This is a genomic window from Acidocella facilis ATCC 35904 (assembly GCF_000687875.1).
Taxonomy (GTDB): Bacteria; Pseudomonadota; Alphaproteobacteria; order Acetobacterales; family Acetobacteraceae; genus Acidocella; species Acidocella facilis.
Genome location: NZ_JHYG01000002.1, coordinates 168701 through 223949, shown reverse-complemented (window position 1 = coordinate 223949; position 55249 = coordinate 168701). Strand labels below are relative to the sequence as shown.

Sequence of the window (55249 nt, the reverse complement as noted above, 5' to 3'; positions counted from 1 at the left end):
GGCGGCGTGCGCGTGGATGGCGCCGATGACAGCCAGTTCATGCGGGTGCGTACCGGCGGGCAGATCGCCTTCATCCGCCGCGACCCGGCGGCTGAAGCCGCTGCCCTGGACGAGCTGCGCCCGGATGGCTTCGTGCAGATGCGCGTGGCCGATGGCAAAGCCGCGCGCGGCCAGCGCGTGCTGGTGTTCCGGGGCGAGGATGCCGCCGCCAAATGGCACCATTTCGTCGCCGTGCGCATCCCGGAACTGACCGAGAAAGGCTGGCAGGCGCAGATCGACGCGAATTTCGGCCCGCAGCTGGCCGATAATGTCGGCAATCTGGACGTGGTGGTGCAGGATGCCGAGAAGGGCAATTTCAGCCTGGAATTCGGCATCGAGATCGATGGCGAGCGGCACCCGCTGCTGCCGATCCTGGAGCATCTGTTGGCCCGTGGCGGCTATGAGGCGGCGCAGATCGTCGATGGCGAAATCATCACCTCGCTGGAGGATGGCCGCGTCATCAAGCTGCCGGCGGACCGCATCAAGCGGCTGCTGAACGTGATGGGCGATCTGATCGAGGCCGCCGGGCGCACCGCCGAGAAAAATCTGGTTCTCCCCGTGGGGGCCGCCGCCACGGTGCTGGATCTGGAGGATGTGCTCACCACATCCTGGCAGAACGCCGCCGATATCGAGGCCTATGTCGAGCGCTTCCGCGGCGAACCGGAGATCATCCCGGTGGAAGTGCCGGAGGCCTTCAAGGGGTCGCTGCGCCCTTATCAGCAGCATGGCGTGGACTGGCTGCAGCATCTGGCCGGGCACGGGCTGGGCGCCTTCCTGGCCGACGATATGGGGCTGGGCAAGACCGCGCAGACCATCGCGCATATTTGCGTGGAACATGCCGAGGGCCGGCTGACCGCCCCGGCGCTGATCGTGGTGCCGACCTCGCTGGTCGCCAATTGGACGGCGGAGCTGCGCAAATTCGCCCCGCATCTGCGGGTGGAAGTGCTGCACGGCATGGAGCGCCATGAGAAGCGCGACAAGCTGGAGGATGTGAATGTCGTCGTCACCACCTATACGGTGCTGACCCGCGACATCGAATTCATGAAGCCGCTGCCCTGGCACCTCACCGTGCTGGACGAGGCGCAGGCGATCAAATCCCCCGAGGCGCGGGCGACGCGCGCGGTCTGCCAGCTCAAGGCCGAGAACAAGATCTGCCTCTCCGGCACGCCGATTGAGAATAATCTCGACGAGCTGTGGTCGCAATTCGCCTTCCTGATGCCGGGCCTGCTGGGCGACCGGCGCGGCTTTACCAAGCGCTTCCGCACGCCGATCGAGAAGAACGGCGATCCGGTGGTGCGCGGCCAGCTGATCAGCCGCATCCAGCCTTTCATCCTGCGCCGCACCAAGTCCGAGGTGGCGACCGAGCTGCCGCCCAAGCACACCATCCTGCGCCGCATCACTTTGGCGCCGGACCAGCGGGAGCTCTACGAGACCATTCGCGGTACGCTGTATGAGACGGTGAAGGAGCAGATGGCCGAGCGCACTTTGGCGCAGAGCCGGGTCATCGTGCTGGATGCGCTTTTGAAGCTGCGCCAGGCCTGCTGCGACCCGCGCCTGGTGAAGCTGGGTGCGACGCGCGGCACCGAAAGCTCCGCCAAGCTGGATGATCTGATGGAGATGGTCTCCGAGCTGATCCCGGAAGGGCGGCGCATCCTGGTGTTCTCGCAATTCACCTCGATGCTGGATCTGATCAAGCCGCGCCTGGACGAGGCGGGGATTCCCTTCGTCGAGCTGCGCGGCGATACCCGCGACCGCGCCACCCCGGTGCAGCGCTTCGAGGCCGGCGAGGTGCCTTTGTTCCTGATCTCGCTGAAAGCCGGCGGGCGCGGCTTGAACCTGACCTCGGCCGATACCGTCATCCATTACGACCCCTGGTGGAACCCGGCGATCGAGGCCCAGGCCTCCGACCGCGCGCACCGGATCGGCCAGACCAAATCCGTGTTCGTCTATAAGCTGATCGCGACCGAGACGGTCGAGGAGCGGATTCTGGAGCTGCAGCAGCGCAAGGCGGAGCTGGCCTCCATCGCCTTCCAGGATGCCGGCGGCATGGCCTTCAACGCCGATGATATCGACTTCCTGTTCGGCAGCGACACGGCGGCTTCGGAAGCGGCGGAAGCGGCGTAAAAATCAGGAGGCGTGCATGGGCAAGCTGGTCTGGCTCGCCTCCTATCCCAAATCCGGCAATACCTGGGTCAGGGCGTTTCTGCATAATTATGTGCTGAACGCGCGGACCCCGCACAGCATCAACGCGCTGGTGGATGTCACCATCTCCGAATGCGCGATGGCGTTTTTCGGCACGCCGGGGGAGATTTTGCCCCCCGCCGAGGTCCAAGCGCGCCGGCCCCAGGTGCATGAGGCCCTGACCCGGCTGCATGAGGATCTGGTGTTCGTGAAAACCCATAACGCGTATCTCAGCGCGCATGGGGTGCAGCTGATCACGCCCGAAGCCACCGCCGGGGCGATCTATATCGTCCGCGATCCGCGCGACGTGGCCCTCTCTTACGCCGCCTTCACCGGCAAATCCGTGGATGAGATCATCGATTTCATGGACGCCGAAGGTGCTGCCAATGCCTCGGATGGCACCCAGGTGTTCGAGCTGCTCTCCTCCTGGTCCGCCCATGCGCTCTCCTGGGTCGCCTCCCCGCGACGTCTGCTGGTGCGCTATGAGGATCTGCTGGCCGATCCGCGGCGCGGCTTTGGCCGGATCATCCGCTTCCTGGGTGCGGCCGGGGACGTGCCCGACCCGGAGCGGCTCAGCCGGGCGATCGAATTCAGCAGCTTCAAGACGCTGGCCGGGCAGGAAGCGCGCGAGGGCTACCGCGCCGGCGGCCCGGGTGAGGCTAAATTCTTCCGCCAGGGCGAGGCCGGGGGCTGGCGCGGCCGGCTCAGCCCCGCCCAGGCCGGCAAAATCTGGGCCGCGCACGGGAAGGTGATGGAAAAATTCGGTTATCCACAGAATTGATCCGCCCACAAACCAACTGATCCCGATTTCACGTGACAGTTCGATGGCAATGGGACTAGCCTGAGCATCCGGGCACAGCCCGCCGATCAAGGGGGCACCCGGGTTTCGTTGGCCATCAGCCATTAGGAGACACCATGAACCTGCAATCACGTCTCGCGGCCCTGAAAGGGCGTCATGCCAGCCTGGAAAGCCAGATCGCCGCCGAGGATCGGCGGCCGCTACCGGACATGGCGGCACTTTCCCGCCTGAAAGTTGAGAAATTGCGGCTCAAGGAAGAGATGGAACGGATACGCACTCAATAAGAGACGAGAGCAATATGTGTTGAGATTGACGCGATAGCGTCAAGATAAACGCATGAAATTGCTCGCCAAAGCAAAATTTGGCGCCTCATGCTATTGACGCTTTATGCTCAAAGCATGATGCGCCAGCGTCGGAATACGGAAAAGGGGGCGAAAAGCCCCCTTTTTTGCTGCCCTTGCTTGGTTATCTCCGGCCCGTCGCGTTTATCAGGCCGCTTCGGCCGGGCCGGGCGGCGGCGGCGGGGTGAGGCCTTCGCGGGTGACGCGCTCATTGGCGGCATTCACCGCATCATTCAGGTCGGACTGCTTGCACAGCCCCAAAATCACCGGGTCGCGCGGCTTGATGTTGGCGGCGTTCCAGTGCGAGCGGTCGCGGATCTTCTGGATGGTGTCCTTGGTGGTGCCCAGCAACTTGACGATCTGCGCGTCGGTGAGATGCGGATAGGAACGCAGCAGGAAGGCAATGGCATCCGGGCGGTCATTGCGCTTGGCCACGGGGGTATAGCGCCCGCCCTTCTGCTTCTTGTGCATTTCCGGCTGTGGCAGCAGCTTCAGCCGGCGGGAGCTGTCAGCCTCGCAGCGTTGGATATCCTCGGCGGTGATCTGCTTGTTCATCACCGGATCGTAGCCGACAATTCCTTGCGCGACCTCGCCATCCGCGATCGCCTGGACTTCCAGGGGATGCATGCCACAGAAATCCGCGATCTGCTCGAAAGTGAGGCCGGTCTTGTCAATCAGCCAGACTGCGGTAGCTTTGGGCATCAAGGGCAAGGACATGGATCGATTACCTTTTCTCGTTTCGGGCCGAGGCGCCCGAAACGGACATAGTTACTCGCTTCGGCCCCGCAAGTACAACTGGCGGGGTTATCGAGCCCGCGCCACCTTTTGGTCAAGTCCAAACCATGACATTTTCTGAAGAAGACCTGCCGCCACGGAAGAAAAAGAGGCTGGAGCCACCGGTTCTGGACACTCTGGGGGTGGAGGAGCTGCAACTCTATATTACGGAATTGCAGGAAGAAATCCGCCGGGTGGAGGCGGAGATCAAGGCCAAGCAGGCGCATGCCGCCGCCGCCGCGCTTTTCTTCAAGCCGCCCGGCGCCTGAGCTCAGATGGCGCGACGCAACCAGGTGGGCCGGGGGGCGCTGGAAAAACCAGCGCCCCGCCGGCCGAAAGGGCTTTCGGCTGAGGATATGGAGCTGTGGGCGGCCTATGGGCGCACGCTGAGCCGGCTGATGCCAGGCCGCCGCCACGCGCCCTTGCCCCCGGCGCCGCCGGCGCCGGAACCGGCCCCAGACCCGGAGGCGCCCGCCCCCGAGCCGCCGCGCGTAAAACTGCCCAGCCCGTCCTGGCTGGCGGTGAATGCGCCGCCGGCGGGGCTGGATAAATCCACCTGGTCGAAATTCCGTGGCCAGAAAATCCGCGCCGAGGCGAAGCTGGACCTGCACGGCCACACCGCCGCCCGGGCCCATACGGAAGTCACACGGTTTCTGGAGATGGCGCAGGCCACGGGGCTGCGCTGTGTGGAGATCGTCACCGGCAATGGCGAGATTCTGGCGCGTGAGCTGCCGCACTGGCTCAACACCCCGGCGATGCGGCCGCTCATCCTGGGCCTCGCCCACCCGCATGCGCGCAATGTGGGGGCCATTCGCGTGCTGCTGCGCCGGCGCCGGGGATGACGCCGTTCGGGGAGAAATTGCGGGCGCTGCGCCAGGAGCGGGGCATTCTGCTGAAGGACATGGCCGCGGCGCTGGAGGTCTCACCGGCCTATCTCTCGGCGCTGGAACATGGGCGGCGGGGCGCGCCCTCCGCCGGGCTGGTGCATCAGGTCTGCCAGTTTTTCGGGCTGATCTGGGATGATGCGGATGAGCTGGCGGCCCTGGCCCGGCAATCGCGACCCCGGCTGAAGCTTAACAGCGCGGGGCTGAGCGCGGCGCAGACGGCGCTCGCCAACCGGCTGGCCAAGGAGTTGCGGAATTTATCGCCGGAAACGGTGGCGGCGATCCAGAAGCTGCTCGACGCGAAGGAGGCGGGCTAGAATGTTTTTCATCAAATGAAAAACATTCTAGCTTTTTCTTTGCGAGCAATTTCAATCATCTGATCTGAACCTTCCGTTTCAGATCAGATGATTATTGCTCTAACCCGGCAGCACGCCCTGGGCGCGCAAGGCGCCGAGCAGCGGCAGCAGCGGCAGGCCGAGCACGGTGAAATAATCGCCCTCGATCCGCTCGAACAGCTGTGCGCCCTGCGCCTCCAGCCGGTAGGCGCCGACGCAATGCAGAATCTCATCGCCCTCGGCGACCAGATAATCCTGCAGGAAATCCTCGCTGAATTCGCGCATGGTCAATTGCGCGCGCGCCGCGTGCGCCCAAAGCAGCGCCCCATCCTGCACCAGGCAGGCGGCGCTGATCAGCTCATGGGTGCGGCCGCGAAAGCCGCGCAGCTGGTCGCCCGCCGCCGCCAGATCCGCCGGCTTGTCATAGACCACCCCGTCACAGACCAGCACCTGGTCGGCGCCGATCACCCGCGCCCCGGGATAAAGCGCGCAGACCGCCTGCGCCTTGGCCAGCGCCAGCGCCGCCGCCAGCGCCTCTGGCGCGCCGGTAAAGCCAGATTTCAGCGCGGTTTCATCCACGGACGAGGCCACCGCCGAAAAATTCACCCCGGCCCCGGCCAGCATGGCTTTGCGGCTGGCGGAGGCGCTGGCGAGGATCAGGGAGCGTGTCGGCACGCCTGTCTGTACCGCGCGGGGGAGCGCCCCGTCCAGCGCGTGAAGGCGCGGGTGAAGGCGCTGAGTTCGGAATATCCCAGCAGCAGCGCGATATCCGTGAAAGCGATCCCTGGCTGGCCGACATAATCCTGGGCCAGCTCGCGGCGGATGCGGGCGGTGAGGTCTGAAAACGCCACCCCCTCCTGGCGCAGCCGCCGATGCAGCCCGGCCCGGCTCACCCCCAGACGCTGCGCCACCTGGTCGATCTGCGCCGCCCCGTTCAGAAACCCGTCCCGGATCAGCCCCAGCACCTGGCCGACGAAATCCCGTGCTCCCCCATCCGCCAATTGCGGGCGCAGCGCCGCGAGCAGCCCCGGCAGCCGCGCCGCATCCGCCCCGGGCATCTTCGCCGCCAGCAATTCGGCGGGAAACAGCAGCGCATTGCGCGGGGCGGCGTAATAGACCGGGGCGCGGAAACCAGACGCCGCGCGCGCCCCGGCCGGGCGCAGATGCTCGAACTGCACCTCCAGCGGCGCGAAACCCGGGCCCAAGGCCCGGCGAAATATCCCCGCGAACACCGCCAAAGACAGCTCCGCATCCTGCCGGCGCTGGGTGATCCGCCCATCACCGATCTGATATTCCAGCGCCATCACTGCGCCCTGGGCGCGCAGGCGCAAGCAGGAATGCTCCTGCAGCACCGGAAAATAGGCGCAGAGATTGCGCAGCGCCGCCCCCAGATCCGGCGAGGCCAGCACCAGCGCCCCCAGCGCACCCATCTGTTCGGGCGTATATTGCTGGCCAAAGCGTAAGCCGAAATCATCCAGCCCGGTCTGCGCCGCCGCCTGCTCGAACAGCCGGCAATAGGCCATCAGGCTCAGACGCTGGGTGGGGTCGGCCAGCCGGGCGGCGGGCAAGGCCAACCCGGCCAGCAAGGACGGCGCATCCCCGCCGCACTGGCCGATCAGCGCCTCGATCCCTGCCGCGGCAGCGGCGGCGATATGCGGCTCCACACCCATGCGCCCACCCTTTCAGGAAAGATTTTTTACGCTAAAGCAAAAAATCACACAAGAATAAGCAATCGCCCATTTACGATGCAAACCAAGCCCAGTTTCTGCGCCGCCACCTTCAACAGCCTTTCTGGTTGCACTGATTTTGACACCAAATGTCAAGCGCGCCGCGGGCATCTTCGTCTCTACTCCCGGCATCAAACAGCCAGCTGCCTTCAGGACGGCAGCGCTGACCAAAACCAGGAGTGTGACGATGGACGATCTGCATCTGCCAACCCAAGCCGCGCCGGGTCTGAGTGCGGCCGCCCGCCACCCGCTCACCCCGCTGGATGCCGCCGAAATCCAGCAGGTGGTGGCGATCATCCGCGCCGATGCGGCATTTGGGCCGCCTTATCTGTTCGAGGTGATCGAGCTGAAGGAGCCTAGCCAAGCTGCCCTGGCCGCCTACCGCGCCGGCCAACCCTGCCCGCGCGAGGCCCGCGCCAATATTTTTCTGGCCGATGCGCCGGGCGTCTGGCGCCTGACCGTATCCCTGGCTGACAATATGGTCACCGCAAAGAGCTTCCATCCGGAGGCACGGCCGATGATCCAGCTCGAACAATTCATCCAGATCGAGGATATCGTCCGGGCCCATCCGGATTTCATCGCCGCCTGCGCCAAGCGCGGCGTCACCGACATGAGCAAGGTCTGCGTCGACCCGTGGTCGGCCGGGAATTTCGGCGTGAAGGGCGAGGAAGGCGGCTATCTCTCTCACACATTCTGCTGGCTGCGCCTGTATGAAAACGAGAATTTCTACGCCCATCCGATCGAGGGCATCAATGCCGTGGTCGATATCAAGGCGGGCAAGGTCATCCGGGTGGATGATTATGGCGTGCTGCCGATCCCGATGGCGGAATTCAATTACGAGGCGCAGTTCCGCGACGATTTCCGCCCGGCGCTGAAGCCGCTCGACATCATCCAGCCGGAAGGGGCGAGCTTCGTGCTCAAGGGCCGCGAAATCAGCTGGGATAAATGGCGCTGCGTCATCGGCTTCAACGCCCGCGAGGGGCTGACCCTGCATGATATTTCTTACGATGGCCGGCCGATTGTGGCGCGGGCCTCCATCGCCGAGATGGTGGTGCCTTACGGCGTGCCGGAGGGCGGGCATTTCCGCAAGAACGTGTTTGATATCGGCGAATATGGGCTGGGCAAGCTCACCAACTCGCTGACGCTGGGCTGCGACTGCCTGGGCCATATCGCCTATCTGGATGCCGCGCTGAACACGATGGAAGGCGGTATTTTCGAGATCGAGAAGGCCATCTGCATCCATGAGGAGGATAACGGCATCCTCTGGAAACATTGGGATTTCCGCACCGAGCGCACCGAGGTCCGGCGCGGGCGCAAGCTGGTGATCTCCTCGATCTGCACCGTCGGCAATTACGAATATGCCTTCTACTGGTCTTTCGACCAGGCCGGCGAAATCGAATTCGAGATGAAGGCCACCGGCATCATCAACACCTCTGCCTGCCTGCCCGGCCAGCCCACCAAATACGGGGTGGAGGTCGCCCCCGGGCTGCAGGGCCATATCCACCAGCACGCTTTCTGCGCCCGGCTGGAAATGGCGGTGGACGGGCCGGGCAATTCCATCGTCGAATGCAACAGCTACGCGGAGGAAGACCAGGCCAAGAACCCCTATGGCAACGCCTTCTACCAGCAGGATACAATGCTGAAGACCGAGCTGGAGGCCTGCCGCAAAGCCAATCCGGCAACCCAGCGTTATTGGAAGGTGATCAACCCCAACAAGCTGAACCATACCGGCAAGCCGGTCGGCTATAAATTGATGCCGGAATCGACCCTCACCCCTTTCTTCCGCCCCGGATCTCCGTCAGGCATCCGGTCCAACTTCATGCAGAACCATCTCTGGGTGACGAAATTCTCCGAGGAGGAGCGCTTTCCGGCCGGGGAATATATGAACCATTCTGACGGATCAGGCGGGGTAGCGGATTTCGTCAAGCAGGATCGGGCGCTGGAGAATACCGATCTGGTACTCTGGCACGTCTTTGGCCTGCATCACCAGCCCCGGCCGGAGGATTTCCCGGTGCAGCCCTGCATCAAGACCGGCTTCAAGCTGATGCCGGTCGGCTTCTTCAACCAGAATCCCGGCATCGACATCGCCCCGGAGACCAACCGCGCCAGCAAGCTGCATGGCGGCGGGTGCTGCGGGCATTAGGCGGCCTCCCAGGGGACATACTCAAAAACGGCACGGTGTTTGCATCGCCGCAACAACAGACCCCGCCGGCGCCTGGCGCTGGCGGGAGACAGGCTTCCAGCAAGGAGATTGAAGAGTATGGTCGCAACCACGGACATCGCGGCGCACCAGACTGAAGCGAAGTTGAGGCAGGGTTCGCTGAACCTGCCGGAGACGATCGGCCAGTCGATCGCCAATATCTCGCCCACCCTGACCCCGGCGCTGAACATCGCCGTGGTCGCCGGCATCGCCGGCACCGCCTCCTGGGTGTCGTATCTCATCGCCACCATCGGCTGCGTGTTCGTGGGCGCCAATATCTCCACCCTGGCCAAGCGCCATCCGGAGGCGGGCTCCTATTTCGTCTATATCGGCCGCAATCTCGGCCCGGTGGCGGGGGCCATGGCCGGCTGGCTGATGATCCTGGCCTATCTCGCCTGCGCCATCGCCGTGGTCACCGCGGCGCCGCTCTACATCAACACCATCCTGGCCCCCTTCAATCTCAGCCTGAATAATTTCTGGCTGGGCGTGTATGGCGCGGCCTTCCTCGGCCTCGTCGCTTTCGCCTCCTTCCGAGATATCAAAATGTCCTCGCGCGCCGGGCTGCTGCTGGAAGCGTTGTCGATGGCGATCATCGTCGTCATCATCGCCATGGTGGTGGCGCAGAAGGGCACCGTGGTGGACCCCAAGCAGCTCGATTTCAGCCATATGCCGGTCGGCGGCATGATGTCCGCGATGGCCTTCGCGGTGTTCAGCTTCGTCGGCTTCGAGAGCAGCGCCACCTTGGCCAAGGAAGCCCGCAACCCGCAGCGCGCCGTACCCTTCGCCGTCATCGGCTCCGCCGCCGCCGCCGGGCTGTTCTTCGTGGTCACCAGCTATTTCATGGTCATGGGCTCGGGCGACAACACCGCCGCCATGGGCAGCTCCGCCTCGCCCTTCTCGGACATGACCAAGGCGGCGCATCTGCCCTGGGCCGGTGCCGTGGTCTATTTCGCCGCCACCATCAGCGCCTTCGCCTGCGCCCTGGCCTGCCTCAATGCCGGTTCGCGCATGCTCTTCTCCATGGGCCGCTACCAGTTCCTGCACAGCTCGATGGGCATGGTGCATAAAACCCACCAGACGCCCTATGTCGCGGTCCTGTTCAGCACCGTCATCGTGATGATCGGCTATGTCGCCCTGGCGATTTCGGAAGGGTATCTCAACGCCTTCAATATCGGCGGCACCATTTCCACCTATGGCTTCGTGATGGTGTATCTGGGCGTGTCCATCGTCTCCTCGCTGGATGTCGCCAAGACCGGCAAACTCAGCGCCTGGAACATCATCTGCAGCCTGGTCGGCGTGGCGCTGATGGGCTTCGTGGTCTACAGCTCCGTGATCCCCTGGCCAGCCGCCCCGGACCAGTACCTGCCGCAGATTTTCGCGGCCTACATCATCCTCGGGCTGATCTGGTTCATGGTGCTGAAATCCAAATCCCCGCAGGTGCTGGCCAGCATCGCCAACGACATGGAAGGCTGAACCCCAGCCTCCACGGAAAAAGCCCCGGACATGTGTCCGGGGCTTTTTTATGGGCATTGACTTCTGCCGCGCGGCGAAGTACCCGCACGCTCACCTCTTGTGGCGGCGTAGCTCAGTGGTAGAGCAGGGGAATCATAATCCCTTGGTCGGAGGTTCAAATCCTTCCGCCGCTACCAGGGTTTTCCCTTAAAATTCAGCCTTTGAACGCGGATGCCGGATAGCCCTGCGCGAAGAGCAAAGCCGTCAGATCCGTGTGCACCACGCGGTTCACGATTTCCGCCGCCACCACCGGCTTGGCACGATACGCCACGCCCAACCCGGCGGCCTTGAGCATCGGCAGGTCATTGGCGCCATCGCCCACGCTCAGCGTCGCGGTCAGCTGCACGCCGCGCGCCTGGGCCAGCTCGTTCAGCGAAGCCAGCTTGGCATCCTTGTCCAGAATCGGCTCGCCCACCTCGCCGGTCAGCGCCGTGCCGTCATCCAGCAGCGTGTTGGCGCGGTGGATGGCAAAACCCAGCTCCTGCGCCACCCGGTCGGTGAAGAAGGTGAAACCGCCGGAGACCAAAGCCGTGGTGGCGCCGAAACTATTCATGGTGGCCACCAGCGTTTTCGCGCCGGGGCTGTACTGGATCTCCTTCCAGCATTCCTCCAGCTTCGCCACCGGCAGCCCCTTCAGCAGCCCGACGCGCTCGCGGATGGCGGCATGAAAATCCAGCTCCCCATTCATCGCCCGCGCGGTGATGCCGGCGATCTTCTCTTTCAGCCCGGCAAAGGCCGCCAGCTCGTCCAGCGTCTCGGCGGTGACGATGGTTGAGTCCATATCCGCCACCAGCACCGCCTTGCGCCGGCCGCGCGGCTTGGTGAGGAAAATATCCACCGCTTTATGGCTGAGAATCGCCGCGATCGCCGAACGGTCCGGGGCGCGCGGGGCGTGGAATTCCACCGCCCTGCCCTCCTCCAGCCAGGTCAGATTGCGCCCTTCCGAATAGGCCAGGGCGCGGGCGGCGTCCTGGGCGGAGAGGGTGCCGGCCTCGATGCTGGCCACGAGCGTCACGATATGGGATTGGGCGGATGTCATGGACGCGACGGATAGGGCAGAGAACGGCTTAGGGCAACGGCGGGGGTTGATCCTGGCTGGGCCGACGGCGAGCGGCAAATCCGCCTTGGCCCTGGCTCTGGCCGCCGAGATGGGCGGCAGCATCATCAATGCCGATGCGATGCAATGCTACCGCGAGCTGCGCCTGCTCACCGCCCGCCCCTCGGAGGCCGACGAAGCCCAGGCCCCGCACCGGCTCTACGGCGTGCGCGCGGCGCATGAACCGGCCAATGCCGCCTGGTGGCGCGAGGCGGCGAAAGCAGAGATGGCGGCTGCGGATTATCCCATCCTCTGCGGTGGCACCGGCATGTATTTTTCGGCTCTCGTGAAGGGCATCGCCGATATTCCGGACCCTGGCGAGACGGCCCGGGCCGAGGCCAGGGCGCTGCTGGCGCAAATCGGCCCGGAAGCTTTGCATGCGAAGCTGGATGCACCGACCGCCGCGAAGCTGAAGCCAGGCGACAGCCAGCGCATCGCCCGGGCCTATGAGGTGCTGATCGGCACCGGCAAGGGCATCACCTACTGGCAGGCGCAGCCGACCGACCGGCTGCAAGGCTGGGATTTGAAAATGATCCTGCTCGACCCGCCGCGCCCGGATCTGAAAGCCGCGATCGAAACCCGTTTCACCGCCATGCTGGCGGGCGGCGCGCTGGAGGAGGCGCGGGCACTGCTGGCGCTGGGCCTGCCGCCCGACGCCCCGCTGCTGCGCGCCCATGGCATGCCGGAGCTGGCGGCGCATCTGCGCGGGGAGATCAGCCTGGAGGAGGCGAAAACCCGCGCCTGCCTCGCCACCTTCCAATATACCAAGCGGCAGATGACCTGGTTTCGGCATCAGAAGCTTGTCGGCACAACAGGCATGCAAATAATTCATTCAAGAATTGGCAGCCACACGCAATTTTCGGAAAGAAATATCGCTGATTTACGAAACTTCCTGAACAGCCCCGGTTGACCTTCGCATCCCGCCGCTGTACCGGAACATGAAATACTCCCGACGTGAATGGCAGGTTTAGCATGGATCACACGAACACAGCACCCGAGCTGATGAATTCCGGCGCGGAAGCCCTGCTCCGGGCGCTCAAGGCGCAGGGCGTGGATGTGATTTTCGGCTATCCCGGCGGCGCCGTATTGCCGATTTACGACGCGATTTTCCAGCAGAACGAGATCCGTCACATCCTGGTGCGCCATGAGCAGGCGGCGGTGCATGCGGCGGAGGGCTATGCCCGCTCCACCGGCAAGGTCGGCTGCGTGCTGGTCACCTCCGGCCCTGGTGCCACCAACGCCGTCACCGGTCTGGTCGACGCGCTGATGGACAGCATCCCGCTGGTCTGCCTGTGCGGCCAGGTGCCCACACATCTCATCGGCAATGACGCCTTCCAGGAGGCGGACACCACCGGCATCACCCGCCCGGCGACCAAGCATAATTACCTGGTCAAGCAGTCCGGAGATCTGGTGCGGGTCGTGCATGAGGCCTTCCTGGTGGCGCGCACCGGCCGCCCCGGCCCGGTGCTGATCGATCTGCCGAAGGATATTCTGATCGCCCCGGCGCCCTATGAGGAGCCGGCGGCCCAGCCCGTGCATCGCTCCTACCGCCCGCAGACCGCGCCGGACCCGCGCCGCATCGCCGAAGCGGTGGCGCTGCTCAAGCGCGCCGAGCGCCCGGTGATCTATGCCGGCGGCGGGGTCATCAATGCCGGGCCGGAGGCCTCGCGCCTGCTCACCGAGTTCACCCGCCTCACCGGCTTCCCGATCACCAACACGCTGATGGGCCTCGGCGCCTTCCCGGCGTCTGATCCGCTCTTCCTCGGCATGCTGGGCATGCACGGCACCTACGAGGCGAACCTCGCCATGCATGGCTGCGACGTGATGCTGAATCTCGGCGCCCGCTTCGATGACCGCGTCACCGGCCGGCTCAACGCCTTCTCGCCGAACTCGAAGAAAATCCACGCCGATATCGACCCCGCCAATGTCAACAAGACGGTGCAGGTGGATGTAGCCATTATCGGTGATGCGCTGGCGACGCTGAAGGCGCTGATCGCCGCCTGGAAGCAGGACAGCACCAAGACCGACAAGGCCGCGCTGGCGAACTGGTGGGCGCAGATCGATGTCTGGCGCAGCAAGAACTCGCTGCGCTTCACCCAGCCGCGCGACAAGGGTAGCATCATCAAGCCGCAATACGCGATCGAGCGGCTCTACCAGGCCACACGCGGGCGCGAGACCTACATCACCACCGAGGTCGGCCAGCACCAGATGTGGGCGGCCCAGCATTTCAAGTTCGAGAAGCCGAACCGCTGGATGACCTCTGGCGGGCTTGGCACCATGGGCTACGGCCTGCCCGCCGCGATGGGCGTGCAGGTGGCGCACCCGGACGCGCTGGTGATCGACATTGCCGGCGAGGCCAGCATCCTGATGAATATTCAGGAGATGGGCACGCTGGCGCAGTACCGGCTGCCGGTGAAGATCTTCATCCTCAACAACCAATATATGGGCATGGTGCGCCAGTGGCAGGAACTGCTGCATGGCAGCCGCTATTCGCAGAGCTATTCCGAAGCCCTGCCGGATTTCGTGAAGCTGGCGGAGAGCTTCCATGGTGTGGGGCTGCGCGCCGAGAGCGTGGATGATCTGGACCGGGTGATCGCGGAGATGATCGCGATCGACAAGCCGGTGATCGCCGATATCTGTGTCGACCAGAAGGAGAACGTCTTCCCGATGATCCCCTCCGGTGCGGCGCATAATGAAATGCTGCTGGGGCCGGAGCATAAGGATGAAGGCCCGGCGGTTACCAATGAAGGGATGGCGCTGGTCTGATGTCTGAAACGAATTTGCGCTCCGCCACCATCTCGGTTCTGGTGGAGAATGAATCCGGCGTGCTGGCGCGCGTCATCGGGCTGTTTTCCGGCCGTGGCTATAATATCGACAACCTCACCGTGGCACCGGTGGAGCGGGACGGCTCGAAGAGCCGCATCACCGTGGTGACGCGCGGCACGGCGATGGTGATCGAGCAGATCAAGGCGCAGCTGGACCGGCTGGTGCCGGTTTATAAAGTGCTGGATCTGTCCGAAGGGCCGCATCTGGCGCGCGAGCTGGCGCTGATCAAGGTGCTGGGCACGGGCGAGAAGCGGGCCGAGGCGCTGCGCCTGGCGGATGCGTTCCGGGCGCGCGTGATCGACGCGACGACGGAGAGCTTTACGTTTGAACTCACCGGGGCGACGGACAAGCTGGATGCGTTTCTGGAGCTGATGCGCCCGCTGGGTCTGGCGGAAGTGTCGCGCACGGGCGTGGCGGCGATTGCGCGCGGGACTACGACGATTTCTTAAGTCATAAAAGTTTTTGGGGGTGTGGGGTGTTTTTTCAAAAACACCCCACAAACGTTTGGGGCGTTGGCAACGCAAGTGCCAACGCCCCAAACGTTTTGCAGCCCTTTTTGAAAAAAGGGCTGCACCCCAAAAACTTTTATTTACGCCGCGGTTCCGCCGATGGTCAGCCCCGACAGCTTGATTGTCGGCTGCCCCACCCCCACCGGCACGCCCTGGCCGTTCTTGCCGCAGGTGCCAATGCCAGGGTCGAGCGCCGGATCATCGCCAATCATCTCCACCTTGGTCAGCGCATCCGGCCCGTTGCCGATCAGCGTCGCCCCCTTCACCGGCGACGTCACCTTGCCATCCTCGATCAGATAAGCCTCGGAGGCGGAGAACACGAACTTGCCGGAGGTGATATCCACCTGCCCGCCGCCGAAATTCACCGCATAAAGCCCGCGCTTCACGGAGGCGATCATATCCTCCTTCTTATCCTGCCCGCCTTGCATGATGGTGTTGGTCATGCGCGGCATCGGCGCGTGGGCGTAGCTCTGGCGGCGGCCATTGCCGGTGGCGCGCATATTCATCAGCCGGGCATTCTGCCGGTCCTGGATGAAGCCGGTCAGAATCCCATCCTCGATCAGCACCGTGCGGCTGGTCGGCGTGCCTTCATCATCGATGGTCAGCGAGCCGCGGCGGTTGGGGATGGTGCCGTCATCCACCACGGTCACACCCGGGGCGGCGATGCGGCTGCCCAGCAGCCCGGCAAAGGCGGAGGTCTGCTTGCGGTTGAAATCGCCTTCCAGCCCGTGGCCGATGGCCTCATGCAGCAGAATGCCCGGCCAGCCCGGCCCCAGCACCACCGGCATCTCGCCGGCGGGGGCCGCCACCGCGCCGAGATTGACCTCAGCCTGGCGGATCGCCTCGCGCACCGCATTCTGCCAGAAATTCGGGTCGATATAGGCGCCATAGCCCGAGCGCCCGCCCGCGCCATGGCTGCCGGATTCACGCTTGCCGTTCTCTTCCAGCACCACGGAGATATTCAGCCGCACCAGCGGGCGGATATCCGCCACCCGCGCCCCGCCGGCGCGGACGATCTCGATCACCTGCCACTCACCGGCGATGCTCGCCATCACCTGCACCACGCGGGGGTCGGCCCCACGGGCGAAATCGTCAATCTGCTTGAGCAACGCCGCGCGGTCCGCGAACGGCGCCTCGCCCAGCGGGTTCACGCCGACATAAAGCGGCGCCCCGGCGGCGGCGGGCTCGCCGGCCGTCACCGATTGCTCCATCGCCTTGGCGGCGCGGATGGTCTGCGCCGCGCGGCCCAAGGCGGCGGCGGAAATATCCCCGGCATGGGCGTAATAGGCGGCCTCGCCCAGCACCGCGCGCAGGCCAAAGCCCCGGCGCGTATCAAAGGAGGCGGCACGGATGCGGCCATCATCGAGCGAGATGGACTCTGACTCCCGGTATTCCAGGAACAGCTCGCCATCATCCGCCCCGTCGAGCGCGGTGGCGATGTGCTTGGCAGCATCCGCCAGATCCAGCCCTTGCGGGCCGTGGAAGAATTCATCCGCCTTGGTCAGCGCGTCACTCATCTCTCAAACTCCTATTCCGCCGCCGCCAGCGCCCCAACAGGGGCGGCCACCGCGCCGCGTAGCCCGTGGCGGGCGGCGATGGCGGTGGCGAACAGCAGCACGGCATTCAGCTCGTGCACAAAGCCGAGCTCATTATTGCCAAGCACAAGCGTGGCCATGCCCAGCACATATTGCAACGCCACCAACAAGGCGAGCAGCAGAAAAATATCCCGCAGCGCCGGCGGCAGCCGGCGGCGCAGCCCCATCACGGCGGTGGTCAGCACGGTCAGCGCCGTGACCGTCGCCAGCAGCCGGTGGCAGAACTGCACCGTGCCCTTGTTGGTGACGAAATTGCTCCAGAGCGGGTCCTGGGCGAAGGCGCCCGGCGGCGTCCAGGCGCCATCCATGGTCGGGAAGGAGTTATAAACATGCAGGGCACCTGAGGTCGCCACCAGTGCGCCGAAGCCCATGGTGATCCAGATCAGCAGCACCGAGGCGCTGGCCAGCCCACGCAAGCTGCCCGCACCGTCCAGCCGCACCGGCTCCGGAGCCCGCAGGCTCATGCCGGTCCAGATCAGCAGGAGCAGGATCAGCATGGCGGAGAGCAGATGCGGCGCCGCCCATTCCGGTGGCGGTGAAACCACACCGGGATACATCCCGGTCTGCACCATGTACCAGCCATAGGTCGCCTGGCCCGCGCCGAGCAGGAAGATGAAGCCCAGCCACAGCGCCAGCTTGCGCTGAATGCGGCCCTTTAAGAGGAAATAGCCGAAGGGCAGCAGAAACACGCAGGCCATCAGCCGGCCCCAGCAGCGATCCAGGAACATCGGCCAGAACAAGGCCTTGTACTGCGCCATGTCGATCGGCTGCGCCTGATATTGCGCGGTGTACTGATACAGCCCGTAAAGCTGGTTCCAGTCCGCCGCGTTCAAAGGCGGGATGAAGCCGGTGAAAGGCCGCCAGACCTGGATGGTGAACCCCGCCCCGATGGTGCGCGCATGCCCGCCGCCGACCACCATGCCAAAGACCATGCCGGCCAGCAGCAACAGCCAGGTGCCGACGGCGCGGTCCTGCCTCATCTCACCCCCTCTTGCGGCGAGTCGCCCCGCGCAGGGTGAAGACGATGAACAGCATGCCGCCCAGCAGCAGCACCGCGTTCATCTGGTGCGCCACGCCGATATCGTAGCGGCCGGAGACCAGAGCGGTCACACCCAGGATGAATTGCAAAATGACCAGCCCGCCGACGATCAGCGCGCCATCACGCACCGGGCCGGGCAGCTCGCTGCGCAAGGCGCGCACAGTAAGGGTGAGGATGCCCAGAGCCGCCAGCACCGCCAGCAGCTGATGGCCGAAAATGATCGCCCCGGCGGAGTTCAGCACCCCGGTCATCGGCCAGCCGGCCGGCGGCTGGCCGGTGCCGATATGATCCTTCAGGCTGAAATCGGCGATGCCGTGAATGCCGGAGACCATGGTGCCGCCCCACATCGCCAGCAGCAGCAGCACCAGCGCGCCGATGGTATGGCCGCGCAAGCCCTTCAGCCCCTCATACCGGGCGGGTTCGGGATGGCGGATGACCAGGGCCGTCCACAGCACCGCGCAAAACAGGAACATCGCCCCGAAGAAATGCAGCGAAAGCCGCCAGCCTTCCACTGCGATACTGTCCGCCCGGAAGCCGGAGGAGACCATGAACCAGCCGATGAAACCCTGCAGCCCGCCGAGCAGGAACAGCAGTACCAGCCAGGGCACCAGCCGCTTCTCCACCCGCCCGGTGAGCGCGAAGACGATCAGCGGCAGCAGCAGCACCGCCCCCATCAGCCTTCCCCAGAGGCGGTGAATATATTCCGGCCAGAACAGCTGCTTGAACCCGGCCAGCCCCATGCCCTGATGCTGGAGCTGATATTGCGGGATGGTCTTGTACAGCGCGAAAATCTTGTTCCAGGCATCCTGGCTCAAGGGCGGCAGCACGCCGATGATCGGCTCCCATTTCATGATCGACAGGCCGGAGCCGGAATCACGCGTATAACCGCCAATGCCGACCATCACCCAGATCATGAAGGCGAGCAGGAACAGCCAGCTGGATACAAGTTTTCGGTTGGCTAGGCCACCAGCCCCGCCTTGCGGGCGGATGTTGGAAAAGGCTGTGGCGTTCAAGCGGGTCGTGTCGCTCGGCACAAGGATACTCCTTCAGACTTGGCGCAAAGGGCTTACGCCTGCAGGCCCGAAATCGCCAGCCCCTGTACCGAATGGCAGCAATCAGTAAGGGATGCGCGCCTCGCGCCGGATCCAGTCCTGGTAGGAATCCCGCGCCTCTTCGAGGAATTCCGTGAGCTGGATGGCCGGCGTGTCACGCTCGCCCTCGGGCTTGGCGAGCTGGCGGTAAAATTCCTGGTCGTCAAAGCCGATCGCCTCGGCATCCGCCGGGGCGCAGGCATAATACACCTTGCCGATCCGGGCCCAGAAAATCGCCGACATGCACATCGGGCAAGGCTGGCCGTTCACGTAGATCTCGGTGCCGGAGAGGTCGAACTGGCCTTCCTTCTTCGCCGCATCGCGGATCGCCGTCACCTCGGCATGAGCGGTGGGGTCGATCGAGGAGAGCACGCGATTATGCCCTTCGCCGATGATCTTGCCATCGCGCACGATCACGGCGCCGAACGGGCCGCCATGACCACCGGCCACACCCTGGCGCGCCAGGGCGATGGCGCGTTTCATGAAAGGCTCGTGCTGGCTCATGCGTATGCTACTCCCCGGTGCAACTCCGGGTTTGGATCATGGCCAGAAATTCCCGCCGGGTCGAGGGGTTGTCGCGGAATTCGCCCACCATATGGCTGGTGATCATCGAGACCCCAGGCTTGTGCACGCCGCGGGTGGAGATGCATTGGTGATTCGCTTCGATCACCACCGCCACGCCGCGCGGCTGCAGCACCTCCTGGATGGTATTGGCGATCTGCGCGGTGAGTTTTTCCTGAATCTGCAGGCGCTTGGCATAGGCATCCACGACACGGGCGAGCTTTGAAATCCCCACCACGCGCTTGCCCGGCAGATAGGCGACATGCGCCTTGCCGGTAATCGGCACCATGTGATGCTCGCAATGGCTCTCCAGCCGGATATCCCGCAGCAGGATCATCTCGTCATAGCCCTCGGTTTCCTCGAAGGTGCGCGAGAGGATCTCGGCCGGGTCCTCCTCATAGCCCTTGAAGAACTCCGCATAGGATTTGGCGACGCGCTTGGGGGTATCCAGCAGCCCTTCGCGGGTCGGATCGTCCCCGGCCCAGAGCAGCAAGGTCCGCACCGCCTCCTCGGCCTGTTCCCGCGTCGGGCGGACCAGGCTCTGCTTGCGTTTCGCGGCCTTGGCGGCTTTCAACTGGATGTTCACGCGGCGCTCCATTTCAGGTCTGAGGCATTAAAGACGTCATGTATGACGATTACGTTTATATGGGCCAGCCGGATCACTCAGCCAATATTGCGCGCAAATCGCCCGGCTCAATGCCGCCTGGGATCCTCGTGCGGGCTGTCCAGGCTGAAGGCGGGCACCGCGACGTCGAACGGCTCGCCGCCGGGCAGGCGCTGCATGTGATAGGTGCCGACCATGAAGCCCGAGGCGGTGGCCAGCGGGGCGCCGGAGCTGTATTCGAACCGCGCCCCCGGGGTGAGCACCGGCTGCTCGCCCACCACGCCATCCCCATGCACGACATGGGTGTAGCCGGTGCTATCGGTGATGTGCCAGGTGCGCCTGAGCAGCTGCACGGTGGCGCCGCCCTGGTTGATGATGGAAATATGGTAGGCCCAGAAAAACCGCCCCGCCTCCGGCTGCGACTGCTCATCCAGAAACATAACTCGCACCTGCACGGTGACGTCGTTGGTTGTCGCTTCGAACCCAGGCTCCATGCCGCCAGCCTATCCCAGCCCCCGGGCGCGAACAAGCGAGCCCTGCTTCACGGTTTTTGCCGCTCCGCAACAGCGCTGCTAGAGTCTGCTCATGCGCATCTCCTTGCCGTTCGGCCGCTTCGCCGTCGCTGCCTGCATCATGCTTTCCGCCTGCGCGGCGGGCGCTGCCGGTACGGCCTCCTTCCCCGACACCGCCCCCACCCCGGCCACCAAACCCAACCCGGCCTTCGGGGCGTTTCTGGCGGCGCGCTACGCGGCTTCGGTGAACGACCCGGCGCGGGCCGCCCGCTTCTACGCCAAGGCGCTGCAAACGGACCCGGATAATCCGCGCCTGGCGCAGGAAGGGTTTCTCTCCGGCGTGCTGGCCGGCAGCGACGAGGCGCAGGCGCTCGCCCCGCGCCTGCCCGGCAATGCGCTGGCCGCCTTGCTGCGCGGCAACCAGGCGGCGATGCAAGGCGATTACCAGCAGGCCGCCACCTTCTTCAAAACCCTGCCCAGCGACCAGCTGGCGGCTTTGATCGAACCGCTGCTGATCGCCTGGACGCAATTCGGCCAGGGCGACGAGCAAGGGGCGCTGAACACGCTCGGCCCCAGCTTCAATAATGGCGCCTTTGGCGGCGTTTATGTGCTGAACGCGGCGCTGATCGCCGATGCGGCGGGCGATATCAAGAGTGCCACCCAGCTCTACGGCGCCGTCTCCGCCGCCTCGCCCAATCTGCGCCTGGCGCAGATCCTGGCCAGCTGGGATGCGCGCCAGGGCAACAAGACGCAGGCCGAGGCGGTGCTGATGGCGCTGATCGCGGCGCATCCGGACCTCGCCATCGCGCTGCCGCAGTTGCAGGCGCAGATGGGGGCGAAGGTGATCTCCACCCCGGTGCAGGGCATGGCGGAGGCCTATCTCACCTTGGCGGCCTCGCTCAGCCAGCCGCAGGCTTTGTTCCTGCGCAGCGTGTTCCTGCGCTTCGCGCTGGAGCTGCGCCCGGACCTTTCCGCCGCGCGGCTGATCCTGGCCTCCACCCAGATCGACAGCGACGACCCCAACGCCATCCCGACGCCGGTGGAAATGCGCAACGCGCTCGACACGCTGGCGCCGATCCAGCCCGGCGATGCGCTCTATGGCCCGGCGGCGGTGCAGCAGGCCAGCCTGCTCGCCAGCCTGGGCGAGCCGGACAAGGCGGTGGCGCTGCTCGACGGGCTGAGCGCCCAGCACCCGGACAATCCCGGGCTGCTGGCCGCCGCCGGCGATGTCTGGCGCACCGCGCATCAATGCGGCCAGGCACTGCCTTATTACCAGAAGGCGATCGCCCTGGCCGGCAACCCGCCGCCGGCCGCCGCCTGGAGCCTGTATTTCGACCGCGGCATCTGCGAGGACGAAACCGGCAACTGGGCGGCCGCGGAGCCGGACCTGGAACAGGCGCTGAAACTCTCCCCCAACCAGCCTTATGTGCTGAATTATCTTGGCTATAGCTGGGCCTCGCGCGACGAGAAGCTGGATGAGGCGCAGGCGATGCTGAGCAAGGCCGCCGGGCTGGACCCGAAGGATCCGGCGGTGCTGGATTCGCTCGGCTATGTCGAGATGAAGCGCGGCAACACCAAGCGCGCCCTGGCACTGCTGATCCAGGCGGTGGAGCTGGCGCCGGACGATGCCGAGGTCAACGGCCATCTCGGCGATGCGTTCTGGCAGGCGGGGCAAAAGCTGCAGGCGGCCTATCAATGGGACCGCGCGCTGGGGCTGAACCCGGATGCGACGCTGAAAGCGGCGCTGGAAGCCAAGATCCAGCAGCATTTCGGCGCCCCCACGCCATGAGCCTCACGGTTTTCGCGCCGGCGAAGGTCAATCTCTATCTGCATGTCACCGGCAGGCGGGCGGATGGGTATCATCTGCTCGACAGCCTGGCGGTGTTCCCTGATGTCGGCGACCGGGTGCAGGTTGAGGCGGCGGAGGCGCTGAGCCTGAGCCTAGGCGGGCGCTTCGGCGCGGCGTTGCAGAGCGAGCCGGATAATCTGTTGCTAAAGGCGGCGCGGGCGCTGGCACCGGGGCGCGGGGCGCGGCTGCATCTGGAAAAGGACCTGCCAGTGGCCTCGGGCATTGGCGGCGGCTCGGCCGATGCGGCGGCGGCGCTGCGCGCCCTCTGCCGGCTCTGGGGCGTGCAAAAGGCGGATCTGCCGGCCTTGGCGCTGGCGCTGGGGGCGGATGTGCCGGTCTGCCTGCGCAGCGAACCGGTGCGGATGCAGGGTATCGGCGAGGTACTGGCCCCTGCCCCGCGTTTGCCGGAGTTTGCCATGGTGCTGGTCAATCCTGGCGTGGCGGTACCTACCCCGTCGGTGTTCAAGGCCCGCACTGGTGGCTTCTCGCCACCGCCGCGCCTGCCGGCGATGTGGCCCAGCGCCCGGCTGATGGCCGAGGATCTGAAGCGCTGCGGCAATGATCTGCAGGCGGCGGCGATCGGCATTCAGCCCGTCATCGGCACGGTGCTGGCGGCGCTGGCGGCACTGCCGGGCGCGCTGCTGGCGCGGATGAGCGGCTCCGGCGCCACCTGCTTCGCCCTGTTCGAAACCGCCACTGCCGCGCGCGACGCCGCCGCGACGCTGCAGGGTGAGCAATCATCCTGGTGGTGTTGGGGCGGGGGGCTTTACCAGCCGCCCCCGACCGGCTTATGAGAGCGCCCAGCCGATGGGACGTCGCCAAGCGGTAAGGCAGCGGATTTTGATTCCGCCATGCGGAGGTTCGAATCCTCCCGTCCCAGCCAGGCTCTCCTAGCCTTCCGCCGGCCGTAACAGCAGCCGCGCCACGCAGCCCTGCCCCGGCGCGCTGTCCAGCACCAGCCTGCCACCGGCGCGCTCCATGCTGCGCGCGGCGATGGCCAGCCCCAGCCCACGCCCGGCGCCGTTGGCGCGGGTGGTGAAGAGCGGTTCGGCGGCCTGGGCCAGCACCTCCGGCGCCATGCCCGGGCCATCGTCGCGCATTTCGATACAGACCATGCCATCCTGCAGCGCGGCCCGCAGCGCCAGGGCATGCGAGGCCGGGGCGGCTTCCCTGGCATTCTCGATCAGCTCCACCACCGCCTGCTGCAACCCGTCCGGGTCAGCCATGGCGAAGAGCGTCTGCGGCGGCAGCGTCATCGCCACGCCACGCCCTTCCGGCTGGCCCGCCAGCGTGCGCAGCAAGGCGGTCACCTCCACCGGCTCGGCCGGGCGGGCGGTGCGGCCGGAATAAACCAGCAGCCGGTGCGCGAACCCCGCCGCGCGGGCGCCGGCATTGCGCGCGCCGGACAAATAGCTTTCCAGCCCCTCGATCTTGTTGCGGGCGGCGCGCATCTCCAGCAATTCGAGATTGCCGAGCACGCCGGTCAGCAGATTATTGAAGTCATGCGCCACCTGCGCGGCGAAGGGCTCCAGCCCGCCGGGGGCGTCGTCCTCCTCAGCGGGCATCATGCCTGAATCTCCTGTGCCACTCTCATCCCCGATTTTTTCAACCAAAAGCAACCCAACTGTAAACTAAGGTCACTCAGATTAGGCTTATACAGCAGGTGAACAAGTGTTTGTGAAACCGGGAAAGAGAGTTGGATGATGCGCATTCTGCTCATCGAGGATGACGAGACGGTGGCCAGCGTGGTCACCAATGGCATGGCCGAGGCGAATCACGAGGTCACGCATACGATTGACGGGCAGGACGGGCTGAGCCGCGCCGCCAAGGGCAAGTTCGACGTGATGATCTTCGACCGCCAGCTCCCCGGCGGGGTGGATGGGGCGGAATTGCTGCGCGAGCTGCGCGCGCATGACGTGACCACGCCGGTGCTGTTCCTCTCCGGCCTCGGCGCGCTGGGCGACTGGATGACCGGGCTGGAAGCCGGCGGCGATGATTATATCGTCAAGCCCTTCGTGTTTTCGGAGCTGCTGGACCGGGTGGAGGCGCTGCACGAGCGCCGCACCACCCCCGAACTTTGAAAACAACCCCTTGAAGAAATTATAAAAGTTTTTTGGTGCCGCTTTTTTACAAAAAAGCGGCGAAAAACCTCCGGGGCGTTGGCAACGCCGTTACCGCCGCCCCCCGCGCAGATAGCCGAGCAGCCCGGTGGTGGAGCCATCCGCCCCATCGCCGGCCTCGCCGCGCACCATTGGCAGCAGCCTGGTCGCCAGCTCCTTGCCCAGCTCCACCCCCCATTGGTCGAAGGCGTTGATGTTCCACACCGCCGCCTCGGTAAACACGCGGTGCTCATAGAGCGCGATCAGCTTGCCCAACGTCGCCGGGTCCAGCTTGCGGTAGGCGGTGACGATGGAGGGGCGGTTGCCGGGGAAAACGCGGTGCGGATTGCCCTTGGCCTCTTCCAGGCTGCGGCCCTGCAGCAGCGCCTGCGCCTGGGCCAGGCAATTGGCCACGAGCAGCTCATGATGCACCGCCATCTCCGGTTCATGGCCTTCGGCGGCGATATAGAATTCGCACGGGATCACATCCGTGCCCTGATGGATCAGCTGATAGAAGGCGTGCTGGCCATTGGTGCCGGGCTCGCCGAACACCAGCGGGCCGGTGGGCTGGGTCACGGGGGTGCCCTCGCGCGTCACCTGCTTGCCGTTCGATTCCATGTCCAGCTGCTGCAGATAGGCCGCAAACCGCGCCAGGCGCTGGTCATAAGGCAGGATGGCGCGGGCCGGGTAGCCCAGCGCGTCACGGTGCCAGAGCCCGACCAGCGCCAGCAGCACCGGCAGGTTCTCTTCCAGCCTGGCGGTGCGGAAATGCTCGTCCATCTCCCTGGCCCCGGCCAGGAAGGCGCGGAAATGTTCCGCGCCGATGGCGATGGCGACCGGCAGCCCGACCGAGGACCACACCGAATAGCGCCCGCCGACCCAATCCCAGAAACCGAAAATCCGGTCCGGGGCGATGCCGAAGGCCGCGCATTTCTCCAGCGCGGTGGAGACGGCGCAGAAATGCGCCCCCACCGCATCCTCACCCAGCGCCTGCGCCAGCCAGCGCCGGGCGGAAGCGGCGTTGGTCATCGTCTCCACCGTGGTGAAGGTTTTCGAGGCGATGATGAACAGGGTCCGCGCCGGGTCCAGCCGCTTCAGCGTGTCCGAAAGATGCGCCGCATCGACATTGGAGACGTAATGCAGGCGCGGCCCGTCATGATAGGGGGCGAGCGCGGCGGTGACCATGGCCGGGCCGAGATCCGAGCCGCCAATGCCGATATTCACCACATCGGTAAAGGGCTTGCCGTCGGCGGCCGCGATGGTGCCGCCGCGCACCGCCTCGGCGAAGTCCAGAAAGCGCCCCAGCGTCTCCTGCACCGCCGGCACCACATTCTCCCCGCCGACCAGGATTTGCGCATCCGCCGGGGCGCGCAAGGCGGTGTGCAGCACGGCGCGGTTTTCGGTGAGGTTGATCGGCGCGCCGGCGAACATGGCGGCGCGCTTTTCCTCCAGCCCGCTGGCGCGGATCAGCCGCAGCAGGGCAGCGAAGCTGCTGCCGGTGAGGGAGGTTTTGGAAAAATCCAGCAGCAGCCCGGCGGCGGTGACGGAAAAATCCGCGAACCGGGTCGCTTCTTCGGCAAATAATGCGCGCATGTCCGGCGCCTCGGCCGCCAGCCTTTTCACATCCGCCCAATCAGACTGGCTCATCCATACCCCCACACGCTTGTTTTGTGCTCCGAACTTATAGCTTCGGCGCGGGAAGCCAAGGGGGGCTAATCCTCCAGCCTTACGCCGGGATGGAAGAAGCCATAGACCGCCCGCGCCGTGGCGCGGTTAATGCCGGGGACGGATTCCAGATCCTTCAGCCCCGCCCCCTTCACCCCGCGCGCCGAGCCGAAATGCAGCAGCAGCGCCTTTTTGCGCGCGGCGCCGATGCCCGGCACCTCATCCAGCTCCGAGGTGGTGAGCTTCTTGCTGCGGGCGGCGCGGTGGGTGGTGATGGCGAAGCGATGCGCCTCATCGCGCAGCCTCTGCAGAAAATACAGCACCGGGTCACGCGGCGGCAGCTGGAAGGGCGCGCGATGTTCCATGTGGAACCATTCCCGCCCGGCATCGCGGTCCGGCCCCTTGGCGATGGCGACCATCGGGATATCCTCCAGCCCCAGATCCGCCATTACCGCCTTCGCCGCCGAAAGCTGACCGGCGCCGCCATCGATCAGCACCAGATCCGGCCAGCTCTCGCCGCTGCGGTCCGGGTCTTCCTCCAGCGCGCGGCCAAAGCGGCGCTGCAGCACCTCGCGCATCATCGCGAAATCATCGCCCGGGGTGAGCACGGATTTGATGCTGAATTTGCGATAGGCGGATTTCATCGGCCCCTCGGGCCCAGCCACCACCATCACCCCGTAAGCGTTGGTGCCCATGATGTGGGAGTTGTCATAGGTCTCGATCCGCCTTGGCGTCTCCGCCAGGCCGAACAATTCCGCCGTGGCGGCGAGCAATTTGCCCTGGCCGGCACTCTCGGCCAGCTTGCGCTCCAGCGCCTCGCGCGCATTGGTGGCGGCATGGGCCACCACATCGGCCTTCTCGCCGCGCTGCGGCACCGAGATATAAACCCGCCGCTCCGCCTTCAGGCTCAGCGCCTCTTCCAGCAGCGCCTGCTCCTGCGGCGCATGGTTGAGCAGAAGCTGCGCCGGGGGCGGCTTGTCGTCATAGAATTGCGCGATGAAGGCGGCCAGCACCTCCGGCGCCTCCTCATCCTTGGCATGGACGGGGAAAAAGCTGCGATTGCCGTTATTGCGCCCGCCGCGGATGAAGAACACCTGCACGCAGGCCTGGCCGGCCTGCTGGTGCAGGGCGATCACGTCCGCATCGCCCAGGCTTTCCGGGTTGATGACCTCGCTGCCCTGCACATAGGCCAGGCCCCGGATCCGGTCACGCAGCGCCGCCGCGCGCTCGAATTCAAGATTTTCAGCGGCTTGCTGCATCGCAGCAGCGAGATCCTTCTGCACCGCGCCGGTCTTTCCCTGCAGGAAATCCCGGGCCTGGGTGACCAGCTTGCCGTACTCCTCCTTGCTGACCCGGTCCACGCAGGGGGCGCAGCAGCGCTTGATCTGGAACAGCAGGCAAGGCCGGGTGCGGTTGGTGAAGACGGTATCCGCGCAGGTACGGAGCAGGAACACGCGCTGCAGCGCCTGCACGGTCTGGTTGACCGCCCAGACCGAGGCGAACGGCCCCCAATAGAGATTGCCCTTTTCCTGCACCCCGCGATGTTTGGCGATGCGCGGAAACGCCTGCCCCGCCGTCAGCATCAGCCAGGGATAGGTTTTGTCATCCCGCAGCAGGATATTGTAGCGCGGCTTCAACCTCTTGATGAGATTGGCTTCCAGCAGCAGCGCCTCGGCCTCGGTATGGGTGGTGAGGATCTCCATCGCGGCGGTATCCGCCACCATGCGCCGCAGCCGCTCCGGCAAACGATTGATCTGGGTGTAGGAGGTGACGCGTTTTTTCAGGTTGCGCGCCTTGCCGACATAGAGCGCATCGCCCTTGCCATCCAGCATCCTGTACACGCCTGGGTTGTTCGGCATCGTCTCCAGCGCGGTTTCGATCACCTCGACGCCGATTTTCGCAGCCTCCAAACTTATCCCCTTCCGCCTGTGGATAACTCTGTGGAATGTCGGCAGGCAAGCTGTGCACGCCCTGCCCAGGCCGGCCCGAAAAGGAGCCGGGTCCGGTCCTGGTTATTCATAGTTAACATATTGATTTTGAACGACATTAACATTTGTTCAACGAATTATCCCCGTTTCCAAATCCACCCAAACCCCCTTGCTGGAACCGGGGTGGTGGAAGTGGACAACTAGATAGTCCGGCGTTCGATTTCCACACCCACGCTGGCGGCATCGGCGAACACGTCCAGCTTTTCCACCATCACCCGCGCCACCCGCACCCTTGGATCGCGCAGGCAGGCCTCGGCGACGCGCTCGGCCAGCGTCTCCACCAGTTGCACATGGCCGCTGGCGATGATCTCGCGCACCGCGTTGATCACATTGTCGTAATCCACCACCCGGCGCAGATCATCCGCCCCCACCGCGGGGCGCGAGAGATGCGCGGCACCGTCATCCTCGACCGCCAGATCCAGATTGAAGCGCACGCGCTGGGTGCGGCCATGCTCCTGGGCATAGACGCCGATCTGCGCCTCCAGCACCAGGTCGCGGACAAACATGCGCCGCGTGGCCCGGGCGGCATCGGCGAGGCGGATATGATCCATGGCCGCCTTTTGCGCCGCAACGCCAAAATTGGCAATAAATGGCGGCCATGCGCCAATGTCCGGACAAAGCCTTCCCACGCCGTAAGCTTTTCTTGCGCTCGTGGCTGCGCTATCCAGTCTGCATGAAACGCCACCTTGCTCTGCTCGTGCTACCCGTGCTGCTCGGCGCCGCCGCCCCCAGCCCCTCGGCCACGCCGCAGCCCTCCCCGGCCAATATCCATGCCGCGAATGGCTGGTTCCGGTATCTGCTGCCGAACATCCCGGCCGGCGGCTACATGACGCTGAGCAATAGCGGCGACAGCACCACCAGGCTGATCGGCGCCAGCTCGCCGGCCTGCGGTACGCTGATGCTGCACAAGACGGTGAATGATGGCGGCACCTCGACGATGGAGATGGTGAAGAGCCTCACCATCCCCGCCCATGGCCAGGTGAGCTTCGCCGAAGGCGGCTACCATCTGATGTGTATGAAGCCGAAGATGAAGGTGGGCGACAAAATCGGCATCACGCTGAAATTCGCGGATGGCGGCGATCTGCTGCTGTTGCTGCCGGTCTATGGCCCCTCCGGCCCGTCGGGCGCGTGAAGGCGCTGCGGGCCGCGCCGTTGCTGCTGCTGGGCCTGGCCGCCGCCGCGCCGGCGGGGCAGCAGATCGTCCTGCACGGCAATGAAAACGGCGCCATGCCCTGCGCCGCCTGCCATGGCGCGCAAGGCCAGGGCAACAGCTCTATCGGCGCGCCGGCGCTGGCCGGGCGCCAGGCGGATGATATCGTCGCCGCGCTGAATCTGATGGCCGCGGGCCAGGGCGGCAATGCGCTGATGCGCCGCATCGCGGCCGCGCTGACCCTGACGCAGCGCCAGGACGTGGCCGCCTATTTCGCCAGCCTGCCCGCCGCCAAGCCTTAAAATATCCAACCTGATGATATAAGGCGGGCGCAATTGAACCGCAATTCATCAATTCGCAAGCCATTCCGGCAAAAGCTGAAAGCCTCGCCGGTTGGCATAACCGCCCCGAGCGAATAAGGGTTTCTCCAGTTTTTCGAGTTTCGAGTTTTTCAAGTTTCCCGTTTTTAAAGTTTGAGGACGTACCGCCATGCCAGACGCCAACCTGCCCACCGATTACAAGGTCAAGGACATGTCCCTGGCTGAATGGGGCCGCAAGGAAATCTCCATGGCCGAGGACGAAATGCCCGGCCTGATGGCGCTGCGCGAGGAATTCGGCAAATCCAAGCCGCTGGCGGGCGCGCGCATCGTCGGCTGCCTGCACATGACCATCCAGACCGCCGTGCTGATCGAGACGCTGGTGGCGCTGGGCGCCTCCGTGCGCTGGTCCTCCTGCAATATCTTCTCCACGCAGGACCAGGCCGCCGCCGCCATTGCCACCGCCGGCATCCCGGTCTTCGCCTGGAAGGGGTTGAGCGAGGAAGAATTCTGGTGGTGCATCGAGCAGACTCTGCGCGGCCCCGATGGGTGGACCCCGAACATGATCCTGGACGATGGCGGCGACGTCACCCAGATCATGCATGATAAATACCCGGAGATGCTAGCCAATATTCGCGGCATTTCCGAGGAGACCACCACCGGCGTGCATCGCCTGTGGGAGATGGCCAAGGCCGGCAAGCTGCTGGTGCCCGCCATCAACGTGAATGACAGCGTCACCAAGTCCAAGTTCGACAATCTCTATGGCTGCCGCGAGAGCCTGGTGGACGGCATCCGCCGTGGCACCGACGTGATGATGGCCGGCAAGGTCGCCGTCGTCGCCGGGTTCGGCGATGTCGGCAAGGGCTCGGCCGCTTCGCTGCGCAATGCCGGCTGCCGGGTGAAGGTCGCCGAGATCGACCCGATCTGCGCCCTGCAGGCCGCCATGGAAGGCTATGAGGTGGTGACGATGGACGATGCCGCCCCGGAAGGCGATATTTTCGTCACCGCCACCGGCAATGTCGATGTCATCAATATCGACCATATGCGCGCCATGAAGCACCGCGCCATCGTCTGCAACATTGGCCATTTCGACAGCGAGATCCAGATCGAGGCGCTGCGCAACTATAAATGGGAAAATGTGAAGCCGCAGGTGGATGAGGTGGTCTTCCCGGATGGCAAGCGCCTGATCGTGCTCTCCGAGGGCCGGCTGGTGAATCTCGGCAACGCCACCGGCCATCCGAGCTTCGTGATGTCCGCTAGCTTCACCAACCAGGTGCTGGCGCAGATCGAGCTCTGGACCGCCCCGGAAGGCAAGTATGAGCGCAAGGTCTATGTGCTGCCGCGCCATCTGGACGAGAAGGTGGCGGCTTTGCATCTGGCCAAGGTCGGCGCCAAGCTGACCCAGCTGACCAAGAAGCAGGCGGATTATCTGGGGCTGCAGATGCAGGGCCCGTTCAAGCACGAGGCGTATCGCTACTGATGCGCCGTCTCGGCCGCCTGCTGGCCCTGCCTGGGCTGGGCCTGCTCGCGGGCGGGATGCTGTTTTTCAGCGCGGTGATGGCGCCTCTGGTCTTCACCAGGCTGCCGCTTGCCATCGGAGGGCCGTTCATTCGAACGGCCTTTCCGGTTTTATATCTTTATTGCCTGATCACCGCCGGGCTGTCCGCCTTTGGCTATCTGTTGCTGGGGCGCGGGCGCGCCGCCCTGGTGCCGGGGGTGACCATTCTCGGCACGCTTTGGAGCTGGTTCTGGCTGATGCCAAGGCTGGATGCGTGGCGGGTGGCGGGCAATGAAGCCGCCTTCGCGCGCGGGCATGATGTTTCCACCTGGGTCTTCGGGCTGGAATTCTTCCTGGTGCTGCTGCTGCTGATCCGCGAAGGCGCCAAAAGAAGCTGAGGCTTTGCGGGGAGGTTCAGCTGCGCTTCACTGGCGCCATGACCGACCTCGCCACGCTGATCAGCGAACCCAAGATCGATACCCATCTGCATCTGCTCGACCCGGCCCGCCATGGCTATGCGGCCGAGACCGGCTATCACCCGGCCGGGCAAGAGCTGTGCACGCTGGATTATCTGCGCCCGCTGCTCGCCGCGCATGGGGTGGGCAAGGCCGTGCTGGTGCAGCCCACCTCCGGCTATGGCCCGGACAATACCGCGCTGCTGGAGGCGCTGGCGGCATCCAACGGCGCCTGGCGCGGCATCGCCGTGCTGGCGCCGGATATCTCCTTCGAGGCGCTTGCGGCGCTCAAGGCGGAAGGCATCGTCGGCGCTGCCTTCCAGATGCCCGCCCACCCGCCCGGGCATTTCCGCGCCCATGCCGGGCTGATCGAGAAGCTGGCGGCGTTGGACATGGTGCTGGATCTGCAATTCGAGGGTGAGCAGGTGTTCGAGGCGATGGCGCTGATCGAAGAGTCCGAGGTGCGGGTGGTGATCGACCATTGCGGCTGCCCGGACCTCGCCGCCGGGCTGGATGGCTTCGCCTTCCGCGCCCTGAAATGCCTGGCCGAGCGCGAGGCACCGACCTGCATCAAACTCTCCGGCCTGCATAAATTCGCCGCCTTCCCCTGGCCGTTCGAAGGCGCGCATGGGGTGGTGGCCGAGCTGCTGCGCGCCTTCGGGCCGCAACGCTGCCTCTGGGGCTCGGATCTGCCTTATCTGCGCCTGCCGGAGCGGCTGGATTACGGCATGTCCCTGGCCCTGGCCGGCCAGCTTTTCCCGGACCCGGCGGTACGGGCGCAGGTGATGCACGAGACCGCCGAAAGGATGTTTTGGAATCATCACCGTTCAATGCCTTGATCGGCCAGTGCCAAACGCCAACATGGCGGGCTTGCATGGAGTATAACTCATGAAAATCTTGTTGGTTCTCACCTCCCACGACAAGCTGGGCAATACCGGGAAGAAAACCGGCTTCTGGCTTGAGGAGTTCGCGGCACCCTATTACATATTCAAGGATGCCGGGGCTGAGATCACCCTTGCCTCCCCGGCTGGCGGCCAGCCGCCCCTGGACCCGAAAAGCGACCTGCCTGAATTCCAGACCGAGCTGACCCACCGCTTCAAGGCCGACCCCGCCGCGCAGCAGGCATTGGCCAATACAGTCAAGCTGGACAGCGTGAAGCAGGATGATTTCGACACCGTGTTCTACCCGGGCGGCCATGGCCCGCTTTGGGACCTGGCGGAATCACCGGCCTCGATCAGGCTGATCGAGAGCTTCGAGCGCGCCGGCAAGCCGATCGGGTTTGTCTGCCACGCGCCGGGCGTGCTGCGCCATGTGAAGTCTGCAAACGGCGACGCGCTGATCAAGGGCCGCCATGTTACCGGCTTCAGCAATAGCGAGGAAGCGGCGGTGGAGCTGACCGATATTGTGCCCTTCCTGATCGAGGACGAGTTCAACGCACTCGGCGGCCTGTATGAGAAAGGCCCGGATTGGGGCGTGCATGTGGTCCAGGACGGCAAGCTGGTTACGGGCCAGAACCCGGCCTCCTCCGAAGATGTCGCGAAGGCTTTGATTAGAGCAATATGTGTTTAGATTGACGCGGCAGCGTCAAGATAAACACATGAAATGGCTCGCCGATATAAAAATTAGAGCCAGCAACTTTATCCGATCAAACGATTCCGTTTGATCGGATGTTGCTCTAACCATTGAAATCCACAATCGCAGCGAAGCCTTCTTCCGTGCCGAAGGCGAGCTGCGCGCCGTTCTGGCTCCAGCCCAGCGCGCTGACACTGCCGCGCCCCGGCCCGCACACCGCCAGCACCCGCTCCCGCCCCACATCCGCCACCAGCACCATGCCGGTATTGAACCCGGCCGCCACCACCTCATGCTGCGGATGGCAGGCGACGCGCTTGATCACGCCATCGCCCATGCCCAGCTCCATCGGCGGCTTACCCATCGGCCCGCCGCCGAAGAAGGGCCAGAGCACAATGCTCTCCGCCCCGGCGGTCGCCAGCCATTTGCCGGATTTGGTGAAGCCCAGCGATTCCGGCTTGGAGGGATAGCCGGACATGCGCATATGCTTGCCCCCCGGCAGCGTCCAGCCATGCAGGGCGTTCTCCTGCATCGCCGTCACCAGCGCCTCCCCGGCCGGATGGATGGCAACGCCGGTATGGCTGCCCTTCCATTCCAGCTTCGGCGACACCAGCGAACCGGAAGCGGTGAACCACAAACTCGCCCCGTTATAATGCGAGGCGGCGACGCGCTTGCCCTTCGCGTCAAAGGCAATGCCGGTGACGGTGGAGGGGTGCGCGATCTCTTTCAGCACCTCACCGCCCGGGCTCAGCAGATACAGCATCTTGCCCACCGCGGCCGCCAGCAGCGGGCTTTTGCCGGCGAAGGCCGCCAGCTGCTCCACCCATTTGGAGCCGAATTTGTGCAACTCCTGGGTGCCGCCATCCGGCCTGGTCCAGACCAGCCGCCCATCATCGCCGCCGGTCACAAAGCCGCCCTGCGGATGCGCTGACAGGCTCAGCGCCGCGCCGTCATGCGCGGCGATGCTCTGATGATCGGGCCCCAGCCGCAGCGTGCCGTCGCCGAGGGCAAAGCCGGGCAGGCCGGAGGCGTCGAACGCCAGGGCGGTGACATAGGCGCCGAATTGGGCGGAACGGCCGCGCTTGCTCAGCAGCTCGTCGAGATCGGTAAGGTCGGACATGGCCCTTGTCTTGCCCCGCCCGGCCCGGGCGGGCAAGGGGCGGCTTTTTCCCGTAAAGATGATGGGGTTTGCGCCATATCAAGGCCAACAGGGCGAAATGGGAGGATGGCAGGCTTGGCTTCACGATCATAACCAAACAGCCAGGAGACGCGCGATGCGCCGCTTCATCACCTCCACCACCGCCTTCAGCCTCGCCGGGCTGGCCGGGCTGCTGGCCTTCAGCCGCCCCGCCCAGGCGATTCCCGCCTTTGCGGCGCAAACCGGCCTGGCCTGCGCCGCCTGCCATATCGGCTTTCCCCAGCTCACCCCGTTCGGGCGGCTGTTCAAGCTGGAAGGCTACACGCTGGGTGACCAGACCTACCCGCGGGCGCATAATTTCTCCGCCATGCTGGAGGCCGGCTATACCTATCTGAACAAGAGCGTGCCCGGCGGGCTGGCGCCGGATTATCCGCCCAATAATGCCTGGTCGATCCAGCAGACCAGCCTGTTCTATGGCGGTGTGCTGGATAAAAATCTCGGCCTCGGCGCCTTCATCCAGGGCACGTTCGACGGCGTGGCGCACCAGTTCCACTGGGACAATACCGATATACGCTTCGCCCAGAGCGCCAAGCTGGCGGGGCGGCAGATCCTCTATGGCGTCACCTTCAACAACGCGCCGGGCCTCACCGATGTGTGGAACACGCTGCCGGCCTGGGGCTATCCGTTCATCCCCGACGAGCTGGGCGTCTCGCCCACCGCCGGGCTGCAGATCAGCGGGCTCGCGCAAAGCGTCGTCGGCGTGGGCGGCTATGCGGCCTATTACCTGACCCCGGCGGACATGCTCTATGGCGAGTTCGACGCCTATAAATCCCTGCCCAACCACACCGCCTACGCGCTGGGGGTCGGCCCCGCCAACGGGGTGGGCGGCACCATTCCGTATTGGCGCCTGGCCCTCCAGCATAGTGTCGGCGAGAATTCCTACGAGATCGGCACCTCCGGGCTGGTCGATCATCCTTATCCCAGCGGCTTCAGCCATGGCCCGCAGGATGACATCACCGATCTCGGGCTGGACGCGCAGATCCAGCACATCACCGCCAACCAGGCGATCTCGCTGCAGGCCTCCTGGTATCATGAGAGCCAGCATTGGGGGGCGAGCTTCCCGGCCGGCAACACCGCCAACCTGAACGATACGCTGAACCAGGAAACCGTCACGGTCTCCTATCTCTGGCACCAGATGTTCGGCGCCACCGAATCCTTCACCAATATCGCTGGCAACGCGGATTCCGGGCTGTACGCCGCCGCCCCCATCTCCGGCAACGCCAACGGCAAGCCCAACACCGCCAGCTTCACCACCGAGCTGGATTACTACCCGTTCAACAAAGGCGGGCCGAAATTCTTCCCCTGGGTGAATGCGAAATTCTTCCTGGAGGGTACAATCTACCCGTATTTCAACGGGCTGGCGCATAATTACGACGGCAATGGCCGCTCGGCCGCGAATAACGACATCGTCTTCGGCGGCATCTGGCTGGTGTTTTAAGCCTCGGCCCCCGTCCGCCTCCCGGCGGGCGGGGCGTGCTGTTATAAAAATTTCTTGATAGGTTTTTACCGCCATGCCAGATTTGGGCATGGTTTCGGCAGCCCTACCACCTGCGCTTACTTTGCAAGCAGAGTTGCTTATCCTCTGCGCACGTATTGGCTTCAGCCCGCCCCGGTTCTGAGTTTCCCCCTGCCCGAACGGGGAGTTTGGGCATTTTCATATTCAGAAATCATCGGAGCCCACTATGCTGGACAACCTCACCCACGGCCTTGATTGGCAGGCGCTGGACGCCGCCCACCATTTTCACCCCTTTACGGACCATAAGGAGCTGCACGAGCAGGGCGTGCGGCTGATCACCAAGGCGGAAGGCGTGTATCTGCACGATTCCAACGGCAACAAGATCATGGACGGCATGGCCGGGCTCTGGTGCGTCGCCGCCGGCTATGGCCGCCAGGAGCTGGTCGAGGCCGCCGCCACCCAGATGGCGAAACTGCCCTATTACAACACCTTCTTCAAAACCACGAACGAGCCCGCCGTGCGCCTGGCCACCAAGCTGGCGGAAATCTCCCCGGCCGGTTTCGAGCACGCGTTCTTCGCCTGCTCCGGCTCCGAGGCGGTGGACAGCGCCCTGCGCACCGCGCGCGTGTACTGGCAGACGCTCGGCAAGCCCGAGAAGAAGATCATCATCGGCCGTGAATATGGCTATCACGGCTCCACCACGCTGGGCGCCTCCGCCGGCGGGATGAAGGACATGCACCGCCAGGCCGGCGACATGCCGAATTTCGCCCAGGTGCTGCCGCCTTACTGGTACGGCAAGGGCGGGCAGATGAGCCCGGAGGAATTCGGCCTCTACGCTGCCAAGGAGGTCGAGAAGAAGATCCTCGAACTCGGCGCCGAGAACGTCGCCGCCTTCATCGGCGAGCCGATCCAGGGCGCCGGCGGCGTACTGATCCCGCCCGCCAGCTACTGGCCGGAGATCAACCGCATCTGCAAACAGTACGATATTCTGCTGATCGCCGACGAGGTGATCTGCGGCTATGGGCGCACCGGCAACTGGTTTGGCAGCAACACATTCGGCATCGAGCCGGACATGATGACCACCGCCAAGGGCCTCACCTCCGGCTATCTGCCGCTCTCCGCCCTGCTGATGAACCGGCGCGTCGCGGATGTGCTGGTGAATGAGGCGGGCGAATATTATCACGGCTTCACCTATTCCGGCCATCCGGTCTCCTGCGCTGTGGCGCTGAAGAATCTCGAACTCATCGAAAACGAAAATCTCGTCGCCGAGGCCACCCGGAAGGGCGCGTTGCTGCGTGAAAAACTGACCGAGGCCATCGGCGATCTGCCGATTATCGGCGAGATCCGCGGCGTCGGGCTGATCGGCGCGATCGAGCTGACCGCCGACAAGCGCACCCGCAAGAGCTTCGAGAAAAATGGCCGCGTCGGCGTGATCTGCCGGGATCATTCGATCAAGGCCGGGCTGATGATGCGCGCCACCCGCGACACCATGCTGTTCTCGCCGCCGCTGATCATCAGCGATGCCGAGATCGAGCAGTTCGCGGCGATGGCGAAGATCGCCTTCGAGAAGACCTACGCCGATGTGCGCAGCGAGGTTGCGCAATGAACATGCTCGCCAACCCGGAGCTTGAAGCCAAGCTCTCCCTGCTCTCCGGCGCCGACTACATCGAGGCCTTCATCATCGATGTGAACGGCGTGCCGCGCGGCAAATGGCTGCAGCGCGACAAGGCGAAATCCCTGCTCGGCACCGGCATCGCGATTCCGCGCTCGGCCTACCTGCTGGATATCTGGGGCCGCGACATCGTTGAGGGCGGCATCGCCTATGATACCGGGGATCCGGACGGGCTCTGCGTGGCGGTGCCGCATTCCATCACCCGCATGGGCTGGGCGGAGGGCAATGTCGCCCAGGCGCTGCTGACCATGCGCGAGGAGGATGGCAGCCTCTATTACCTGGACCCGCGCGGCGCGCTGGAACGGGTGCTCGCCCGCTACGCCAAGGCCGGGCTGACCCCGGCTCTGGGCGTGGAGCTGGAATTCTATCTGGTCGATTCCCGCCAGAACGGCATGAAGATCGCCCCGCGCGGCGCCGATGAGAGCGGCTGGCGCGGCTGGCAGATCGACGCTGTCGGGCTCGGCGAAGTGCATGATTACGAGACCATCCTGCGTGAAATGATGGCCTGCGCGAAAGCGCAGGACATCATCCTGGAAACCCTCGTCTCCGAATCCGGCCCCGGCCAGTTCGAGGTGACGCTGAAATACTCCACCGACGCGATGCGCCTGGCCGATGGCGCCACCTTGTTCAAGCGCACCATCAAGCAGGTGGCGCGCAAGCACGGGCTCACCGCCACCTTCATGGCCAAGCCCTACGGGCAATGGGCCGGCTCGGGCATGCATGTGCATATGTCGATCCTCGACAATGCCGGCAAGAACATCTTCGTCGGCACGCCGGAGCGCGCCGCACCGGAGCTGTATCACGCGCTGGGCGGCATCATCCACAACATGCCGGATACGATGCTGACCCTGGCCCCGCATGCCAATTCCTATCGCCGCTTCGCGCCCGGCGTGCATGCACCCACCTATGGCGATTGGGGGCATGATAACCGCATGGCCTCGGTGCGCGTGATCACCGCCGACCCGGCGGCCTCGCGCATCGAGCATCGCGTCGCCGGGGCGGATTGCAACCCCTATCTCTCCTTCGCCTCGCTGCTCGGCACCGCGCTCGCCGGGCTGGAAGGGCGGATGGATCCAGGGCCGGAGACCCATGGCACCATCCGCAGCCCCCTGGCGCCGCCCTTGCCCATCGCCTGGTCGGGGGCCGTGGATAAGTTCGGCGCCTCCGCGGCGATGGGCGATATTTTCGGGGCGGAGTTCCAGCGCTATTACACCGCCACCAAGCGCCAGGAGATCAGCGAGCTGCGCAAGCGGATCTCCGATGTGGAATATGACGCCTATCTGAAAAATGCCTGAGGGTGCCATGAACGATGTGATCACCCCGCGTGAGGCCGGCTTTGCCATGCCGGCCGAATGGGCGGCGCATGACGGGTGCTGGATGATCTGGCCGGAGCGGCCGGATAATTGGCGCCTGGGTGCGAAGCCGGCGCAGAAAGCCTTTGTCGCTGTCGCCAGCGCCATCGCCCGGTTCGAGCCGGTGACGATGCTGGTCAGCCACGCCCAGTACGAAAACGCCCGCGCCAGCCTGCCGCCGGCGGTGCGGGTGGTGGAGATGAGCAGCAACGATGCCTGGGCCCGTGACATTGCCTGCACCTTCCTGCTCGGCCCGGATGGAAAGCTGGGCGGGGTGGATTGGCCGTTCAAAAGCTGGGGCGGGCTGTATTTCCCCTGGGACAAGGATGACGCCATCGCCGGTAAGATGCTGGGGCTGGAGCGCGCCACCGCATTCCGCGCGCCTCTGGTGATCGAGGGCGGGGCGCTGCATGTGGATGGCGAGGGCACGGTTCTCTGCGTTGAGCAATGCGTGCTCAATGAGAACCGCAACCCCAACATCACCCGCCAGGATATGGAGCGGATGCTGAAGGATTATCTCGGCGTCAGCCACGTCATCTGGATCGCCGAAGGCGTGCCGCATGACGAGACCGACGGGCATGTGGATAATCTCGTCTGTTTCGTGAAGCCGGGCGTGGTGTTGCTGAGCTGGTGCGACGATCCGGCGGATGAGCATTACGCCGTCAGCCGCGCCGCCGAGGCCGCGCTGCAAGGGGCGCGCGATGCGAAAGGCCGGGCGCTGGTGATCGAAAAAATCCCGATGCCGACGCCGATGTTCTATACCCAGGACGAGGCGGACGGGGTGGATGCCACCGCCTCGGGCATGAACCGGCGCGCCGGTGAGCGGCTCGCCGCCTCCTACGTGAATTTCTACATCGCCAACGGCGCCATCATCGCGCCCGCCTTCGGTGTGGAAACGGACGAGGCGGCACGCGCCGTTCTGGCCAGGCTGTTTCCCGAGCGCGAGATCGTGATGATCCCGGCACGCGAAATCCTGCTCGGCGGCGGCAACATCCACTGCATCACCCAGCAGCAGCCGGCCACGCGTTAAAGCTGCTGTTTTCTGTCTACCACCGTTTGGCCGCAAACGGTGCTTGGCTTTGCCTAAACGCCTTTGATACCATTCCAAAACAACCCTCATTCCCTACGGGGAGGAAGCAGCATGAGCACGAAACTCAAAGCGGATTCGTTATCGTTTTTCGAATCGATCATCATGGGCGTAGCCGGCTCCGCGCCAGGCTTTTCCATCGCCGTCGCCATTGCCGGGCTGCTCGCCACGGCGGGCAGCGTCTCACCCAACGCGCTGCTGATCTTCGCGGTGCCGATGCTGGGCATCGCCGTCGCGTATAAGGGGCTCACGCATAAAATGCCGAATGCGGGCGCGGCCTATGAATGGACGAAATCCGTGTTCGGTGGATTTTTCGGCTATTTCTCCGGCTGGGCGCTGCTGATCGCGGCTCTGGTGTTCATGGTCACCGGCTCGGTGCCGCTGGGCACCGCCACGCTGCAATTGATCGACCCTGATCTGGCCAGCAATGTTCTGCTCACCACCGGCATCGGCGCGGTCTGGTTCATCGTCATCGGGCTGGTGCTGATCACCGGTATCGAGCTGACCAGCAAGATCCAGATGGTGATGAGCGGGATCGAGCTTGGCATTCTCGCCATCATTTGCGTCGCCGCCTTCATCCATAGCGGGCTGCATGGCTCGGTTTCGCCCTTCTCCTGGTCCTGGTTCGGCTTCAACTACCCCGCCGGCAGCTTCGCCGCCTCCTCGCTCAGCGTGGTGTTCCTGTATTGGGGCTGGGACGTGACGGCGAATCTGGCCGAGGAAACCAAGGGCCAGGAGCAGAACCTCGCCGGGCGCGGCGGGTTTCTCTCCATCTTCGCCACCATCGCCTCCTTCGTCGCCTTCACCGTGGCGGCGCTGATGATGTTTTCCCTCAAGGATGCCTCTGGCTTTTCCGATAATCTGATCTATCACGTCGCCGTCGCCGCCGGGCTTGGCAAGGTGGGCGGGTATGGCGCGGCTTTGGTGCTGATCCTCTCCTCCGTCGCCACGCTGGAGACGACGATGCTGCAATTCTCCCGCACCCTGTTCGCCATGGGCCGCGACCGCGCGCTGCCGGGTTATTTCGGCCAGGTGCACGAGAAAACCATCACCCCGGTGCGCACCATGTATATGCTGCTGATCGTCGGGCTGGTGCTGATCGTGATTTCCAGCTTCCTGCCTTCGGTGTCCACGATTTTGAATGACTCGGTCGCCGCCATCGCGGTGCAGGTCTGCTATTATTACGGCCTGGCCGGGCTGGTCTGCGCCTGGGTGTATCGCAAGAGCAGCGGCTTCACCTTCGTGCAATATGTGATCTTCCCGGCGCTGTCGGCGATTGCGCTGATCGGGCTTGGGTTTTACGCGATCACGACCTTCAACATGATCGTCAAGGTCGTCGGCATTGGCGGGCTGGCGCTGGGGATCCTGTTCTACCGGCCGCGGGGCTACAAGCTGCCGTCAATCATCGCGGCGGAGTGAGATGGGAACGGGGCCGAAAGGCCCCGTTTTTATTGCAAACCATCAATTGGCTGGGCGATGCACGGCTATGACGGCATTCTGCACGTTCGCTGGCAGATCGGCATAATCCGCGGTACCATACCAGCGTGTGGAAACCGAGGAACCTTTGGAACTGAAAAAAGCGACCCAAAGATTGGCGCTGGTCTGATCCAGCACGATGGTCACATTGCTGGCCCCGCAATCATGTGCTGTGCAGTAATCAACGAGGATGTAGTGCCCCACCTGCGAAACTTGGTCCGCCAGTTTGTACCTGTTGCTTAGCGCCTGAAAATCGGCGGCGGGCAAAACATGCCGCAGCGTGGAATGAATGGCCGGAACACCCAGCAACTGCGCGCCTGCCGGCCCCAGCTTTTCATCCGGATAATGGCCGATCCAATTGCTTAAACTGCCCCACCCAGTAGCCGCCATGGCTGGCATGGCGCAGAGAATGAAAGCGCTGATCACAATACGACGAATCATGGGTGAATTTGGATCAGACAATTGATCCCCCCTGTCGCTTTTTTCAGGCAGGCTTCACAGGTCAGAATATTATCCACATAGCCATTGCCAGTTCCGTATCCATTCACGCCTGCCTTGATGTCGTTCCCCGCCCGCTTGATACGGATGTCGAGATAAAGTGTTCCACATTGGATATTCAGCGCGTTGTCGGACATGTCTTGCTCTGTGTAATGTTTTGCGTGTTGTCCCAAACTAGCATTCACATCTTTGATCGCGGCCTTGGTCATTTGCATCATTCCGGCAGCGGAGGAGCCTTCTTCATTCCGTCGCGGTCGAAATCCGCACTCTTTCCAAATCTGACAAATAACGAACTCGTCTGATAAAATATTTGAGCGGTTATTTTTGCTCACAAGTTGCCTTATCTCGCTCAGCCTCAGTGCTGCCATGCCGCCCTCTCATTGTCTTTGAATCGTTTGTGACGATGATACTGATTCTATTTCAAATAGAACAACCGCAACGCGAAACATCTATTACCTTTCGAAGACGGCGAATGCTCACCAATGAAAACCGGGCTGCCCTTCACCTCAATTCAGGCCGCCGCCCCCTACATCGCCCGCCTGAGCGTCAAATTCACCCGCGCCGCCCCCGTCAGCGGATGCGTCCCCGCCTTCACCGGCGCAACCCCGTGAAAATACCGCCGCGCCGGCCCGCCCCACACCAGCACGTCACCACTGGCCAGCGCAATCCGCGCCGCCTTGTCCGTCCGCTTCGCCCCGCCCCATAAAAACATCGCGGGCAGGCCCAACGAGACCGAGACGATCGGCGCGGAAAAATCCTGCTCGTCGACATCCTGATGCAGGGACATTTTGGCGCCCGGCTCATAGCGGTTGATCAGCGCCACGTCCGGCGCAAACCCCGCGAACCCGCCGGCTTGCGCCGCGCGCTGGGCCAGATCATGGAAAATCGCCGGCATCATCGGCCAGGGCAGGCCGGTATAGGGGTCGCTCGCCTGGTAGCGATAGCCCTTGGCATCGCTCACCCAGCCCACGGCGCCGCAATTGGTCATGGCGGCACTCATCTCCTTGCCGCCGGGGGTTTTCATGCGCCGGAAGGGGGCGTGGGCGGCGATCTCCCGCACCGCCGCCATCAGCGCGGGCGCGGCCTCGGCCGCGAAGCCCGGCAGGATGGTCAGGCCGGGATGGGCCAGGGTTTCGGGGAACAGATCACCCGGCATGGCTCAGAGGGCGAGCGTGCCGGAGATCACCTCCACGCTCTCCCCGCCGATCCAGAATTCGCCGTCCTCATGCGCCACATGCACCCGCCCGGCGCGGCCCAGAGCGGTGCCCTGCGCGGCGACATAGCGCGAAGGGGCAATCCCCGCGCCAATCAGCCAGCGCGCCAGCCCGGCATTCAGGCTGCCGGTCACCGGGTCCTCCCCGCCGACATCATTGACAAAGCCGCGCACCTCGAAATCCACCCCATCCGCGCCGTGCGGCGCAACAACGCCCAGCTCCATCTCCCCAAGCGCCGCGAAATCCGGCCGCAGCGCCAGCACCGCGGCGCGGTCCTTCAGCAACACGCCGGTCCAGCCGGGGCGGGTGGCGGAGAGCTGGCGCGTGGCGAGAATCTCCGCCGCCGCAATGCCCAACACCGCAGCGATGCGGGATTTCAGCGCCGGCGCGATGTCCGATTGCGCGGCAGGCGGCGCGGCGAAGGCCAAACGCTGCCCGTCGCGGCGGAGTTTCACCAGCCCGGCCTGGCATTGCTGCACGATGAAGTCGCCCTTCGGCACCCCGCCGGCGGCCAGCCAGCCATGGCAGCTGCCCAAGGTCGGATGGCCGGCGAAGGGCAGCTCGGATTTCGGGGTGAAAATCCGCACCTGGTAGTCGGCCTCCAGCGCCGTGGGCGGCAGCAGGAAGGCGGTTTCGCTGAGATTGGTCCAATGCGCGAAATGCTGCATCTCCTCGCCGCTCAGGCCATCAGCGCCATGCACCAGCGCCAGCGGGTTGCCATAGCCGGGGCGGGCGGTGAACACGTCGATCTGGGAAAAGGCAAAACGCGGCATCAGCTGACCATCAAAATCACGACGAGCAGGATCGCCAGCCCCTGCAGCCCCACGCGCCAGCGCATCAGCAGATTGGCGCGGCGCGGGTCGCGGGTTTTGTCGGCCATGCCCAGCACGCCGGCGAGCATCACGCCCACCACCGCCAGCATATCCAACCCCAACAAGACCAGTATGATCCCCCGCATGGCGCCACTATACGATGACTGACGGATTTGCCTATCTCCCCGGTTGACGTCCCCCGTTTCGGCTTACAGGCTTGGTTCATGCGCTTATTGTTGACGTTCCTGTTTCTGGTCTTGCTGGTGCCGGGGCTTGGCCGCGCCAACACGCCCGCCGCCGCGCCGGCGCCAGCCGCCGCCCCCGCCGCCAGCGCCCCGGCGGCGCCGGCCAAGAGCGCGCCGGCGATCATCCCCGGCTCGCCGTTGGCCGCCCTCACCGGGGCGGATGCCAGCGCCGGCGCGGCCGGCCAGAGCCCCGCCCCGGCGCCGTTCGGCACCAGCGAGATCGGCTTCGCGCTGACCAGCGTGCTGGGCCATGAAGCCACCCGCACCTTCGATGATTTCGCCGATGCGCTGCATCGATCCACCCGGCTGACGCCGGTCTGGCACTGGCTGGCGGGCTTTGCCGATGCGCCGCAGCGCCGGGCGGATGCGCTGGCCATCGGGATGGCGCTGGCCATCGCGGTGGTGCCGGGCATGGCGCTGGATGTGCTGCTGGTGCTGGCACTGCGCGGCGCCGCCGCACTTTGCGCCCGCCAGGCGGTGCCCCGCCGCAACGAATATCTGCCGACACCGGATCTGGACGGTCTCGCCAGCGCGGAGGAGGGCGAGAGCGAGCAGCGCCCGCCCCGGCGCACCAGTCTGCGCGCCTGGAGCCGGCGCTTCGGCTTCGCGCTGCTGAAATTCCTGCTGATGCTGCTGCCGATCGCCGCCTTCGGCATCACCGAACAGCTCATCCTCAATTCCGGCCTCATCGCCCGGCGGCCGGCGCATCTGGCGGTGGTGGGCATCGTCAACGCCTATCTGGCGGCACGGCTGACCCAGGAGGTGCTGCGGCTGCTCTTTTCGCCCAACGCCCCCAGCCTGCGGCTGGCGCATCTGGCCAGTGCCCATGCGAAATGGCTGATGCGCCGGGCGATGCTGCTGATCATCACCATCTTCGTCGCCTTCTGCATCATCTCGGTGGCCGAGATCCTGTTCCTGCCCAAGGATGGCGCCGGGGCGCTGCTGCGGCTGGCGGCGCTGGTCGTGCATCTGGAGGTCGCCTTCGCGATCTGGCGGAGCCGGCGCGTGATCAGCCGCTGGATCGCCGGCAAGCCCGGGAGTGACAGCTATTTCGCCGGCATGCGGCGGCGCTTTTCCAAGGTCTGGTATATTTTTGCGCTGTTCTATGTGCTCGCCCTCTGGGTCGCCTGGGCGGGCGGGGTGCAGAATGCGCTGGTGGTGCTGCTGCGGGCCTTGCTGGTGGTGTTCATCGCTTTGGTGCTGGGGCGGCTTGCCTGGGTGGGCAGCAATCGCGCCCTCGCGCGGATTTTCCCGGATGAGGACAGCGCCGCCCGCCGCAGCGCCGTGCTCGGCCGGGCGCGTACCTATAATCCGCTGATCCGCCTCGTCGTGCGCTTCGTCATCGCCTTGCTGGTGCTGGTGCTGGTGCTGCAGGGCTGGGGGGTGGATGCGTTCGGCTGGCTGCTGACCAACAATATCAGCCGCGCCTTGCTCTCCGCCGGGTTCAGCGTGCTGGTCACCGTCGCCATCGCCATCGTGCTGTGGGAGGCGATCAATTACCAGCTCGATGCGCGGATCGAGCGGCTGAACAACGCCGGCAAGACCCGCCAGGCCTCGCGCCTGCGCACGCTGCTGCCGATGCTGCGCGCCGCCATCGGCATCGTGCTGGTGCTGGTGGCGCTGATCATCTGTCTCTCGCGCATCGGGGTGAACACCACGGGCTTGCTGGCGGTCTCCTCGGTGGTCGGCATCGCGGTCGGCTTCGGCAGCCAGAAGCTGGTGCAGGATATCATCACCGGGCTGTTCCTGCTGTTCGAAGATGCGATGCAGGTGGGCGATGTGGTCACGCTCGGCGGCATGTCCGGCACGGTGGAGCGGCTTTCGCTGCGCACCATCCGGCTGCGTGGCGGCGATGGCTCGGTCAACATCATCCCCTTCTCCTCGGTCACCACCGTCACCAACCAGACCCGGGATTTCTCCTATGCGCAGATTTCGGTGATGGTCTCCTATGACGAGGATATCGAGCGGGTCAGCGCCTTGCTGAAGGAGATCGGCGCGAAGATGCGGGCCGAGGCCGCCTGGGGGGCGATGATGCGCGACGATCTGCAGCTGTTCGGGCTGGATAGTTTCGGCGAGCTGGGGCTGGTCTTCACCGGGCAGATCCGCACCGGGCCGGGCCAGCACTGGGCGGTGCGGCGCGAATTCAATGCCCGGGTGCAGAAGCGCTTCGCCGAGGCGGGCATCGCCCTTTCCTACCGGCGCCAGAGCATGAAGCTGGACCTGCCCCCCGGCGAGGCGCTGCTGGGGCCGCCAGCCAAGCCGGAGGCGCGTTAGGGTTTATGGCGAAGGGGGTAGGAAGTTTTTTCGAAAAGCCCCCGCACCTTACCGCTAAGTCCCGCGCGAAAATCCGGCGCCGGCCAGCACCCGCCGGGCCGTGGCCATCCGCCCCGCCGGCAGCACGCCATGCAGGTTCTTGCTCACCTCCGCCAGCGTCAGCCCGGCAAATTGCGGCGCCAGCACCGGGCCCGCCTTTTCCAGCAGCCCGGCCACCCGCCGCGGCGGGGCCGGCAGCAGCGGCGGGGTGTAGAGGGCGGTGGTCTGCGCCTCCACCTGGAAGAACAGCCCGGTCAGCAGCCGCGCCAGCTGGCCCTCCGAATAAGGCTGGCCATGGCCAAAGGGCGTGCTCTCCGCATAGGCCCAAAGCCCGCGCCGGTTGGGCGCCACCACGATCATCCGCCCGTCATCCTTCAGCACCCGCCAGGCCTCGCGCAGCGTGCGCCTGGCATTCTCGGCCTGTTCCAGCCCGTGGATCAGCAAAATCCGGTCGAAGCTGAGATCCGCGAAGGGCAGCGCCTCCGCCTCGGCCATGCAGGAGAGATTGGCCAGCCCCGCCGGCCAGGGCGCGGCCCCCATATGGTTGGGCGAGAGCGCGATGCAGCGCGCCGCCTCCCGCCAGGGATGCAAACACGGCCCGGCATGGCCGATGCCCAGAACCGAAAGCCCTTCCATGCGCGGCCAGAGCCGCGCCAGCTTCTGGCGCAACAACAGGGCCACATGCCGGCCCAGCGCGGTTGCGTAAAATCCGGCCGCATCTCGTGCATCGATCGCCATTGCCCCTATATAACCACGTAACGCGAAGGAGCGAGAGCGATGACCGTCACGGCGCAAGCCATTCCCATGCTGTCCGACAATTATGCCTGGCTGCTGGTCGATAGTGTCTCCGGCAAGACCGGCATCGTCGATCCGGCAGAGGCCGCCCCGGCCGTCGCCGCGCTGGAGGCGCTGGGCAAAAGGCTGGATTACATCTTCCTCACCCATCATCACGACGACCATATCGGCGGCGTCGCGGAGCTGGTGGCGGCCTACCGCCCGCAGGTGGTCGGTAATGGCGCGGACGCGCAGCGCCTGCCGAAGCTGGATATTTCCGTGCATGAAGGCTCGCTGGTGGAATTCGGCAGCGCCAGGCTGCGGGTGATCGAAACCCCCGGCCATACGCTGGGCCATATCTCCTACTATATCGCCGATGGCGGCATCCTGCTGCCGGGCGACACGCTGTTCAGCCTGGGATGCGGCCGGCTGTTCGAGGGCACGCCGGCGCAGATGTTCAACGCCATCGCCAAATATGGCGACCTGCCGGACGACACGCTGGTCTGCGCCGGGCATGAATATACCGCCTCCAACGCCAAATTCGCGCTGAGCGTGGAGCCTGGCAATGCGGCGCTGCAGGCCCGCGCCGCCGAGGTGCAGGCGCTGCGCGCGGCGGGCAAGCCCACTTTGCCGGTGAAACTGGGCCAGGAGCGCGCCACCAACCCGTTCCTGCGCGCCCCAGACGAGGAAAGCTTCGCGAAACTGCGCGCGGCGAAGGATAATTTTTGAAACCCTTTCTGACCAATGCAGCTTTCTTGCAACAGGTATCAAAAATGACAGCGCCTTGGCGAGGAAACACTATTCCTGGCACGGCCGGATTTGTTAGGAAATTCCTGTCGGCAAGCCTCAACAAGGGGCACCGTCTGGGAGCTTTTTCTTTCTGTCTTTCTTTCTGTCGTGGGATGCTGCTGGCTGGCGCAATGCTGGCCGGCAGCGCTCTGCCCGCCGCAGCTTCGGGTTTCACCCCTGGCTACTGGGTCTCCTCCGGCCACGAGATCGTGCTGGAAATCTCGCAATGCGGCGATGATCTCTGCGGTTTCATGGCCGGCATCGCGCTCGACCATCCGGGCGATGCGATGCCGACCGACTGGCGCGGCCAGCCGCAATGCGGCTTCCTGATGCTGCGCGTCGCCCCGGACGGCAAGACCGATGACGGCACCCCGCGCTGGAAAGGCGTGCTGCAGGACCCGCGCAACGGCAATGTCTATCGTACCATGGTGAAGTTCGACGCCAAGGGCAATCTGGATCTGCATGGCTATATCGGCGTGCCGGTGCTGGGCGAGACGCAGCTCTGGCCAAAATTCACCGGCAAGGTGGAGCCGGGCTGCCATGTGCCGGAGCTGGACGGCAAGGCCTCGCCATAACCGCATAAAAAAGGCCGGGATCGCTCCCGGCCTTTTTCGTTGGAAAGAGCCTCCGCTTATTTGTCGCGGAAATGGGTCTCCTTGACCTCGATCGCCGCCTGGGCGGCGGCCAGACGGGCCACCGGCACGCGGTAGGGCGAGCAGGAGACATAATCCAGCCCGACGCTCTCGCAGAAGGAGATGGAGGCCGGATCGCCACCATGCTCGCCGCAGATGCCCAGCTTCAGCCCGGCCTTCTTGCCCCGGCCCTTCTCGGCGGCGATCTTCACCAGCCCGCCGACACCATCGACATCGATGGAGACGAACGGATCCTTCGGCAGGATGCCCTTCTCGACATAGAAGGGCAGGAACTTGCCGGCATCGTCACGCGAGAGGCCGAACACGGTCTGGGTCAGATCGTTGGTGCCAAAAGAGAAGAAGTCCGCCGCCTCGGCGATCTGGTCGGCGATCAGCGCCGCGCGCGGCAGCTCGATCATCGTGCCCACCGAATATTCGATGGTCTTGCCGGTTTCCGCGAACACCGCCTTGGCGGTGGCCTCCACCTGGGCGCGGGTGATATCCAGCTCCTTCTTGGTGCCGACCAGCGGGATCATGATCTCCGGCACCGGGGCGTTGGCGGTCTTCGCCACCTCCACCGCCGCCTCGAAAATGGCCCGGGCCTGCATCTCGTAGATTTCCGGATAGGTCACACCCAGGCGGCAACCGCGATGGCCGAGCATCGGGTTGGCTTCGGACAGCTCCTCGCCACGCGCGCGGATCACCGCGATATCGACCCCCAGCGCATCCGCCACCTCCTGCATCTCCGCCTCGCCATGCGGCAGGAATTCATGCAAAGGCGGGTCGAGCAGGCGGATGGTGACCGGCAGCCCTTCCATGATCTTGAACAGAGAAACGAAATCCTCGCGCTGGAAGGGCAGCAGCTTGGCGAGGGCAGCGCGCCGGCCGGCCTCGTCCTTGGCCAGGATCATCTGGCGCACGGCGCCGATGCGCGCCGGGTCGAAGAACATATGCTCGGTGCGGCACAGCCCGATGCCCTCGGCGCCGAACTTGCGGGCGGTCTCGGCATCCAGCGGGGTTTCCGCGTTGGTGCGCACCTTCAGGCGGCGGGCCTGGTCGGCCCACTCCATCAGCGTGCCGAAATCGCCGGAGAGCTGCGGCTCGATCATCTTCATCGCGCCGGCATAAACCTCGCCGGTGGAGCCATCGATGGTGATGATATCGCCCGCGCGCAGCACCACGCCATTGGCGGAGAGGGTCTGCGCGCCGTAATCGACCGAGATGCCGCCGGCACCGGCCACGCAGGGCCGGCCCATGCCGCGCGCCACCACGGCGGCGTGGCTGGTCATGCCGCCGCGGGTGGTGAGAATGCCCTGGGCGGCGTGCATGCCGTGAATATCTTCCGGGCTGGTCTCGATACGCACCAGCACCACCGACTCACCCTTCTGCGCGCGCAGCTCGGCCTCATCGGCGGAGAACACGACCGCGCCGGAGGCCGCACCCGGGGAGGCGGGCAGGCCCTTGGAGAAGATGGTCTTCTCCGCCTTCGGGTCCAGCGTGGGGTGCAGCAGCTGGTCCAGCGCCGAGGGGTTCACGCGCATGATCGCGGTATTCTTGTCGATCAGCCCTTCATTCGCCATTTCCACGGCGATGCGCAGGGACGCCGCGGCGGAGCGCTTGCCCGCGCGGGTCTGCAGCATATAGAGCTTGTTCTGCTGCACGGTGAACTCGATGTCCTGCATATCCTTGTAGTGTTTCTCAAGGATTTCGCGGACCTTATGCAGCTCCTTATAGGCCTCGGGGAGCGCGTCCTCCATGGAGACCTCGCCCGGCTTGGCATAGGCGTTGGAGAGCGGGCGCGGGGTGCGGATGCCCGCCACCACGTCCTCGCCCTGCGCGTTCACCAGATACTCGCCATAGAATTCATTGAGGCCGGTGGAGGGGTCGCGGGTGAAGCAGACGCCGGTGGCGCAGTCATTGCCCATATTGCCGAACACCATGGCCTGGACGTTCACCGCCGTGCCCCAATCGGCCGGGATGTCGTGCAGGCGGCGATAGACATTGGCGCGCGGGTTCATCCAGGAGCCGAACACCGCGGTGATCGCCCCCCAGAGCTGGTCCTGCGGGTCCTGCGGGAAGGGCCGGTCCAGCTCTTCCTGCACCATCTTCTTGTAGCCCTCGACCACGTCCTGCCAATGGGCCGGGGTCAGCGCGGTGTCCTCGGTTACGTCGGCATCCAGCTTCACCTGCTCGATGATTTCCTCGAAGCGGTGATGATCGACATTGAGCACGACGGAGCCGTACATCTGGATGAAGCGGCGATAGCTGTCCCAGGCGAAACGCTCATCCCCGGAGGCTTTCGCCAGGCCGAGCACGGTGTCGTCATTCAGGCCGAGATTGAGCACGGTATCCATCATGCCCGGCATGGAGACGCGCGCGCCCGAGCGCACGGAGACCAGCAGCGGCTTGTCCTTGTCGCCGAATTTGCGCTCCACCGCCTGCTCGATGCGCGCCAGCGCGGCATCCACCTGCGCCTTCAAATCGGCGGGATAGTTGCGGTCATTCTCGTAATAGGCGGTGCAGACTTCGGTGGTGATGGTGAAGCCCGGCGGCACCGGCAGATCGATGCTTGCCATCTCGGCCAGGTTCGCCCCCTTGCCGCCCAAAAGGTTGCGGAGCGAAGCGTTGCCGTCATTCACGCCAGCGCCGAAATTATAAACCCATTTCGTCATTACCTGGTCTCCTCACCCTTCAATCCGAGAAAAATCAGCCACTTGGTTGACCGCGCCGGTGAAGCGCGCGAGCAATCGCAAACGATTGCGGCGCAAATCAGGCGATTCCGCGTTGACCGTAACGGTTTCGAAAAAAGCGTCGATGAATTTGCGAAGATCAGCGAGATATTTCATCGCTTCACCAAAACGCTCGGCTCTAACTTCAGTCGAGACAACCGGCATTAGAAAGTCTAACGCCTTAGCAAAATCAAGTTCCACAGCATTTGTACAAAGCTGCGTGTCAGGAAGACCATCGTGCGGACCATCCTTGGCATTTTCTAGGCGAAGAATATTCGCAGCACGCTTGTAAGCTGCGAGGAGATTTTTACCGTTCTCTACTTCCAGCAGAGAATTTAGCGCCTTAACGCGCCACATCAGCCGCACCAGGTCGTCATCCTCACCGGCGGCGAGCACCGCATCCAGTACGTCGAAGCGCTTGCCCTCGCCGCGCAGTTTCACCCGCAGCCGCTCGATGATGAAGCTAAACAGCTCGCCTCGCGCCGTGCCCAGAAGCGGCATCAAATGCAGACGCAGCTGATTCTCCAGCACGATGCGAATGACACCCAGCGCCGCCCGGCGCAGCGCGAACGGATCGCCCGAGCCGGTCGGCTTCTCGCCCACCGCAAAAAATTCCCGCAGCGTATCCAGCTTATCCGCCAGCGCCACCGACACCGCGACGATGCCAGTGGGCACCGCATCGGATGGGCCTTTCGGCTGGTAATGGCTGGAAATCGCCCTGCCGATCACCTCACCGCGCCCGCGCGTGGCGTAATAGCCGCCCATGATGCCCTGCAGCTCGGGGAACTCGCCGACCATGCCGGTCACCAGATCCGCCTTCGCCAGCAGCCCGGCCACCCCCGCCTGCCCGGCTTCCTCGGCCGAGCCGCCCAGAGCGGTGGCGATTTCCTCGGCCAGATCCGCGATCCGGTCCGCGCGCTGGCGCTGGGTGCCGATCTTGGCGTGGAAGGTGATCTTCTCCAGCTTCGGCAGCAGGCTATCGAGCGGGGTTTTCAGATCCAGCGCCCAGAAATGCCGCGCATCGGACAGGCGCGCGCGCAGCACGCGCTCATTGCCCGCGATAATCGCCTTGCCCTCATCATCCGCCGCCAAATTTGCCACAAAGGCGAAATACGGGGCCGGGGCGCCGGTTTCATCCCGCAGCGCAAAATACTTCTGGTTAATCTTCATCGAAAGCTCCCGCACTTCCGGCGGCAACTCCATGAATTCCTTGTCGATCTGCCCGATCAGCGGCACCGGCCATTCGGCCAGCCCGGTCACCTCATCCAGCAGCCCCTCATCCGGGGCAACGCTGAGGCTCAGCGTCGCGGCAACCTCCGCAATACCCTCCGCCACCCGCGCCCGGCGCTCGGCCGGGTTGGCGATGACGTGATGCTCTCGCAGTTTCTCTTCCCACACCGCGGCCGAGGAGACCTCAAACGGCCCCGGCCCGTGCACGCGGTGGCCTTCGGTGAGGTTACCGCTCTCCACCGGCCCGAGCTTGAACGGCACCACCGCGCCATCCAGCAGGCAGACGATGCGGCGCAGCGGACGCACCCAGGTGAACTCCCCGCCCGAGCCCCAGCGCATGGATTTCGGCCAGGGCAACTTCGCCAGCAGCTCCGGCAGCACGCCGGCGATATAATCCGCCGCCGGCTGCGCCGGGCTCTGCTTATTAAGCACCCAGAACTCGCCCTCCTGGACCAGATCCTCCTTCACCGCCCCATGCTTGCGCAGGAAGCCGGCCAGAGCCTGCTCCGGCGCGCTGGCGCGCGGCCCGCGCTCGGAAACCGAGCTGGCGGCAACCTCGGTGGCGATCTCGGCGGCAAGCGCGATGCGGCGCGGCCCGTAATAAGCCTGGCGCACCGTAATCGAGAGCGGCTTCAGCGCCTGGGCGCAGATCGCCTCCAGCGCCTCGCTCGCCGCCTTCTGCATGCGGGCGGGGATTTCCTCGGAGAAGAGTTCCAGAAAAAATTCAGCCATTGGACTCACCGGAAAGCCAGATTTCAGCGCAGGCCTTCGCCAGATTGCGCACCCGCGCGATATAGGCGGCGCGCTCGGCCACCGAGATTACGCCCCTTGCATCCAGCAGGTTGAACAGATGGCTGGCCTTGATGCATTGATCATAGGCCGGCTGCGCGACCATGCCCTCGACCAGCGCCATGCATTCGCGCTCGGCATCCTCGAAATGCCGTGCCAGCATGTCGGTATTGGCCAGCTCGAAATTATGCTTCGAATAGTCACGCTCGGCGCGCAGGAACACGTCGCCGTAGGACACACCCTGGCCGTTGAAATCCAGCTCGTAGACATTCTCCACGCCCTGCACATACATCGCCAGCCGCTCCAGCCCGTATGTGATCTCGGAGGAGGGCGAGACGCAGGCAATGCCGCCGACCTGCTGGAAATAGGTGAACTGCGTCACCTCCATACCGTCGCACCAGACCTCCCAGCCCAGGCCCCAGGCGCCCAAAGTCGGGCTTTCCCAGTCATCCTCGACGAAGCGGATGTCATGCTTGCGCCGGTCGATGCCGATGGCGTCGTAGCTTTCCAGCAGCAGCTGCTGGATATTGTCCGGGCTCGGCTTCAGCAGCGCCTGATATTGATAATAATGCTGCAGCCGGTTCGGGTTCTCGCCATAGCGCCCGTCAGAGGGCCGGCGCGAGGGCTGCACATAGGCCGCCTTCCAGGGCTTCGGGCCCAGCGCGCGCAGCGTGGTGGCGGGATGGAACGTGCCCGCCCCCATCTCAACATCATAAGGCTGCAAAATCACACATCCCTGCTTCGCCCAGAAGGCGTGCAGGGTCAGGATGATGTCCTGGAAGCTCTTGGGCTTCCCTTGTGGGCTATGGACTGTCATGGGCCTTTGGTTAAACTGACGCGCCGCAGCAATAGGGCGCCGGGGCGGTTAGAGCAACCGGCAAGGAGGGGGTTTATGCGCAAGATAGTGCAGTGGGGCGTCAGTGACGTCGCCGGTGTGGCGCTGACGATACTGGTCGGCGGCGGCACCTTCGCCTTCCGCGTGTTGGCCATTGTTCCACGTGCAACCGTCGGCATCTGCGCGGCCGGCAATGCGCCGGGCTGGTGCGTGCCGCGCGGCTGGGTGCTGAGCGGGCAATATTACGGCGCCTTCGGCTGGGCGGCGCTGCTGGTCGGGCTGGCGGCGTTCTTCGCCGGCAAACGCCTGCTGGCCGGGCTGGCGATCGGCCTCGGCATCGCCGCTGTGGTGAATTACAACGGCACCCAGGGCATCATCGGCGCGGCTTTGGGGCTGGCGGCATGGCTGAGCTTGCTGAGTGGACGGCCGGGCTGGGCACGCTAAACATGGCAATTCCCGAGTTTGGCCAAACCGTACATTTGATGAATATTTACGACGTCATTGCCGTGAAAATTCGAATGTCACGGGAAAACGGCCGTACTGTCAGGGAGTTGAAGCTATATACGACCGATAATCTGCGCGACCTCTATCAAAACCAGCCCGAGGAACTGATCAGGCTCCGAGACGGAATAATTAAGCGGCACGAGTTAGCTGCAGAGATCCGTTGGCGCATTGCCTTAGCATCGCTGGGCTATCTAGTTTTGTTCGTAGCTACGCTTATTGCTGCAATTGCTGGGGTCATAGCTGCAATAGAAGGGGCTAAGTAGCGTAGCCCCTTTCTACTGAGCTTACAGCCCCTGCTTGCCCATCGCCAAAAACTTCTCCCGGCGCTTGGCCTTCAACGCCTCCGGGGTCTGGCCCAGCAGCGCCAGCAGGGATTTCTCTACCGCATCGCCCAGCGTCACCAGCGCCGCTGCGGGGTCGCGATGCGCG

The 55249-nt window shown here is 64.7% G+C and carries 56 protein-coding genes and 2 tRNA genes (2 of these 58 cut by a window edge); 32 read left to right on the top strand and 26 right to left on the bottom strand.

The window, feature by feature from the left end; all coding sequences use genetic code 11:
• The 3 genes from T331_RS17200 to T331_RS19380 form a co-directional block, all read left to right on the top strand.
• Positions 1–2163 carry the 3' portion of a DEAD/DEAH box helicase gene (locus tag T331_RS17200; RefSeq protein ID WP_211248669.1) on the top strand. It extends 552 nt beyond the left edge of the window, so the window shows 2163 of its 2715 coding nt (coding positions 553–2715); its start codon lies off the left edge, out of view; it ends in the stop codon at positions 2161–2163.
• 16 nt (positions 2164–2179) lie between these two features.
• A complete protein-coding gene (locus T331_RS17195; protein ID WP_035179022.1) occupies positions 2180–3001 on the top strand; it encodes a sulfotransferase domain-containing protein in 822 nt (273 codons plus the stop codon).
• 134 nt (positions 3002–3135) lie between these two features.
• Positions 3136–3303 carry a YdcH family protein gene (locus tag T331_RS19380; protein WP_008494933.1) on the top strand — a complete coding sequence of 56 codons (168 nt, stop codon included), beginning with the start codon at positions 3136–3138 and terminating at the stop codon, positions 3301–3303.
• A gap of 204 nt (positions 3304–3507) precedes the next feature.
• Here the strand turns inward: T331_RS19380 and T331_RS0103505 are convergent, their stop codons facing one another.
• Positions 3508–4077, bottom strand: a complete 570-nt coding sequence (locus T331_RS0103505; RefSeq protein ID WP_008494932.1) for a DUF1013 domain-containing protein — start codon at positions 4075–4077, stop codon at positions 3508–3510.
• A gap of 125 nt (positions 4078–4202) precedes the next feature.
• On the opposite strand from T331_RS0103505, the gene T331_RS0103500 reads away from it, so the two are divergent.
• The 3 genes from T331_RS0103500 to T331_RS0103490 are packed head-to-tail and all read left to right on the top strand — an operon-like array spanning position 4203 to position 5335.
• Positions 4203–4403: a DUF1192 domain-containing protein gene (locus T331_RS0103500; protein WP_008494931.1), complete on the top strand. Its 201-nt coding sequence runs from the start codon at positions 4203–4205 to the stop codon at positions 4401–4403.
• A 6-nt stretch (positions 4404–4409) separates the two neighbouring features.
• A complete protein-coding gene (locus tag T331_RS0103495; protein ID WP_051622086.1) occupies positions 4410–4976 on the top strand; it encodes a Smr/MutS family protein in 567 nt (188 codons plus the stop codon).
• Complete coding sequence (locus tag T331_RS0103490) at positions 4973–5335, top strand: helix-turn-helix domain-containing protein (protein WP_008494929.1); 363 nt, start codon at positions 4973–4975, stop codon at positions 5333–5335. The genes T331_RS0103495 and T331_RS0103490 overlap by 4 nt, the downstream gene beginning before the upstream one ends.
• Positions 5336–5434: 99 nt before the next feature.
• On the opposite strand, the gene T331_RS0103485 is transcribed toward T331_RS0103490, so the two are convergent.
• From T331_RS0103485 to T331_RS19760, 3 genes are read right to left on the bottom strand one after another with little or no spacing between them, the layout of a single operon-like run.
• Positions 5435–6028 (bottom strand): Maf family protein, encoded by a 594-nt coding sequence (locus T331_RS0103485; RefSeq protein ID WP_026439044.1) that lies wholly within the window; start codon positions 6026–6028, stop codon positions 5435–5437.
• On the bottom strand, positions 6010–7023 hold the full coding sequence (gene qhpR, locus T331_RS17190) for an AraC-like transcriptional regulator QhpR (protein ID WP_035179020.1): 1014 nt from the start codon (positions 7021–7023) through the stop codon (positions 6010–6012). The genes T331_RS0103485 and qhpR overlap by 19 nt, the downstream gene beginning before the upstream one ends.
• A gap of 12 nt (positions 7024–7035) precedes the next feature.
• Positions 7036–7251 carry a hypothetical protein gene (locus T331_RS19760; RefSeq protein ID WP_155992590.1) on the bottom strand — a complete coding sequence of 72 codons (216 nt, stop codon included), beginning with the start codon at positions 7249–7251 and terminating at the stop codon, positions 7036–7038.
• A 16-nt stretch (positions 7252–7267) separates the two neighbouring features.
• Here T331_RS19760 and T331_RS0103475 point away from each other — a divergent pair, with 16 nt between their 5' ends.
• The 3 genes from T331_RS0103475 (at position 7268) to T331_RS0103465 (ending at position 10929) form a co-directional block, all read left to right on the top strand.
• Entirely contained in the window at positions 7268–9223 is a 1956-nt protein-coding gene (locus tag T331_RS0103475; protein ID WP_026439043.1) for a primary-amine oxidase, read from the top strand.
• A gap of 117 nt (positions 9224–9340) precedes the next feature.
• Positions 9341–10753, top strand: coding sequence for an APC family permease (locus T331_RS0103470; RefSeq protein WP_026439042.1), 1413 nt, complete (start codon positions 9341–9343; stop codon positions 10751–10753).
• A gap of 101 nt (positions 10754–10854) precedes the next feature.
• Positions 10855–10929 (top strand) — tRNA-Met (locus T331_RS0103465).
• 17 nt (positions 10930–10946) lie between these two features.
• Here the strand turns inward: T331_RS0103465 and serB are convergent.
• The gene (serB, locus tag T331_RS0103460) at positions 10947–11831 is read right to left on the bottom strand and encodes a phosphoserine phosphatase SerB (protein ID WP_026439041.1); all 885 of its coding nucleotides are present in this window, start codon (positions 11829–11831) and stop codon (positions 10947–10949) included.
• On the opposite strand from serB, the gene miaA reads away from it, so the two are divergent.
• From miaA to ilvN, 3 genes are all read left to right on the top strand, one after another.
• Complete coding sequence (gene miaA, locus T331_RS0103455; RefSeq protein WP_026439040.1) at positions 11830–12798, top strand: tRNA (adenosine(37)-N6)-dimethylallyltransferase MiaA; 969 nt, start codon at positions 11830–11832, stop codon at positions 12796–12798. The genes serB and miaA overlap by 2 nt on opposite strands.
• A 62-nt stretch (positions 12799–12860) precedes the next feature.
• A complete protein-coding gene (locus T331_RS0103450; RefSeq protein WP_026439039.1) occupies positions 12861–14654 on the top strand; it encodes an acetolactate synthase 3 large subunit in 1794 nt (597 codons plus the stop codon).
• Complete coding sequence (gene ilvN, locus T331_RS0103445; RefSeq protein WP_008494920.1) at positions 14654–15163, top strand: acetolactate synthase small subunit; 510 nt, start codon at positions 14654–14656, stop codon at positions 15161–15163. Before T331_RS0103450 ends, ilvN begins: the two co-directional genes overlap by 1 nt.
• Positions 15164–15303: 140 nt before the next feature.
• On the opposite strand, the gene tldD is transcribed toward ilvN, so the two are convergent.
• From tldD to apaG, 6 genes are all read right to left on the bottom strand, one after another.
• Positions 15304–16740, bottom strand: coding sequence for a metalloprotease TldD (gene tldD / locus T331_RS0103440; protein ID WP_026439038.1), 1437 nt, complete (start codon positions 16738–16740; stop codon positions 15304–15306).
• A gap of 11 nt (positions 16741–16751) precedes the next feature.
• On the bottom strand, positions 16752–17798 hold the full coding sequence (locus tag T331_RS0103435; RefSeq protein ID WP_026439037.1) for a COX15/CtaA family protein: 1047 nt from the start codon (positions 17796–17798) through the stop codon (positions 16752–16754).
• Position 17799: 1 nt separating this feature from the next.
• Positions 17800–18891, bottom strand: coding sequence for a COX15/CtaA family protein (locus T331_RS0103430; protein WP_155992588.1), 1092 nt, complete (start codon positions 18889–18891; stop codon positions 17800–17802).
• Between the two features lie 81 nt (positions 18892–18972).
• The gene (locus tag T331_RS0103425; protein WP_026439035.1) at positions 18973–19452 is read right to left on the bottom strand and encodes a nucleoside deaminase; all 480 of its coding nucleotides are present in this window, start codon (positions 19450–19452) and stop codon (positions 18973–18975) included.
• Positions 19453–19459: 7 nt separating this feature from the next.
• Positions 19460–20107, bottom strand: coding sequence for a GTP cyclohydrolase I FolE (gene folE / locus T331_RS0103420; protein ID WP_026439034.1), 648 nt, complete (start codon positions 20105–20107; stop codon positions 19460–19462).
• A gap of 95 nt (positions 20108–20202) precedes the next feature.
• A complete protein-coding gene (gene apaG / locus T331_RS0103415; protein ID WP_026439033.1) occupies positions 20203–20607 on the bottom strand; it encodes a Co2+/Mg2+ efflux protein ApaG in 405 nt (134 codons plus the stop codon).
• A gap of 91 nt (positions 20608–20698) precedes the next feature.
• Between apaG and T331_RS17185 the strand changes: the two genes are divergently transcribed.
• From T331_RS17185 to T331_RS0103400, 3 genes are all read left to right on the top strand, one after another.
• Positions 20699–22414, top strand: a complete 1716-nt coding sequence (locus T331_RS17185; RefSeq protein WP_051622083.1) for a tetratricopeptide repeat protein — start codon at positions 20699–20701, stop codon at positions 22412–22414.
• Positions 22411–23268, top strand: coding sequence for a 4-(cytidine 5'-diphospho)-2-C-methyl-D-erythritol kinase (locus T331_RS0103405; protein ID WP_026439032.1), 858 nt, complete (start codon positions 22411–22413; stop codon positions 23266–23268). The genes T331_RS17185 and T331_RS0103405 overlap by 4 nt, the downstream gene beginning before the upstream one ends.
• A gap of 14 nt (positions 23269–23282) precedes the next feature.
• Positions 23283–23357, top strand: a tRNA-Gln gene (locus T331_RS0103400).
• A 7-nt stretch (positions 23358–23364) separates the two neighbouring features.
• Here T331_RS0103400 and T331_RS0103395 read toward each other — a convergent pair.
• Positions 23365–24042, bottom strand: coding sequence for a sensor histidine kinase (locus T331_RS0103395; protein WP_026439031.1), 678 nt, complete (start codon positions 24040–24042; stop codon positions 23365–23367).
• A gap of 135 nt (positions 24043–24177) precedes the next feature.
• Here T331_RS0103395 and T331_RS17180 point away from each other — a divergent pair, with 135 nt between their 5' ends.
• The gene (locus T331_RS17180; RefSeq protein WP_211248668.1) at positions 24178–24555 is read left to right on the top strand and encodes a response regulator transcription factor; all 378 of its coding nucleotides are present in this window, start codon (positions 24178–24180) and stop codon (positions 24553–24555) included.
• Positions 24556–24645: 90 nt separating this feature from the next.
• On the opposite strand, the gene pgi is transcribed toward T331_RS17180, so the two are convergent.
• The 3 genes from pgi to folB all read right to left on the bottom strand — a co-directional run bounded on the left by pgi (position 24646) and on the right by folB (position 28777).
• Positions 24646–26220, bottom strand: a complete 1575-nt coding sequence (pgi, locus tag T331_RS0103385) for a glucose-6-phosphate isomerase (RefSeq protein WP_026439030.1) — start codon at positions 26218–26220, stop codon at positions 24646–24648.
• 65 nt (positions 26221–26285) lie between these two features.
• Positions 26286–28148 carry an excinuclease ABC subunit UvrC gene (uvrC, locus tag T331_RS0103380; RefSeq protein ID WP_051622081.1) on the bottom strand — a complete coding sequence of 621 codons (1863 nt, stop codon included), beginning with the start codon at positions 28146–28148 and terminating at the stop codon, positions 26286–26288.
• A 218-nt stretch (positions 28149–28366) separates the two neighbouring features.
• Positions 28367–28777, bottom strand: a complete 411-nt coding sequence (gene folB, locus T331_RS0103375; protein WP_026439028.1) for a dihydroneopterin aldolase — start codon at positions 28775–28777, stop codon at positions 28367–28369.
• A 122-nt stretch (positions 28778–28899) separates the two neighbouring features.
• Here folB and T331_RS0103370 point away from each other — a divergent pair, with 122 nt between their 5' ends.
• The 6 genes from T331_RS0103370 (at position 28900) to T331_RS0103345 (ending at position 33215) form a co-directional block, all read left to right on the top strand.
• Complete coding sequence (locus T331_RS0103370; protein WP_026439027.1) at positions 28900–29358, top strand: copper chaperone PCu(A)C; 459 nt, start codon at positions 28900–28902, stop codon at positions 29356–29358.
• Positions 29355–29678, top strand: a complete 324-nt coding sequence (locus T331_RS17175) for a c-type cytochrome (RefSeq protein WP_051622079.1) — start codon at positions 29355–29357, stop codon at positions 29676–29678. Before T331_RS0103370 ends, T331_RS17175 begins: the two co-directional genes overlap by 4 nt.
• A gap of 187 nt (positions 29679–29865) precedes the next feature.
• Positions 29866–31173, top strand: coding sequence for an adenosylhomocysteinase (ahcY, locus tag T331_RS0103360; protein ID WP_026439026.1), 1308 nt, complete (start codon positions 29866–29868; stop codon positions 31171–31173).
• Positions 31173–31589, top strand: coding sequence for a DUF4149 domain-containing protein (locus T331_RS0103355; protein ID WP_035179017.1), 417 nt, complete (start codon positions 31173–31175; stop codon positions 31587–31589). The genes ahcY and T331_RS0103355 overlap by 1 nt, the downstream gene beginning before the upstream one ends.
• A 38-nt stretch (positions 31590–31627) precedes the next feature.
• The gene (locus T331_RS0103350) at positions 31628–32485 is read left to right on the top strand and encodes an amidohydrolase family protein (RefSeq protein WP_026439024.1); all 858 of its coding nucleotides are present in this window, start codon (positions 31628–31630) and stop codon (positions 32483–32485) included.
• Between the two features lie 49 nt (positions 32486–32534).
• The gene (locus T331_RS0103345) at positions 32535–33215 is read left to right on the top strand and encodes a type 1 glutamine amidotransferase domain-containing protein (RefSeq protein ID WP_026439023.1); all 681 of its coding nucleotides are present in this window, start codon (positions 32535–32537) and stop codon (positions 33213–33215) included.
• A gap of 106 nt (positions 33216–33321) precedes the next feature.
• On the opposite strand, the gene T331_RS0103340 is transcribed toward T331_RS0103345, so the two are convergent.
• Positions 33322–34335 carry a WD40 repeat domain-containing protein gene (locus T331_RS0103340; protein ID WP_026439022.1) on the bottom strand — a complete coding sequence of 338 codons (1014 nt, stop codon included), beginning with the start codon at positions 34333–34335 and terminating at the stop codon, positions 33322–33324.
• Positions 34336–34489: 154 nt separating this feature from the next.
• Between T331_RS0103340 and T331_RS0103335 the strand changes: the two genes are divergently transcribed.
• The 5 genes from T331_RS0103335 (at position 34490) to T331_RS17170 (ending at position 41399) form a co-directional block, all read left to right on the top strand.
• Positions 34490–35851 (top strand): hypothetical protein, encoded by a 1362-nt coding sequence (locus tag T331_RS0103335; RefSeq protein WP_026439021.1) that lies wholly within the window; start codon positions 34490–34492, stop codon positions 35849–35851.
• A 244-nt stretch (positions 35852–36095) separates the two neighbouring features.
• The gene (locus T331_RS0103330; RefSeq protein ID WP_008494895.1) at positions 36096–37475 is read left to right on the top strand and encodes an aspartate aminotransferase family protein; all 1380 of its coding nucleotides are present in this window, start codon (positions 36096–36098) and stop codon (positions 37473–37475) included.
• Complete coding sequence (locus T331_RS0103325) at positions 37472–38836, top strand: glutamine synthetase family protein (RefSeq protein ID WP_008494894.1); 1365 nt, start codon at positions 37472–37474, stop codon at positions 38834–38836. Before T331_RS0103330 ends, T331_RS0103325 begins: the two co-directional genes overlap by 4 nt.
• A complete protein-coding gene (aguA, locus tag T331_RS0103320; RefSeq protein WP_244876881.1) occupies positions 38829–39923 on the top strand; it encodes an agmatine deiminase in 1095 nt (364 codons plus the stop codon). The genes T331_RS0103325 and aguA overlap by 8 nt, the downstream gene beginning before the upstream one ends.
• A gap of 111 nt (positions 39924–40034) precedes the next feature.
• On the top strand, positions 40035–41399 hold the full coding sequence (locus T331_RS17170; protein WP_051622078.1) for an APC family permease: 1365 nt from the start codon (positions 40035–40037) through the stop codon (positions 41397–41399).
• A gap of 42 nt (positions 41400–41441) precedes the next feature.
• Here the strand turns inward: T331_RS17170 and T331_RS0103310 are convergent, their stop codons facing one another.
• The 5 genes from T331_RS0103310 to T331_RS0103290 form a co-directional block, all read right to left on the bottom strand.
• A complete protein-coding gene (locus T331_RS0103310; RefSeq protein WP_026439018.1) occupies positions 41442–41897 on the bottom strand; it encodes a hypothetical protein in 456 nt (151 codons plus the stop codon).
• Complete coding sequence (locus T331_RS19375) at positions 41894–42322, bottom strand: transglycosylase SLT domain-containing protein (protein ID WP_081822106.1); 429 nt, start codon at positions 42320–42322, stop codon at positions 41894–41896. The genes T331_RS0103310 and T331_RS19375 overlap by 4 nt, the downstream gene beginning before the upstream one ends.
• Positions 42323–42480: 158 nt before the next feature.
• Positions 42481–43110, bottom strand: a complete 630-nt coding sequence (gene alkB, locus T331_RS0103300) for a DNA oxidative demethylase AlkB (RefSeq protein WP_026439016.1) — start codon at positions 43108–43110, stop codon at positions 42481–42483.
• A 3-nt stretch (positions 43111–43113) separates the two neighbouring features.
• Positions 43114–43941 carry a PhzF family phenazine biosynthesis protein gene (locus T331_RS0103295; protein WP_026439015.1) on the bottom strand — a complete coding sequence of 276 codons (828 nt, stop codon included), beginning with the start codon at positions 43939–43941 and terminating at the stop codon, positions 43114–43116.
• Complete coding sequence (locus T331_RS0103290; RefSeq protein WP_026439014.1) at positions 43941–44126, bottom strand: HIG1 domain-containing protein; 186 nt, start codon at positions 44124–44126, stop codon at positions 43941–43943. The genes T331_RS0103295 and T331_RS0103290 overlap by 1 nt, the downstream gene beginning before the upstream one ends.
• A gap of 78 nt (positions 44127–44204) precedes the next feature.
• Here T331_RS0103290 and T331_RS17165 point away from each other — a divergent pair, with 78 nt between their 5' ends.
• The gene (locus tag T331_RS17165; protein ID WP_051622076.1) at positions 44205–46499 is read left to right on the top strand and encodes a mechanosensitive ion channel family protein; all 2295 of its coding nucleotides are present in this window, start codon (positions 44205–44207) and stop codon (positions 46497–46499) included.
• A gap of 54 nt (positions 46500–46553) precedes the next feature.
• Here T331_RS17165 and T331_RS0103280 read toward each other — a convergent pair whose 3' ends face one another.
• Positions 46554–47276, bottom strand: a complete 723-nt coding sequence (locus tag T331_RS0103280; protein ID WP_026439013.1) for a class I SAM-dependent methyltransferase — start codon at positions 47274–47276, stop codon at positions 46554–46556.
• Between the two features lie 39 nt (positions 47277–47315).
• On the opposite strand from T331_RS0103280, the gene gloB reads away from it, so the two are divergent.
• On the top strand, positions 47316–48041 hold the full coding sequence (gloB, locus tag T331_RS0103275) for a hydroxyacylglutathione hydrolase (protein ID WP_026439012.1): 726 nt from the start codon (positions 47316–47318) through the stop codon (positions 48039–48041).
• A 173-nt stretch (positions 48042–48214) separates the two neighbouring features.
• Entirely contained in the window at positions 48215–48676 is a 462-nt protein-coding gene (locus T331_RS17160) for a DUF2147 domain-containing protein (RefSeq protein ID WP_051622074.1), read from the top strand.
• A gap of 56 nt (positions 48677–48732) precedes the next feature.
• Here T331_RS17160 and ppdK read toward each other — a convergent pair whose 3' ends face one another.
• The 3 genes from ppdK to T331_RS0103255 are packed head-to-tail and all read right to left on the bottom strand — an operon-like array spanning position 48733 to position 54298.
• Entirely contained in the window at positions 48733–51405 is a 2673-nt protein-coding gene (gene ppdK / locus T331_RS0103265; protein ID WP_008494881.1) for a pyruvate, phosphate dikinase, read from the bottom strand.
• Positions 51406–51417: 12 nt separating this feature from the next.
• Entirely contained in the window at positions 51418–53424 is a 2007-nt protein-coding gene (gene glyS / locus T331_RS0103260) for a glycine--tRNA ligase subunit beta (RefSeq protein ID WP_026439011.1), read from the bottom strand.
• The gene (locus tag T331_RS0103255) at positions 53417–54298 is read right to left on the bottom strand and encodes a glycine--tRNA ligase subunit alpha (RefSeq protein WP_008494879.1); all 882 of its coding nucleotides are present in this window, start codon (positions 54296–54298) and stop codon (positions 53417–53419) included. Before T331_RS0103255 ends, glyS begins: the two co-directional genes overlap by 8 nt.
• Before the next feature lie 75 nt (positions 54299–54373).
• Here T331_RS0103255 and T331_RS17155 point away from each other — a divergent pair, with 75 nt between their 5' ends.
• Positions 54374–54760, top strand: a complete 387-nt coding sequence (locus tag T331_RS17155; RefSeq protein WP_081822104.1) for a hypothetical protein — start codon at positions 54374–54376, stop codon at positions 54758–54760.
• Entirely contained in the window at positions 54718–55083 is a 366-nt protein-coding gene (locus T331_RS0103245; protein WP_026439010.1) for a hypothetical protein, read from the top strand. The genes T331_RS17155 and T331_RS0103245 overlap by 43 nt, the downstream gene beginning before the upstream one ends.
• A gap of 21 nt (positions 55084–55104) precedes the next feature.
• On the opposite strand, the gene T331_RS0103240 is transcribed toward T331_RS0103245, so the two are convergent.
• Positions 55105–55249, bottom strand: partial view of an acetyl-CoA carboxylase carboxyltransferase subunit alpha gene (locus T331_RS0103240; protein WP_008494877.1) — the final stretch only. Its footprint extends 812 nt past the window's final position; 145 of the gene's 957 nt are visible here — the last part of the coding sequence; its start codon lies off the right edge, out of view; its stop codon occupies positions 55105–55107.

What these genes read in the sequence shown, in the direction of transcription:
- T331_RS17195 (WP_035179022.1), top strand. Translation starts at nt 2,180, where the DNA reads ATGGGCAAGCTGGTCTGGCTCGCCTCCTATCCCAAATCCGGCAATACC.
- T331_RS19380 (WP_008494933.1), top strand. Translation starts at nt 3,136, where the DNA reads ATGAACCTGCAATCACGTCTCGCGGCCCTGAAAGGGCGTCATGCCAGC.
- T331_RS0103505 (WP_008494932.1), bottom strand. Translation starts at nt 4,077, where the DNA reads ATGTCCTTGCCCTTGATGCCCAAAGCTACCGCAGTCTGGCTGATTGAC.
- T331_RS0103500 (WP_008494931.1), top strand. Translation starts at nt 4,203, where the DNA reads ATGACATTTTCTGAAGAAGACCTGCCGCCACGGAAGAAAAAGAGGCTG.
- T331_RS0103495 (WP_051622086.1), top strand. Translation starts at nt 4,410, where the DNA reads ATGGCGCGACGCAACCAGGTGGGCCGGGGGGCGCTGGAAAAACCAGCG.
- T331_RS0103490 (WP_008494929.1), top strand. Translation starts at nt 4,973, where the DNA reads ATGACGCCGTTCGGGGAGAAATTGCGGGCGCTGCGCCAGGAGCGGGGC.
- qhpR (WP_035179020.1), bottom strand. Translation starts at nt 7,023, where the DNA reads ATGGGTGTGGAGCCGCATATCGCCGCCGCTGCCGCGGCAGGGATCGAG.
- T331_RS0103475 (WP_026439043.1), top strand. Translation starts at nt 7,268, where the DNA reads ATGGACGATCTGCATCTGCCAACCCAAGCCGCGCCGGGTCTGAGTGCG.
- T331_RS0103470 (WP_026439042.1), top strand. Translation starts at nt 9,341, where the DNA reads ATGGTCGCAACCACGGACATCGCGGCGCACCAGACTGAAGCGAAGTTG.
- miaA (WP_026439040.1), top strand. Translation starts at nt 11,830, where the DNA reads ATGGACGCGACGGATAGGGCAGAGAACGGCTTAGGGCAACGGCGGGGG.
- serB (WP_026439041.1), bottom strand. Translation starts at nt 11,831, where the DNA reads ATGACATCCGCCCAATCCCATATCGTGACGCTCGTGGCCAGCATCGAG.
- T331_RS0103450 (WP_026439039.1), top strand. Translation starts at nt 12,861, where the DNA reads ATGGATCACACGAACACAGCACCCGAGCTGATGAATTCCGGCGCGGAA.
- ilvN (WP_008494920.1), top strand. Translation starts at nt 14,654, where the DNA reads ATGTCTGAAACGAATTTGCGCTCCGCCACCATCTCGGTTCTGGTGGAG.
- tldD (WP_026439038.1), bottom strand. Translation starts at nt 16,740, where the DNA reads ATGAGTGACGCGCTGACCAAGGCGGATGAATTCTTCCACGGCCCGCAA.
- T331_RS0103435 (WP_026439037.1), bottom strand. Translation starts at nt 17,798, where the DNA reads ATGAGGCAGGACCGCGCCGTCGGCACCTGGCTGTTGCTGCTGGCCGGC.
- T331_RS0103425 (WP_026439035.1), bottom strand. Translation starts at nt 19,452, where the DNA reads ATGAGCCAGCACGAGCCTTTCATGAAACGCGCCATCGCCCTGGCGCGC.
- folE (WP_026439034.1), bottom strand. Translation starts at nt 20,107, where the DNA reads ATGGAGCGCCGCGTGAACATCCAGTTGAAAGCCGCCAAGGCCGCGAAA.
- apaG (WP_026439033.1), bottom strand. Translation starts at nt 20,607, where the DNA reads ATGGAGCCTGGGTTCGAAGCGACAACCAACGACGTCACCGTGCAGGTG.
- T331_RS17185 (WP_051622083.1), top strand. Translation starts at nt 20,699, where the DNA reads ATGCGCATCTCCTTGCCGTTCGGCCGCTTCGCCGTCGCTGCCTGCATC.
- T331_RS0103405 (WP_026439032.1), top strand. Translation starts at nt 22,411, where the DNA reads ATGAGCCTCACGGTTTTCGCGCCGGCGAAGGTCAATCTCTATCTGCAT.
- T331_RS0103395 (WP_026439031.1), bottom strand. Translation starts at nt 24,042, where the DNA reads ATGATGCCCGCTGAGGAGGACGACGCCCCCGGCGGGCTGGAGCCCTTC.
- T331_RS17180 (WP_211248668.1), top strand. Translation starts at nt 24,178, where the DNA reads ATGCGCATTCTGCTCATCGAGGATGACGAGACGGTGGCCAGCGTGGTC.
- pgi (WP_026439030.1), bottom strand. Translation starts at nt 26,220, where the DNA reads ATGAGCCAGTCTGATTGGGCGGATGTGAAAAGGCTGGCGGCCGAGGCG.
- folB (WP_026439028.1), bottom strand. Translation starts at nt 28,777, where the DNA reads ATGGATCATATCCGCCTCGCCGATGCCGCCCGGGCCACGCGGCGCATG.
- T331_RS0103370 (WP_026439027.1), top strand. Translation starts at nt 28,900, where the DNA reads ATGAAACGCCACCTTGCTCTGCTCGTGCTACCCGTGCTGCTCGGCGCC.
- ahcY (WP_026439026.1), top strand. Translation starts at nt 29,866, where the DNA reads ATGCCAGACGCCAACCTGCCCACCGATTACAAGGTCAAGGACATGTCC.
- T331_RS0103355 (WP_035179017.1), top strand. Translation starts at nt 31,173, where the DNA reads ATGCGCCGTCTCGGCCGCCTGCTGGCCCTGCCTGGGCTGGGCCTGCTC.
- T331_RS0103350 (WP_026439024.1), top strand. Translation starts at nt 31,628, where the DNA reads ATGACCGACCTCGCCACGCTGATCAGCGAACCCAAGATCGATACCCAT.
- T331_RS0103345 (WP_026439023.1), top strand. Translation starts at nt 32,535, where the DNA reads ATGAAAATCTTGTTGGTTCTCACCTCCCACGACAAGCTGGGCAATACC.
- T331_RS0103340 (WP_026439022.1), bottom strand. Translation starts at nt 34,335, where the DNA reads ATGTCCGACCTTACCGATCTCGACGAGCTGCTGAGCAAGCGCGGCCGT.
- T331_RS0103335 (WP_026439021.1), top strand. Translation starts at nt 34,490, where the DNA reads ATGCGCCGCTTCATCACCTCCACCACCGCCTTCAGCCTCGCCGGGCTG.
- T331_RS0103330 (WP_008494895.1), top strand. Translation starts at nt 36,096, where the DNA reads ATGCTGGACAACCTCACCCACGGCCTTGATTGGCAGGCGCTGGACGCC.
- T331_RS0103325 (WP_008494894.1), top strand. Translation starts at nt 37,472, where the DNA reads ATGAACATGCTCGCCAACCCGGAGCTTGAAGCCAAGCTCTCCCTGCTC.
- aguA (WP_244876881.1), top strand. Translation starts at nt 38,829, where the DNA reads ATGCCTGAGGGTGCCATGAACGATGTGATCACCCCGCGTGAGGCCGGC.
- T331_RS17170 (WP_051622078.1), top strand. Translation starts at nt 40,035, where the DNA reads ATGAGCACGAAACTCAAAGCGGATTCGTTATCGTTTTTCGAATCGATC.
- T331_RS0103310 (WP_026439018.1), bottom strand. Translation starts at nt 41,897, where the DNA reads ATGATTCGTCGTATTGTGATCAGCGCTTTCATTCTCTGCGCCATGCCA.
- T331_RS19375 (WP_081822106.1), bottom strand. Translation starts at nt 42,322, where the DNA reads ATGGCAGCACTGAGGCTGAGCGAGATAAGGCAACTTGTGAGCAAAAAT.
- alkB (WP_026439016.1), bottom strand. Translation starts at nt 43,110, where the DNA reads ATGCCGGGTGATCTGTTCCCCGAAACCCTGGCCCATCCCGGCCTGACC.
- T331_RS0103295 (WP_026439015.1), bottom strand. Translation starts at nt 43,941, where the DNA reads ATGCCGCGTTTTGCCTTTTCCCAGATCGACGTGTTCACCGCCCGCCCC.
- T331_RS0103290 (WP_026439014.1), bottom strand. Translation starts at nt 44,126, where the DNA reads ATGCGGGGGATCATACTGGTCTTGTTGGGGTTGGATATGCTGGCGGTG.
- T331_RS17165 (WP_051622076.1), top strand. Translation starts at nt 44,205, where the DNA reads ATGCGCTTATTGTTGACGTTCCTGTTTCTGGTCTTGCTGGTGCCGGGG.
- T331_RS0103280 (WP_026439013.1), bottom strand. Translation starts at nt 47,276, where the DNA reads ATGGCGATCGATGCACGAGATGCGGCCGGATTTTACGCAACCGCGCTG.
- gloB (WP_026439012.1), top strand. Translation starts at nt 47,316, where the DNA reads ATGACCGTCACGGCGCAAGCCATTCCCATGCTGTCCGACAATTATGCC.
- T331_RS17160 (WP_051622074.1), top strand. Translation starts at nt 48,215, where the DNA reads ATGCTGCTGGCTGGCGCAATGCTGGCCGGCAGCGCTCTGCCCGCCGCA.
- ppdK (WP_008494881.1), bottom strand. Translation starts at nt 51,405, where the DNA reads ATGACGAAATGGGTTTATAATTTCGGCGCTGGCGTGAATGACGGCAAC.
- glyS (WP_026439011.1), bottom strand. Translation starts at nt 53,424, where the DNA reads ATGGCTGAATTTTTTCTGGAACTCTTCTCCGAGGAAATCCCCGCCCGC.
- T331_RS0103255 (WP_008494879.1), bottom strand. Translation starts at nt 54,298, where the DNA reads ATGACAGTCCATAGCCCACAAGGGAAGCCCAAGAGCTTCCAGGACATC.
- T331_RS17155 (WP_081822104.1), top strand. Translation starts at nt 54,374, where the DNA reads ATGCGCAAGATAGTGCAGTGGGGCGTCAGTGACGTCGCCGGTGTGGCG.
- T331_RS0103245 (WP_026439010.1), top strand. Translation starts at nt 54,718, where the DNA reads ATGGCTGAGCTTGCTGAGTGGACGGCCGGGCTGGGCACGCTAAACATG.